54 protein-coding genes and 2 pseudogenes (1 of these 56 running past the window's edge) are annotated in these 56,114 nt (G+C 64.0%); 29 read left to right on the top strand and 27 right to left on the bottom strand.

From position 1 onward, the window contains the following. Window positions 1-222: the end of an ABC transporter permease gene (locus U5775_RS22815; protein WP_415913633.1), read on the top strand. The gene continues 801 nt to the left of window position 1, outside the view; only the last 222 of its 1,023 coding nucleotides appear in the window; its start codon lies off the left edge, out of view; the stop codon is at window positions 220-222. Here the strand turns inward: U5775_RS22815 and U5775_RS22810 are convergent, their stop codons facing one another. Further along, entirely contained in the window at window positions 223-951 is a 729-nt protein-coding gene (locus U5775_RS22810; protein WP_322060359.1) for a DeoR family transcriptional regulator, read from the bottom strand. Between the two features lie 221 nt (window positions 952-1,172). Between U5775_RS22810 and U5775_RS22805 the strand changes: the two genes are divergently transcribed. Continuing rightward, window positions 1,173-1,829 carry a glutathione S-transferase family protein gene (locus tag U5775_RS22805; protein ID WP_322060358.1) on the top strand — a complete coding sequence of 219 codons (657 nt, stop codon included), beginning with the start codon at window positions 1,173-1,175 and terminating at the stop codon, window positions 1,827-1,829. A gap of 131 nt (window positions 1,830-1,960) precedes the next feature. Here the strand turns inward: U5775_RS22805 and U5775_RS22800 are convergent, their stop codons facing one another. Then, window positions 1,961-2,683, bottom strand: a complete 723-nt coding sequence (locus tag U5775_RS22800; RefSeq protein ID WP_322060357.1) for an OmpA family protein — start codon at window positions 2,681-2,683, stop codon at window positions 1,961-1,963. 360 nt (window positions 2,684-3,043) lie between these two features. On the opposite strand from U5775_RS22800, the gene U5775_RS22795 reads away from it, so the two are divergent. Beyond that, the gene (locus U5775_RS22795) at window positions 3,044-4,534 is read left to right on the top strand and encodes a M81 family metallopeptidase (RefSeq protein WP_322060356.1); all 1,491 of its coding nucleotides are present in this window, start codon (window positions 3,044-3,046) and stop codon (window positions 4,532-4,534) included. A gap of 4 nt (window positions 4,535-4,538) precedes the next feature. Here the strand turns inward: U5775_RS22795 and U5775_RS22790 are convergent, their stop codons facing one another. Further along, window positions 4,539-4,994 (bottom strand): DUF1269 domain-containing protein, encoded by a 456-nt coding sequence (locus U5775_RS22790; protein ID WP_322060355.1) that lies wholly within the window; start codon window positions 4,992-4,994, stop codon window positions 4,539-4,541. Between the two features lie 366 nt (window positions 4,995-5,360). On the opposite strand from U5775_RS22790, the gene U5775_RS22785 reads away from it, so the two are divergent. Beyond that, window positions 5,361-5,636 carry a DUF3331 domain-containing protein gene (locus tag U5775_RS22785; RefSeq protein WP_322060354.1) on the top strand — a complete coding sequence of 92 codons (276 nt, stop codon included), beginning with the start codon at window positions 5,361-5,363 and terminating at the stop codon, window positions 5,634-5,636. 27 nt (window positions 5,637-5,663) lie between these two features. Here the strand turns inward: U5775_RS22785 and U5775_RS22780 are convergent, their stop codons facing one another. From U5775_RS22780 to U5775_RS22745, 8 genes are all read right to left on the bottom strand, one after another. Then, complete coding sequence (locus tag U5775_RS22780; protein WP_322060419.1) at window positions 5,664-6,608, bottom strand: LysR family transcriptional regulator; 945 nt, start codon at window positions 6,606-6,608, stop codon at window positions 5,664-5,666. Window positions 6,609-6,635: 27 nt separating this feature from the next. Beyond that, window positions 6,636-7,547: a bestrophin family protein gene (locus U5775_RS22775; RefSeq protein WP_322060353.1), complete on the bottom strand. Its 912-nt coding sequence runs from the start codon at window positions 7,545-7,547 to the stop codon at window positions 6,636-6,638. Between the two features lie 123 nt (window positions 7,548-7,670). Further along, window positions 7,671-8,678 (bottom strand): cytochrome d ubiquinol oxidase subunit II, encoded by a 1,008-nt coding sequence (gene cydB / locus U5775_RS22770; protein ID WP_322060352.1) that lies wholly within the window; start codon window positions 8,676-8,678, stop codon window positions 7,671-7,673. A 4-nt stretch (window positions 8,679-8,682) separates the two neighbouring features. Further along, window positions 8,683-10,071, bottom strand: coding sequence for a cytochrome ubiquinol oxidase subunit I (locus U5775_RS22765; protein WP_322060351.1), 1,389 nt, complete (start codon window positions 10,069-10,071; stop codon window positions 8,683-8,685). Between the two features lie 88 nt (window positions 10,072-10,159). Then, window positions 10,160-12,433 (bottom strand): FdhF/YdeP family oxidoreductase, encoded by a 2,274-nt coding sequence (locus tag U5775_RS22760; protein WP_322060350.1) that lies wholly within the window; start codon window positions 12,431-12,433, stop codon window positions 10,160-10,162. Window positions 12,434-12,507: 74 nt separating this feature from the next. Then, complete coding sequence (locus U5775_RS22755) at window positions 12,508-15,345, bottom strand: ATP-dependent Clp protease ATP-binding subunit (RefSeq protein WP_322060349.1); 2,838 nt, start codon at window positions 15,343-15,345, stop codon at window positions 12,508-12,510. Between the two features lie 50 nt (window positions 15,346-15,395). Continuing rightward, window positions 15,396-16,244 (bottom strand): family 1 encapsulin nanocompartment shell protein, encoded by an 849-nt coding sequence (locus U5775_RS22750; RefSeq protein ID WP_322060348.1) that lies wholly within the window; start codon window positions 16,242-16,244, stop codon window positions 15,396-15,398. Further along, window positions 16,237-17,313 (bottom strand): Dyp-type peroxidase, encoded by a 1,077-nt coding sequence (locus U5775_RS22745; RefSeq protein WP_322060347.1) that lies wholly within the window; start codon window positions 17,311-17,313, stop codon window positions 16,237-16,239. Before U5775_RS22745 ends, U5775_RS22750 begins: the two co-directional genes overlap by 8 nt. A 566-nt stretch (window positions 17,314-17,879) precedes the next feature. On the opposite strand from U5775_RS22745, the gene U5775_RS22740 reads away from it, so the two are divergent. From U5775_RS22740 to U5775_RS22725, 4 genes are read left to right on the top strand one after another with little or no spacing between them, the layout of a single operon-like run. Then, window positions 17,880-19,316, top strand: coding sequence for a PLP-dependent aminotransferase family protein (locus U5775_RS22740; protein WP_322060346.1), 1,437 nt, complete (start codon window positions 17,880-17,882; stop codon window positions 19,314-19,316). A 60-nt stretch (window positions 19,317-19,376) separates the two neighbouring features. Then, window positions 19,377-20,900: an FAD-dependent oxidoreductase gene (locus U5775_RS22735; RefSeq protein ID WP_322060345.1), complete on the top strand. Its 1,524-nt coding sequence runs from the start codon at window positions 19,377-19,379 to the stop codon at window positions 20,898-20,900. Between the two features lie 8 nt (window positions 20,901-20,908). Continuing rightward, window positions 20,909-21,253 carry a hypothetical protein gene (locus tag U5775_RS22730; protein ID WP_322060344.1) on the top strand — a complete coding sequence of 115 codons (345 nt, stop codon included), beginning with the start codon at window positions 20,909-20,911 and terminating at the stop codon, window positions 21,251-21,253. A 10-nt stretch (window positions 21,254-21,263) separates the two neighbouring features. Continuing rightward, complete coding sequence (locus tag U5775_RS22725; RefSeq protein ID WP_322060343.1) at window positions 21,264-21,761, top strand: hypothetical protein; 498 nt, start codon at window positions 21,264-21,266, stop codon at window positions 21,759-21,761. Window positions 21,762-21,789: 28 nt separating this feature from the next. Here the strand turns inward: U5775_RS22725 and U5775_RS22720 are convergent, their stop codons facing one another. From U5775_RS22720 to U5775_RS22710, 3 genes are all read right to left on the bottom strand, one after another. After that, window positions 21,790-22,950, bottom strand: coding sequence for an NAD-dependent formate dehydrogenase (locus U5775_RS22720; protein ID WP_322060342.1), 1,161 nt, complete (start codon window positions 22,948-22,950; stop codon window positions 21,790-21,792). 16 nt (window positions 22,951-22,966) lie between these two features. Then, window positions 22,967-23,404 (bottom strand): DUF1269 domain-containing protein, encoded by a 438-nt coding sequence (locus tag U5775_RS22715; RefSeq protein WP_322060341.1) that lies wholly within the window; start codon window positions 23,402-23,404, stop codon window positions 22,967-22,969. A 98-nt stretch (window positions 23,405-23,502) separates the two neighbouring features. Then, a complete protein-coding gene (locus U5775_RS22710; RefSeq protein ID WP_322060418.1) occupies window positions 23,503-24,438 on the bottom strand; it encodes a LysR family transcriptional regulator in 936 nt (311 codons plus the stop codon). 313 nt (window positions 24,439-24,751) lie between these two features. Between U5775_RS22710 and U5775_RS22705 the strand changes: the two genes are divergently transcribed. From U5775_RS22705 to U5775_RS22690, 4 genes are all read left to right on the top strand, one after another. Continuing rightward, a complete protein-coding gene (locus U5775_RS22705; RefSeq protein WP_322060340.1) occupies window positions 24,752-26,194 on the top strand; it encodes a PLP-dependent aminotransferase family protein in 1,443 nt (480 codons plus the stop codon). Between the two features lie 4 nt (window positions 26,195-26,198). Continuing rightward, window positions 26,199-26,840, top strand: a complete 642-nt coding sequence (locus U5775_RS22700; protein WP_322060339.1) for a MarC family protein — start codon at window positions 26,199-26,201, stop codon at window positions 26,838-26,840. A 147-nt stretch (window positions 26,841-26,987) separates the two neighbouring features. After that, window positions 26,988-28,448 carry a DUF1254 domain-containing protein gene (locus U5775_RS22695; RefSeq protein WP_322060338.1) on the top strand — a complete coding sequence of 487 codons (1,461 nt, stop codon included), beginning with the start codon at window positions 26,988-26,990 and terminating at the stop codon, window positions 28,446-28,448. A gap of 134 nt (window positions 28,449-28,582) precedes the next feature. Beyond that, window positions 28,583-28,792 carry a hypothetical protein gene (locus U5775_RS22690; protein ID WP_322060337.1) on the top strand — a complete coding sequence of 70 codons (210 nt, stop codon included), beginning with the start codon at window positions 28,583-28,585 and terminating at the stop codon, window positions 28,790-28,792. 148 nt (window positions 28,793-28,940) lie between these two features. Here U5775_RS22690 and cysN read toward each other — a convergent pair whose 3' ends face one another. Further along, complete coding sequence (gene cysN, locus U5775_RS22685) at window positions 28,941-30,833, bottom strand: sulfate adenylyltransferase subunit CysN (protein ID WP_322060336.1); 1,893 nt, start codon at window positions 30,831-30,833, stop codon at window positions 28,941-28,943. Further along, complete coding sequence (gene cysD, locus U5775_RS22680; protein ID WP_322060335.1) at window positions 30,833-31,729, bottom strand: sulfate adenylyltransferase subunit CysD; 897 nt, start codon at window positions 31,727-31,729, stop codon at window positions 30,833-30,835. Before cysD ends, cysN begins: the two co-directional genes overlap by 1 nt. A 158-nt stretch (window positions 31,730-31,887) precedes the next feature. Between cysD and U5775_RS22675 the strand changes: the two are divergent. After that, a pseudogene (locus tag U5775_RS22675) lies at window positions 31,888-32,061 on the top strand (transposase); the annotation flags it as partial. A gap of 290 nt (window positions 32,062-32,351) precedes the next feature. On the opposite strand, the gene U5775_RS22670 reads toward U5775_RS22675, so the two are convergent. From U5775_RS22670 to U5775_RS22650, 6 genes are all read right to left on the bottom strand, one after another. Then, window positions 32,352-32,771, bottom strand: a complete 420-nt coding sequence (locus U5775_RS22670) for a hypothetical protein (protein ID WP_322060334.1) — start codon at window positions 32,769-32,771, stop codon at window positions 32,352-32,354. 1 nt (window position 32,772) lies between these two features. Beyond that, window positions 32,773-33,033, bottom strand: a complete 261-nt coding sequence (locus tag U5775_RS22665) for a M35 family metallo-endopeptidase (protein WP_322060333.1) — start codon at window positions 33,031-33,033, stop codon at window positions 32,773-32,775. Window positions 33,034-33,192: 159 nt separating this feature from the next. After that, on the bottom strand, window positions 33,193-33,537 hold the full coding sequence (locus U5775_RS39495; protein WP_415913632.1) for a PAAR domain-containing protein: 345 nt from the start codon (window positions 33,535-33,537) through the stop codon (window positions 33,193-33,195). Between the two features lie 275 nt (window positions 33,538-33,812). Continuing rightward, window positions 33,813-35,063, bottom strand: a complete 1,251-nt coding sequence (locus tag U5775_RS22660; RefSeq protein ID WP_322060332.1) for an NADH:flavin oxidoreductase — start codon at window positions 35,061-35,063, stop codon at window positions 33,813-33,815. A 26-nt stretch (window positions 35,064-35,089) separates the two neighbouring features. Then, the gene (locus U5775_RS22655) at window positions 35,090-35,866 is read right to left on the bottom strand and encodes an SDR family oxidoreductase (RefSeq protein WP_322060331.1); all 777 of its coding nucleotides are present in this window, start codon (window positions 35,864-35,866) and stop codon (window positions 35,090-35,092) included. 113 nt (window positions 35,867-35,979) lie between these two features. Continuing rightward, window positions 35,980-36,474 carry an SRPBCC domain-containing protein gene (locus U5775_RS22650; protein WP_322060330.1) on the bottom strand — a complete coding sequence of 165 codons (495 nt, stop codon included), beginning with the start codon at window positions 36,472-36,474 and terminating at the stop codon, window positions 35,980-35,982. 344 nt (window positions 36,475-36,818) lie between these two features. On the opposite strand from U5775_RS22650, the gene U5775_RS22645 reads away from it, so the two are divergent. Continuing rightward, window positions 36,819-37,970: an acyltransferase gene (locus tag U5775_RS22645; protein WP_322060329.1), complete on the top strand. Its 1,152-nt coding sequence runs from the start codon at window positions 36,819-36,821 to the stop codon at window positions 37,968-37,970. Window positions 37,971-37,985: 15 nt separating this feature from the next. Here U5775_RS22645 and U5775_RS22640 read toward each other — a convergent pair whose 3' ends face one another. Then, window positions 37,986-39,143 carry a helix-turn-helix transcriptional regulator gene (locus tag U5775_RS22640; protein WP_322060417.1) on the bottom strand — a complete coding sequence of 386 codons (1,158 nt, stop codon included), beginning with the start codon at window positions 39,141-39,143 and terminating at the stop codon, window positions 37,986-37,988. A 260-nt stretch (window positions 39,144-39,403) separates the two neighbouring features. Here U5775_RS22640 and U5775_RS22635 point away from each other — a divergent pair, with 260 nt between their 5' ends. The 5 genes from U5775_RS22635 (at window position 39,404) to U5775_RS22615 (ending at window position 43,948) form a co-directional block, all read left to right on the top strand. Continuing rightward, entirely contained in the window at window positions 39,404-40,513 is a 1,110-nt protein-coding gene (locus tag U5775_RS22635) for a DUF1214 domain-containing protein (protein WP_322060328.1), read from the top strand. A gap of 68 nt (window positions 40,514-40,581) precedes the next feature. Further along, complete coding sequence (locus U5775_RS22630; RefSeq protein ID WP_322060416.1) at window positions 40,582-41,730, top strand: sulfotransferase; 1,149 nt, start codon at window positions 40,582-40,584, stop codon at window positions 41,728-41,730. Continuing rightward, window positions 41,720-42,160, top strand: a complete 441-nt coding sequence (locus U5775_RS22625; RefSeq protein ID WP_322060327.1) for a nuclear transport factor 2 family protein — start codon at window positions 41,720-41,722, stop codon at window positions 42,158-42,160. Before U5775_RS22630 ends, U5775_RS22625 begins: the two co-directional genes overlap by 11 nt. A 1-nt stretch (window position 42,161) precedes the next feature. Beyond that, window positions 42,162-42,953 carry an SDR family oxidoreductase gene (locus tag U5775_RS22620; RefSeq protein WP_322060326.1) on the top strand — a complete coding sequence of 264 codons (792 nt, stop codon included), beginning with the start codon at window positions 42,162-42,164 and terminating at the stop codon, window positions 42,951-42,953. After that, window positions 42,950-43,948: an acetyltransferase gene (locus tag U5775_RS22615; RefSeq protein ID WP_322060325.1), complete on the top strand. Its 999-nt coding sequence runs from the start codon at window positions 42,950-42,952 to the stop codon at window positions 43,946-43,948. The genes U5775_RS22620 and U5775_RS22615 overlap by 4 nt, the downstream gene beginning before the upstream one ends. 24 nt (window positions 43,949-43,972) lie before the next feature. On the opposite strand, the gene U5775_RS22610 is transcribed toward U5775_RS22615, so the two are convergent. Further along, on the bottom strand, window positions 43,973-44,221 hold the full coding sequence (locus U5775_RS22610; protein ID WP_322060324.1) for a hypothetical protein: 249 nt from the start codon (window positions 44,219-44,221) through the stop codon (window positions 43,973-43,975). Window positions 44,222-44,321: 100 nt separating this feature from the next. Between U5775_RS22610 and U5775_RS22605 the strand changes: the two are divergent. The 3 genes and pseudogenes from U5775_RS22605 to U5775_RS22595 form a co-directional block, all read left to right on the top strand. Next, window positions 44,322-44,624, top strand: a pseudogene (locus U5775_RS22605) (amidohydrolase family protein); the annotation flags it as partial. A gap of 203 nt (window positions 44,625-44,827) precedes the next feature. After that, window positions 44,828-45,130 (top strand): type II toxin-antitoxin system prevent-host-death family antitoxin, encoded by a 303-nt coding sequence (locus U5775_RS22600; RefSeq protein WP_322060323.1) that lies wholly within the window; start codon window positions 44,828-44,830, stop codon window positions 45,128-45,130. Continuing rightward, a complete protein-coding gene (locus tag U5775_RS22595) occupies window positions 45,075-45,383 on the top strand; it encodes a Txe/YoeB family addiction module toxin (protein ID WP_322060322.1) in 309 nt (102 codons plus the stop codon). Before U5775_RS22600 ends, U5775_RS22595 begins: the two co-directional genes overlap by 56 nt. On the opposite strand, the gene U5775_RS22590 is transcribed toward U5775_RS22595, so the two are convergent. Then, on the bottom strand, window positions 45,374-46,429 hold the full coding sequence (locus U5775_RS22590; protein WP_322060321.1) for a GSU2403 family nucleotidyltransferase fold protein: 1,056 nt from the start codon (window positions 46,427-46,429) through the stop codon (window positions 45,374-45,376). The genes U5775_RS22595 and U5775_RS22590 overlap by 10 nt on opposite strands. Window positions 46,430-46,570: 141 nt before the next feature. Further along, complete coding sequence (locus U5775_RS22585) at window positions 46,571-47,518, bottom strand: cupin (protein WP_322060320.1); 948 nt, start codon at window positions 47,516-47,518, stop codon at window positions 46,571-46,573. 299 nt (window positions 47,519-47,817) lie between these two features. Here U5775_RS22585 and U5775_RS22580 point away from each other — a divergent pair, with 299 nt between their 5' ends. Continuing rightward, the gene (locus U5775_RS22580; RefSeq protein WP_322060415.1) at window positions 47,818-48,753 is read left to right on the top strand and encodes a LysR family transcriptional regulator; all 936 of its coding nucleotides are present in this window, start codon (window positions 47,818-47,820) and stop codon (window positions 48,751-48,753) included. Between the two features lie 26 nt (window positions 48,754-48,779). Here the strand turns inward: U5775_RS22580 and U5775_RS22575 are convergent, their stop codons facing one another. After that, window positions 48,780-49,607 (bottom strand): helix-turn-helix transcriptional regulator, encoded by an 828-nt coding sequence (locus U5775_RS22575; RefSeq protein ID WP_322060319.1) that lies wholly within the window; start codon window positions 49,605-49,607, stop codon window positions 48,780-48,782. A 148-nt stretch (window positions 49,608-49,755) separates the two neighbouring features. Between U5775_RS22575 and U5775_RS22570 the strand changes: the two genes are divergently transcribed. The 6 genes from U5775_RS22570 to U5775_RS22545 all read left to right on the top strand — a co-directional run bounded on the left by U5775_RS22570 (window position 49,756) and on the right by U5775_RS22545 (window position 56,015). Further along, complete coding sequence (locus U5775_RS22570) at window positions 49,756-51,483, top strand: FAD-dependent monooxygenase (protein WP_322060318.1); 1,728 nt, start codon at window positions 49,756-49,758, stop codon at window positions 51,481-51,483. Further along, a complete protein-coding gene (locus tag U5775_RS22565; RefSeq protein ID WP_322060317.1) occupies window positions 51,471-51,674 on the top strand; it encodes a DUF2783 domain-containing protein in 204 nt (67 codons plus the stop codon). The genes U5775_RS22570 and U5775_RS22565 overlap by 13 nt, the downstream gene beginning before the upstream one ends. Window positions 51,675-51,731: 57 nt before the next feature. Next, on the top strand, window positions 51,732-52,283 hold the full coding sequence (locus tag U5775_RS22560) for a VOC family protein (RefSeq protein WP_322060316.1): 552 nt from the start codon (window positions 51,732-51,734) through the stop codon (window positions 52,281-52,283). After that, window positions 52,232-53,296, top strand: coding sequence for a fumarylacetoacetate hydrolase family protein (locus tag U5775_RS22555; RefSeq protein ID WP_322060315.1), 1,065 nt, complete (start codon window positions 52,232-52,234; stop codon window positions 53,294-53,296). Before U5775_RS22560 ends, U5775_RS22555 begins: the two co-directional genes overlap by 52 nt. A gap of 232 nt (window positions 53,297-53,528) precedes the next feature. Further along, window positions 53,529-54,860, top strand: a complete 1,332-nt coding sequence (locus U5775_RS22550) for an MFS transporter (protein ID WP_322060314.1) — start codon at window positions 53,529-53,531, stop codon at window positions 54,858-54,860. A gap of 69 nt (window positions 54,861-54,929) precedes the next feature. Continuing rightward, window positions 54,930-56,015: a porin gene (locus U5775_RS22545; protein WP_322060313.1), complete on the top strand. Its 1,086-nt coding sequence runs from the start codon at window positions 54,930-54,932 to the stop codon at window positions 56,013-56,015. Window positions 56,016-56,114: the final 99 nt, after the last annotated feature.

Genomic DNA, 56,114 nt, shown 5'->3' with positions numbered 1-56,114 from the left:
GTGGGATCGGAGCTCGACGTGATCGCGGCCGTCATTCTGGGCGGCGCACGCATCACGGGCGGCAGCGGGACCGTGCTGGGGACGCTGCTCGGCGTCGCGCTCGTCACGCTCATCAACAACGTGCTGATACTCGTGGGCGTGCCCAGCACCTGGCAGAAGGTGATCGTGGGCGCGTTCATTCTGGTGGCCGGCACGCTGTTCGCGTTGCGGCGCCGTAGTTGATCAGGCGTTGCGCTTGCGCGTCTGCTGGTCTTTTTCGGTAATGATGGAGTCGAAGTCCTCCATCTGCGAAAAGCGCCACGCCTTCACGACGCCGAATTTGCTTGCGTCCACAACCAGATGGCGCTCGACGGCGCTGGCCATGGCGGCCTGCTTGATCGCCACTTCGTGAACGTTCCAGCAGGTGACGCCGCGTGCGGGATCGACGCCGCCCGCCGAAATAAAGGCCTTGTTGATGCCCATGCGCCGCAATGTTTCGAGGCTGTCCGCGCCCGAGAAAGAATCCGACGAAGGCACATAGACGCCGCCCAGCAGGATCATGCGCACGTTGGGCATGCGCCGCAGAATTTCGGCGACATTGAGCGAATAGCACACGGCCGTGATCTGCAGTTGCGCCGGGATCAGACGCGCGAACGCGGCGAGCGTCGTGCCGCAGTCGATGAAGATGGTGTCGTTTTCCGCCACGAGCCGGGCCGCGTGCGCGGATGCCTGCGCCTTCGCCTGCGCGAAGTGGTCCTTTTCCTGCTCGAGCGAGTAGCCGACCGCGTTGGGCACGTCGTCGGCGCTCACGATGTAGCCGCCCAGATAGGTGAAGTGGCCCGGATTCGCGGCGATGTCGCGACGCACGGTCATCTCGGAGACGCCGAGCAGGCCGGCCGCATCGCGCAGATGCATCACGTTGTGTTTGGCGAGCGCTTCGGCAAGCGTTTTCAGCCGGTCGGCTTTGGACATGGGGATCGGGGCGGCGCCGGTTGGGAAGCAGTCCGGCGAGCGTTAGATTTATTTCGGATGGTTGATCGAATTATAACAAATTCGATTGCACGCGCCGCAGATTCCGGCGGATATTCGCGCAGTTGCACGCGCGCCGGATCTCATGTCCGCCGTTTGCGCTAGTCTTGCGGCTGCAACGGTAATCGCAAGATTCGCAACCGCCCCATTTCGGAGATCCCACGATGTCGCTCGCGCTCTACGGTCATCCCTTTTCGTCTTACACGCAGAAGGTGCTCGTCGCGTTGTACGAGAACGGTACGCCGTTCGAATTCCGCAGCATCGGGCCGGATTCGCCGCATATGGCCGACTGGCTGCAATACTGGCCGCTGCGCAAATTCCCGGTGCTCGTGGACGGCGAGCGCAGTGTGGCCGAGACGAGCATCATCATCGAGTACCTGCAGCTCGCGCATCCGGGCCCCGTGCGCCTGTTGCCCGCCGAGCCGATGGCCGCGCTCGACGCGCGCTTTCTCGACCGCTTCTTCGATCTGCATGTGATGACGCCGGTGCAGCGCGCCGTCGACGGCGCCTTGACCGGCGACGCGGCGAGGCGCGCGGACGGTCTCGCTTTTGCGGAGCAAAAGCTGGAGTTGGCTTACGCCTGGCTCGAAACGCAGCTCGCGCGCAGGACCTGGGCGGCGGGAGCGGACTTCTCGATGGCGGACTGCGCGGCGGCACCTTCGCTGTTTTACGCCGACTGGACCTGGCGGATTCCGGAAACGTTTCCAGTGCTGCGCGCGTATCGCGCACGCCTGCTCGCACGACCGTCGTTCGCGCGCGCGGTGGAGGAGGCGCGGCCCTACCGGCCGCTATTTCCACTGGGCGCGCCGGACCGCGATTGAGGTCACGTGCAGCAGCGTGCGCGCCGGTACGGAGCGATAGAAAAAGGAGTGCTTATTAAATCCCGTGATGCGTATCGCCCGAAGGACTTCGCGTGTCCAGAAGGCGATACGCACACAAAATGAGGACTGCGTTACATCGTGGCCCCGGCCGGCGCAAGCGGCGCGTAACGATTGCCGGTGCGCGCATGCGTGACGATCTCGACGCGACGGTCCGGCTGCAGGCAGGACACGAGGCTGTCGCGCGATTGATTGTCGGAGCAATGCGTGATTGGATCTTGCGGGCCCATTCCCCGCGCATCGATGCGTTCGGCCGGGATTCCTTGCTCGACGAGCAGGGCTTTCACGGCATCCGCGCGCCGCTGGGACAATTCCATGTTGTACGAGGACGAGCCCAGGCGGTCCGTATAGCCGCGTACCTCGATGCGGCCGAAGTGCGCCGCACTAAGCTTCGCCGCGATCTCGCGAATGTCGGCGCGGCCGCCCGGCAGCACGTCGGAGACGTCGCCGCGATCGAACGGGAACAACGCATCGGCCGAGAGCCTCATCACCTGGACCACGGGCGCGGGCGGCGGGGGCGGCGCGACGGCCTCGCGCGCCACGGCGCTCCAGTGTCCGCGCACCCAGACGTAGCGGCCCTGATCCCAGCCCCAATAGCCGCGTACCCAGACGTAGCCGACGCGCGGCGGCGGCGCGGCCTCATAAACGGGTGCGGGCGGGGCGATCACGACCATCTGGGCCGATGCGGGCGCGATGCCCGCAAACCATGCGGTGGCGAGAAGCGTACCGGCCACGAGTCCGCTGACGATGCGGCGGCTCGGGTTGCGTTCGGTGCTGCGAAAAAGGGCTTTTTTCATGGTGCGTCGTACGAATCGTTTAGGACTTGTCGAGCGAAGGGCGCTCAGGCCGTATTCGAAGCGTAGCGGTTCGCCATATGAAAAGACTTTGCCAAGTGTAAGTAAACGTCGGCGCCGCAAATGCGCTGCGTGGGGGCGCAAGGCGGGGCATCGGGCCGGAACTGGCGGGTTTTTGCGCCCGCCGCGGCGAAGGCAGGGTAATGCGTGCGGCGTAATGCGTGGTAATGGCCCGCGAGAGAATTGAAAGTTTTGCCGCTGGGTAGAATGAACCCCGAACCACTCCATGCAAGGGACTTTATCGATGCAAGCTCAGGAATCGATGCGCGACGCCACGGCGCGCGCGCTCGGGGAGGACGCCGCATGAAGATCCTCATCGCCCGCATGAATCACGAGACCAACACGTTCTCGCCGGTCGCGACGCCGCTTGCCGCGTTCGGCGCCCACGGCCCCACGTGGGGCGAGGACGCGTATCGCGAGAACAAGGGCATGCGCACGGCCATGTCGGCGTTCCTCGATGCGGCCGAGCGTGTGGGCGCGCAGATCGTGACGCCCGTGTCGGCTTCGGCGAATCCGAGCGGCCCCGTGGCCGCCGCCGCATACGAGGCGATCTGCGACGCGATCGTGGCCGCCGCGCCCGGTTGCGATGCGGTGATGCTCGATCTGCACGGCGCGATGGTCGCCGAAACGACGCCCGACGGCGAAGGCGATTTGCTCGAACGCCTGCGCGCCGCGCTGCCCGATGCGCCGATTGCGGTCGCGCTCGATCTGCACGGCAACGTCACGCAAAAGATGATCGACCACGCCGACGTGATCGTGAGCTTCAAGACCTATCCGCACGTGGACATGTACGAGACGGGCGAGCACGCCGCGCGCCTCCTGCTCGCGCGCGTCGAGGGGCGTGCGCGTCCGGTGCTCGCGTGGCGGCGGCCGCCGCTGCTCACGTCCACGCTGCGCAGTTCGAGCGCGGACGGAGCGATGCGCCGCGCCGTCGAGGCCGCGCGCGCCGCCGAGGCGCAGGGCATGCTGGCCGTTTCGGTGCTCGCGGGCTTCTCGCTCGCCGACATTCCCGCGCCGTGCATCAGCGTGGTGGTCGTGGGCGACGGCGATGCCGCCGCGGCCGAAGCGGTCGCCGAACGCCTCGCGCGGCAGATCTGGCACGAGCGCGACGACTTTGTCTATCGCAGTCCGCCGCTCGTGGAATCGGTCGCGCGCGCCGCGCAGCTTGCGCAGGAAGCGGAGCAGACGGGCAAGCCCGTGCTCCTGCTCGATCACGGCGACAACTGCATGTCGGGCGGCACTTGCGACACGATGGATCTGCTCGAAGCGGCGCTCGCGCAGGGCCTCACGGGCCTGGTGAGCGGCCCGCTGTGCGACCCCGAGGCCGTGGCCGCGCTGATCGAAGCGGGCGTGGGCGCACGGGTGACGCTCGGCATCGGCAACAAGCTCGCGCGTGAAGGCGTTGCGCCGCGCGCGCCGTTCATGGCAACGGGCGTCGTGCGCGCCATCACCGATGGCGAATACGTGATCACGGGCCCGACCTATACGGGCCAGCGCGCCCATATGGGACGCGCGGCGGTGCTCGACATGGGGGGCGCCGCGCTCGTCATCACCGAGCGCACGCACGAGCCCTGGGACCTGGGCGTGTTCGAGAGCGTGGGCGTCGATCCGCGCCGCGCGCGCTTTCTGTTGCTCAAATCGCGCATGTATTGCCGGCCCGTATTCGTGCCGATCGCGGCCGCGCTCGTCGAATGCGACAGCCGTGGCGTGACGGGCTCGGACTATGGGCTCTTTCGCTATACGCGTCTCGCGCGTCCGGTTTATCCGCTCGATGAGGAGGTTGCGTGGCAGTAAGGGCCTACTCGGGAAACGCCTTTCTGTGCACGCTGCCCCCGTAGCCGTTGACGACATTGTCGACGGCGAAGGGCGAGGCCTCGTCGGCTTCAAGAATGACCGCTGCGCTGCCCGGTGTGAGTTTCGCCGAGACGGCCTTCACGAACTCGCTGTCGAGCAGCGTGCGCAGCGCGTGGCCGGCGAGCCCCGCGCTTGCGCCCGCCGTAAAGCCCAGCACGGAGCCGACGGGCCCGCCGAGCATCCCGATCAAGGTGCCGCTCAGCGCGCCTATGACGGTTCCCCACCACGAGCGCGTTTGCCGGTCGAGAATCGTTAGCGATCCTGAATCATCCTTGCCGACGACAACGCCACTATGGATCGTGAAGCCCTCGTCCTTTTCGGCAAAGTCCCGGAAATCTTGACAAGCCTTCTCGGCCGTATCTAATGTATTGAAGACGGCGACAATCAACGTGTTTGCCATGATGGACCATCCGTGAATTTCATCGCATTCACGGTAATACTAGTCAATCGCATCGTTACCGTGCCGCAATATTTTCCGATTCGAAGTATCGGATCGACGGTGAACACTTTCAGACCTCAGATGCTAGCATGCGATAAACGGGGCACGCTCCCGTGATCCGATCGTAGCACTAAGCATTTCGTAAGAAATGCTGGAACACGAATTGCGAATCGCGTGAACCTAAGCCAGGGGAGGCAGAAGATGCGAGAAATCGGTGCCGTCGATGCGTGGGAACATACGCTCAGCCTGTTAAGCGGAGGCTCGGCCTCCCGCAGCAAGCGCAGTCAAGCCAGCCGCCCACGAACGGGCCCGAAGCAGGAGGATGCCGTGCAGGCCACGCCGGCGCTGCGCGAGCATCTGGCCGTCGTGGAGACGTGGTCCGAGAATCTGGTCTCGGTGTCGTGGAGCGATCCCACGAGCGGGCGATGCTCGGAGCAACCGTGGCGGCTGTGCATCGCGAGAAAGAGCGGCGTATGCGCGTTGACGGGCGCCAGCATCCGGCGCGGCGACAGAGTCTACCGGCCGTTTTCCAGGAAGCTGATGGCGATGAACGCGGGCTGGGTCGTGCTGGCTTCGGCGTTGGAACCCGCCATGTCCATTTGAACGACCGCCACGCAAAAGGCGCTGCCTTCAGCCCTCGCGGCGCAGCGCCAGTTGCGCGCTGTCTTCGCCATCGAGCGTGCCCAGGAATCCGGGCACGCATTGCTTCAGGATGTTGACGACCATGCGCACGCGCGCCGGCACCGGCCGCTGCGCGCGCGTGAGCACGTGGAGCTCCTGCGCCGGCACGCCATAGTGCGGCAGCAGCTCGACGAGCCGTCCGCTCGCGAGCGCGTCGACGCACGCAAACGACTCCACCACGCCGATCCCCAGGCCCTCGGTAACCATTCGGTACATCGCTTTCCAGTGATTGGTGGTGATCGCGGTGCGAATCGCGACGCTTTCCTGCGTGGTCGAGGCGTCCACGAGCGGCAACTGATCCGAGCCAAACAGCCCTTTGAGGCGGATGAACGGATGCTTGATGAGATCCGATGGATCGGCAATCGGCTCGTGCCGCGAGAGATAGTCAGGCGAGGCCACGAGCACGCGCTCCACCTGGCCCAGCCGGAACGCAAAGAACGCACCTTCGCTCACTTGTCCCTGACGAAACGAAATATCGATGCCCTCGGTCACGAGATCGACGATCCTGTCGTTCAATGCGAGGTCGATATTCAATTGCGGATATGCTTCGCGCACCAACCTCAACGCCTCGGGCAGGATCACTTCGCCAAAGCAATGCGGCGCGCCAATGCGAATGGCGCCCTTGAGAATATGGCCGTCGTTGGAGACTTCCGCAATGGCCTGTTCGGCAGCCGCAAGAATCTTCTTGCTGCGCTCATAGAAGATCTCGCCTTCGGGCGTGCACTTGAACGTGCGCGCGTTGCGCAGCAGGAGGCGGCATCCGAGATACTTTTCGAGGCGTTCGATACGCTCGCTCGCCGCCGGCTGGCCGATATTCAGATCGCGCGCCGCGCTGGAGATACTGCTCCGTTCGACGGCGCGGACATAGATACGCATTGCTTCCAGAAGATTCACTTGCAAGGCCAGTCGTGTCGTACACGTTCAGGTGAGTTGATAAGGACGTACGGGCTTGACCGGCTCGGGCACCGGGCATCCGCATAGTTCGAGCACGGTGCGCTCGATGTTGCGCGACATGGCGTCGAGCGCCAGCGCATTGGGCGCGGTGCTGAACGGGTCGGCCACTTCGCTCGCGATGGCTTCGAGCGCGATCAGCGTATAGGAGATGAACACGCAGAGCAGCGGCGTGAAGAACTCCGTCGAATCGACGAGCCCGAACGGCAGCAGCACGCAATAGGCGTAGACGGTCCGGTGCAGCAGCACGTTGTAGGCAAACGGGATGGGCGTGGAAGCAATGCGCTCGCAGCCGCCGACGATCTTGCCCAGTTCGTTGACCTGCGCATCGAACATCCAGAGCTTGGTATCGGACGTATGGCCCCGATGCTGCGGGCTCGCGAGGTCGTGGCGGATCTCGTTGAGGATCGCAATGGGCTTGTAGACCTGGTCGCTCAGGCGTTCGGTTTGCTCGCTGCCGAGCAGGCGCAGGAAGTCGGGCGTAGGGTCCGTGCCGCGCAATTCATGCTTGAGCGCGTAGACAAAGCCAATCAGTTGCTGGGCGATACGCAACGTATCGGTGCGCTCGGGAACGTAGCAAAGCATTTGCGAAGTGAGCGCGCGCGCGGCGTTCAGCAGGCTGCCCCACAAATGGCGCGCCTCGTTGAACCGCTCATAGCTGGCGTTGTTGCGAAACGCGAGGAAGATCGCGAGCGCGACGCCGAATAGCGTGAAGGGTGCCGTATTCAGCGGGATCTTCTCGCCGAATACGCGCCCGTGCGTCAACACCGCGAGACTGCTCACGACCGCCATGAAAATCAGTTGCGGGATGATCGATTGCAGCACCGAGCCATTCCATATGAACAGCAGCCGGAACCAGTTCTCCCTGGGCCTCACAATCATGATGTGCTCTTTTCGTGTATCGAAGGGCGGCAGCGCCGCCCGGGCGCTTCATTCAGCGCCCGTAATGGAGTGAAGAGGCGAGGGGTATGGCGCGCCTGGCGGCGCGCCACGGCGCTCGTGCGATCAGTGGTAGCCCGCGTCTCCTTCCCGGACCTTGCCGCGGAACACGCGATACTGCATGGCGTTGTAGACGAGAATGACCGGCAGCACGATGACCGTGCCCACGAGCGCGAAGAGCTGGCTCGAATGGCTCGACGAGGCCTGCCAGATCGTGAGCGAGGGCGGAATGATGTACGGCCAGATGCTGATCACGAGCCCGGTGTAGCCGAGAAAGCAGATCGCGAGCGTGAGCAGGAAGGGCATGGCCTCATGCTGGCGGCCCACCGAGCGGAAGATGCCCGCGACGCACACGAGCACGAGAACGGGCACGGGCAGGAACCAGCCGAGATCGCCGCTCGCGAACCAGCGCTGCGCGACGGCCGGCAGGCCCAGCACCGTCCACAGGCTCACCACGGCGATGGCGGCCAGCAAGACGGCGGCGAGCGGGCGCATCAACTGGCGCATCTTGCGCTGCAACTCGCCGTCGGTCTTGAGAATGAGCCAGCCGCAGCCGAGCGCTGCGTAAGTAATCAGGACACCGAATCCGCAAAACACGCTGAACGGTGAGAACCAGTCGAACGGGTCGCCCGCGAACTTGTCGTCGACGATCTTGATGCCTTGCAGGAGCGAGCCCAGCACGATGCCCTGGCACATGGCCGCGAGCGCCGAGCCGCCGATGAACGCGAGGTCCCAGGCATGCTGCGTGCGAGTGGCTTTCGCGCGCAATTCGAATGCGGCGCCGCGAAAGATCAGGCCCACGACCATGAGGATGAGCGGCATGTAGTTGGCGGGCAGCAGCGTCGAATAGACCACGGGAAATGCGCCATAGAGGCCCGCGCCGCCCAGCACGAGAAAGGTCTCGTTGCCGTCCCAGACCGGCGCGACCGTGTTGAGCATGACCTCGCGTTCGCCTTTGCCTTCGAAGAACGGAAACAGCAGGCCAATGCCGAGATCGAAGCCGTCGAGCATCACGTAGATGAAGACCCCGAGTCCGATGATGGCGGCCCAGATAACAGGAAGATCGATTTGCATGGCGTCACTCTCCCGACACGGCGTCCAGCGCCCGGTTGTGCAATCCAGGGTACTTCAGCGATTCTTGGCTTTCGATGCCTTCGGCAGGGCCGTTCTTCATCATCTTCAGCATGTAGTAGGCGCCCGTGCCGAACACGAGGCAGTAGACGATCACGAGTATCAGCAGCGAAACGCCCGCTTGCTGCGCACCGATCGGCGACACCGAATCCACGGTGCGCATGACGCCGTACACGGTCCAGGGCTGGCGTCCCACCTCGGTCGTGATCCAGCCGGCCAGCAACGCCAGAATGCCGGACGGCCCCATGCAGAAGACGAACCACTGATACCAGCGCGTTTCATAGAGACGCCCGCGCAGCCGCAGCCAGAGGCCCAGCAGCGCGGCCAGCAGCATCAGCATGCCGAGCCCGGCCATGATGCGGAAGGTCCAGAACACGATGGGCGAATAGGGGCGGTCCTGCGGCGGAAATTCCTTGAGGCCGCGAATCTCGCCGTTCCAGCTATGCGTGAGAATCAGGCTGCCCAGATGCGGAATCTGGATGGCGTAGCGCGTGACTTCCGCGTTCATGTCGGGCAGGCCGACGAGATTGAGCGCGGTGCCGCCATGCTCGGTTTCCCAGAGCCCTTCGATGGCCGCGATCTTGGCCGGCTGATATTCGCGCGTGTTCAGGCCGTGCGCGTCGCCCACGACGATCTGCACCGGTGCGAGCACGAGCAGAATCCAGAGCGCCATCGAAAAGCTGCGCTTGACGGGCACGTCGCGCCGCCCGTGCAGCAGATGCCACGCGCCGCACGCCGCCACGATGAAGGCCGCCACGATGAACGCGGCAATCGTCATATGCGCGAGCCGGAACGGGAACGACGGGTTGAAGATCACCTTGAACCAGTCCACCGGCACGATGCGGCCGTTCTCGATGGCATAGCCCTGGGGCGTCTGCATGAAGCTGTTGGAGGCGAGAATCCAGAACGTGGAGATCAGCGTGCCGACGGCGACCATCAGCGTGGAAAAGAAGTGCGCCTTGGGGCTCACGCGATTCCAGCCGAACAGCATGACGCCGAGAAAGCCTGCTTCGAGGAAGAAGGCCGTGAGCACTTCATAGGTCAGCAGCGGCCCGGTGATATTGCCGGCGACCGTCGAAAAGCCGCTCCAGTTCGTGCCGAACTCGTAGGCCATCACGACGCCGGAGACCACGCCCATGCCAAAGCCCACCGCGAAGATCTTCGACCAGAAGCGGTACATGTCCTTGTAGGCCGCGTCGCCGGTCAGCAGCAGGCGCCATTCGAGCACGGCGAGAAAGCTCGCCATGCCAATGCTGATCGCCGGAAAAATAATGTGGATCGAGACTGTGAATGCAAACTGGAGCCTCGCCAGATGAAATGCGTCGAAGATGTGCATGATGGGTGCGAGCTCCAGGTATGCAGAGGAGGGGGCCGGGCGAGTCGGTCATGGCTCGCCCGGGCGGCCGGGAATGCGCAGTGCCGGGTCAGGCGGCCGCGCGCACGACGCGTACCGGCACCGACTTGTACGAGGGCGTGCCGCTTTCCTTGTCGATATAGTCGAGCGGCACGAGCACGTTGGCCTCCGGGTAGTAGGCCGCCACCGATCCCTTCGCAATGCTGTAGACGATCGCCGTGATATTCGCGAGGCGCAGCGTGCGTCCGGGCGTGAGCGTTTCGATGTCGACCAGGTCGCCGTGCTCGATGCCTTTTTCCGCCATGTCCGCTTCGTTCATGAACAGCACGTCGCGCCGCCCGAACACGCCGCGGTAACGGTCGTCCATCGCATAGATCGTTGTGTTGTACTGATCGTGGCTGCGGATCGTGATGAGCCGCATCACGTTTTCGCCGCCCAGCACGTCGGCGTCTTCCTTCACGCCGCCGTAGACCGAGAACATGGCCTTGCCCGATGGCGTGTGCCACTGGCGCTCGGTGGGCGGCAGCGGCAGGCGGAATCCGCCGGGCACGCGAATGCGCGCGTTGAAGTCCTCGAAGCCCGGTACGGTCCTCTCGATCAGGTCGCGAATCTTGTCGTAATCGGCGATGAGCTCCATCCACGGCAGCCTGGTGTTCGGCAGCGCGGCGCGCGCCATGCCGGCCACGATCGCGGGCTCGGAGCGCAGGTGCTCGGAAGCGGGCGTGAGCTTTCCGGCCGAGGCATGGACCATGGACATGGAATCCTCCACCGTGATCGACTGCCTGCCGGTGGTTTGCATGTCGAGTTCGGTGCGGCCGAGGCAAGGGAAAATATAGGTCTCCTTCGAAACCAGCAGATGCGTGCGATTGAGCTTGGTGCCGATATGCACGCCCAGATCGAGCTTGGCCATCGCGGGGAAGGACTGCTCCGAATCGGGCAGCGCGACCGCGAAGTTGCCGCCGAGGCAGAGCAGCGCCTTGGCCTTGCCGTCGATCATCGCCTGCATGGCCTGGACCGCGTCGTGCCCGTGTTCGGCGGGCGGGGTGAAGCCGCACGCATCTTCAATCAGCTTGAGGAAGGCTTCCGAAGGCTTCTCGGTAATGCCCACCGTGCGATTGCCCTGCACGTTGGAGTGGCCGCGCAGCGGGCAAATGCCGGCGCCGGGCTTGCCGAAGTTGCCGCGCAGAAGCAGCAGGTCGGCAATCAGCCGCACGTTCGCCGTGCCCTTGTTGTGCTGCGTGATGCCCATGCCATAGGTGACGATCGTCGCGTTCGACTTCGCGTAGGCGATCGCGACATGCTCGAGGTCCGGCCGCGTGAGGCCGCTCGCTTTTTCGATGTCGTCCCACGAGGTGGCTTCGAGGTCCGCGGCGAACGCGTCGAAGCCTTGCGTATGCGCGGCGATGAACTCCTTGTCGAGCACATTGCCTTCCTCGGCCTCCATCGCGAGCAGCGCCTTCATGATGCCCTTGAGCGCCGCCGCGTCGCCGCCCGCGTCGACCTGGAAATACGTCGAGGCGATGCGGGTCGAGCTGAACGTCGCCATCTCGAACATGCTCTGCGGATCGGCGAAGCGTTCGAGCGCGCGCTCGCGCAGCGGGTTGAAGACGATGATGGGCACGCCGCGCCGCGACGCTTCATGGAGCGTGCCCATCATGCGCGGATGGTTCGTGCCGGGGTTGTGGCCGATGGAGATGATGAGCTCGGCCGAGTCGAAATCTTCGAGCGAAACCGTGCCCTTGCCGATGCCGATCGACTGCGGCAGGCCCACGCTGGTGGGCTCGTGGCACATGTTCGAGCAATCGGGGAAATTGTTCGTGCCGTATTCGCGCGCGAACAGTTGATAGAGATACGCGGCTTCGTTCGAGGCGCGGCCGGACGTGTAGAACTCCACCTGGTCCGGCGTGAGCGAGCGCAGAATCTCGCCGATGCGCGCGAACGCGTCCTCCCAGTCCACGGCGCGGAACGTATCGGTCGCGCGGTCGTAGACGAGCGGATGCGTGAGCCGGCCCATGTCCTCGAGCTCGTAGTCGGTCTTCTGGAGCAGCGAGGTGACCGTATTGGCCGCGAAGAACTCGGGCGTCACGCGCTTGGTCGTGGCCTCCCAGGTCACGGCCTTGGCGCCGTTCTCGCAGAACTGGAAGGTCGAGCGGTGCTCCTTGTCGGGCCACGCGCATCCGGGGCAATCGAAACCGTCGGGCTGGTTCGTGCGCAACAGCACAATGGGTGCCTCGATGCTTTCCATTTGCTGGTGGATGGCCTGAGCGGTCGCCCGCAGCGCGCCCCAGCCGCCGGCGGGCCCATCGTAGGGGTGGATGCCGGGCACTTCGCGTTGCTTGGTCATAGGAAACTCCATAACGGTTCAGGCTGCGGGTTCAAGGTGCGCCCCTTGCGGGGCGCCGCTCTGCCTCGGATGAATTACTCGGCGCTCGCGCCGGACTCGCGCGTGCTGCGCTTCTTGCGTCCCTTTCCGGCCACAGCGCTTTTCGCGGGCGCTTCGCCTTCGGCGTCCTTCGTCACATCTTCGCCGTTGGATGCCTTCGCGGTTTTTGATCGGGAATCCGAACTGATTGAAGAGTCTGGCGACGCTATTTTGTTGAATTTGACTTCGTCGCTGTCCTTGTCGTAGTCGATTTCCACGCTGTCGCCGGGCTTCAGCGCATCGCCGAGAATCTCCTTCGCGAGACGCGTTTCCACTTCCTGGCGGATCTTGCGCTTCAGTTCGCGGGCGCCGAATTCGGGCTGATAGCCGACATCGACCATATGATCGACGAGCGTTTCGCCGATCTTCAGCGTGATGTCCTGCGCCGCCGCCGTGCGCACCACACGGTCGAGCTGAATCTGCACGACCGCGCGAATGTTTTCCTTCGAGAGCGCGTTGAAGATGATGATCTCGTCGATACGATTGAGGAACTCGGGGCGGAAGTGGCCCTTGAGCACCTGCATCATTGCCTCGCGGATGGCCTTGTCGCTCTTGCGTTCGGCTTCGGGCTGCGAGAGGTTCTCCATGATGATCGGCGCGCCCAGATTGCTCGTGGCGATGATCACCGTATTGCTGAAGTCCACCACGCGGCCCTTGCCGTCGGTAAGCCGGCCGTCGTCGAACACCTGGAGCAGCACGTTGTAGACGTCCGGGTGCGCCTTCTCGATCTCGTCGAGCAGGATCACGCTATAAGGGCGGCGTCGCACGCGCTCGGTGAGCTGGCCGCCTTCGTCGTAGCCCACATAGCCGGGCGGCGCGCCGATCAACCGCGCCACGGCATGGCGTTCCATGTACTCGCTCATGTCGATGCGGATGATGGCCTGCTCGTCGCCGAACACGCTTTCCGCGAGAGCCTTCGCAAGCTCGGTCTTGCCCACGCCCGTGGGTCCGAGGAACAGGAAAGTGGCAATCGGCCGGTGCTCCTGGCCGAGGCCCGCACGCGAGAGACGCACGGCGTCGCTGACCGCGACCACGGCGTCGTCCTGGCCCACCACGCGCTCGCGCAGCTTGTCTTCCATCTTGAGCAGCTTCTGGCGCTCCTCCTGCGTAAGCTCGGCCACCGGAACGCCGGTGAGGCGCGAGACCACCTCGGCCACCGAGGCCACCGTGACTTCGAGCGTTTCGGAGCCGGTCTTGCGCTGCCACGCCTCCATTTGCTCGTCGAGCTGCTTTTGCTTGCCGCTGATACGCTCTTCGAATGCCTTCGCCTCGTCGTAGCGCTTGCGCGAGGACGCGTAATCCTGCTCGCGCTTGAGCTGCGCGACTTCTGCTTCGAGCTCCTGAATATCGGCGGGCCGTGAGGTCGCGCCGATGCGCACGCGCGCCGCCGCCTGATCGATCAGGTCGATGGCCTTGTCGGGCAGAAAGCGCGAGGTGATGTAGCGGTCCGACAATTCGGCCGCCGCGACGAACGCGTCGTCGGCGAAGGTGACCTGGTGGTGCGCTTCGAGCTTGTCGCGCAGGCCGCGCAGGATCACGATCGTCTGCTCGACGCTGGGCTCGGGCACGAGCACGGGCTGGAAGCGCCGTTCGAGCGCCGCGTCCTTTTCGATGTACTTCTGGTACTCGTTGAGCGTGGTCGCACCGATGAGGCTCAGCTCGCCGCGCGCGAGCGCCGGCTTGAGCACGTTCGCGATGTCGAGCCCGCCTTCGCCGCCGCCTTGCCCCGCGCCCACGATCGTATGCAGCTCGTCGATGAAGAGCACGAGTTCGTCGTTCTTCGCCGTGACCTCGTCGATCAACTGCTTCGCGCGCTCCTCGAACTCGCCGCGATACTTCGCGCCCGCAACCATCGAGTTGATGTTCACTTCGACGAGCCGCTTGCCGCGCAGCACCTCGGGCACGTCGCCGTTCACGATGCGCTGCGCGAGCCCTTCTACGATGGCCGTTTTGCCCACGCCCGGCTCGCCGATCAGCACCGGATTGTTTTTCTTGCGGCGCGCGAGCACTTCGATCGTGCTTTCGATTTCCTGCGCGCGGCCCAGCACCGGATCGAGTTTGCCCTGGCGCGCGAGCGCGGTGAGATCGCGGCCGAACTTGTCGAGATTCGGCGTGCCGCTCGGGGTCTCGACGCGGCCGTCTTCCGCGCCCTTGCCCACGACCTTGACCACTTTCTGCCGCAACGCCTCGGGCGTCACGCCATATTTTTTGAGCAGGGTGCCGGCGAGACTGTCGGGCACGGCGGCAAGGCCGATCAGCAGATGCTCGGGGCCGACATAGGAATGACCGAGGTCGCGCGAAGCCTGGAACGCATACTGGAAGGCTTTTTTCAGGCGCGGCGAGACGGTCATGCGCACCTCTTCGTCATCGTCGTCGCTGGCGGTGCCGTGCTTCGCGTGCTCGTCGATATAGCTCTTGATGTCCTGCGGCGAGAGCTTGAGCTCCTTGAGCAAGGTCGCGCACACGTCGGTGTCGGCGAGCACGTAGAGCACATGCTCGGTATCGAGCTCCGTGCGGTGCAGCTCGTGCGCTTTCTCCGCGGCGCGCTGCAGGAGCTCCATCGTTTGCTCGCTGAACGCCTCGGTGGCGTCGACCGACTCGCGCGGCACGCTGGCCGAGAGACCTTCTTCGTCGCCCATGCCGCTCAGGAGACGCGAAAGGCCGCCGCCCCCGCCGCCGAGCAGCGAGTCGAACGGATTGAGCATGCTTTGATGACGCATCAACTGCCGATAGTGGTAGTCGCAGATCGACAGCGATTTGCGCTCGCCATCTTCGGTCACGACAACGCGCGCAACGGCGGGACGGGCATGGCAGATATCGCAGAGTGTGGGCATGGTCGTGTCACCTCTATCCGTGGGGAAGTTCGTTCTGCAAATGAATGGCGTCAGCCTGCCGCTTTGGGCGCCGTGGCCGACGCGGTGGTCGACCCGGTTGCCGAAAGCGCGAGCGGCACCGACGCCTCGCTGGTCAGCATCAAAAACGTGAAGGTTACGCGCAGGTACAAACGGACGCGGGTGTCCGTGTGATTCAGATAGCCGATCGAGAGGTCCTCGCCGAGATGCAGTTCGTAGTCGCCGCCGCGCGTGGACAGCACGCTGCCGCCCTGGATCGCGGGCGCCCAGATGATCTTGCCGTTGACGATACGGCGAAGATGCTCGATGACCGGATAGCCCTGGTCGCGCGCTTCGGCGAGCGCTGTATAGGCGTCGGCGCCTAGCAGCACGGAATAGGGGCCGTCCACGCCGGCGAGGCGCAGCGCCTCCAGCGCGTTGCTGATGGCGGTCGGGTAGTCGTCCACGTCGGTGGGCAGCGCGACGGGCGCGTTGGACGAGGCCGGGCGTATGCCCACGATGCCGGCCGCCGCATAGCCGTCGAAAATGGCGCGGTCCTCCGCGAACGCGAGCGCCTTTGCAGCGTCTTTCGCGGGCTGCCAGTCGGAGTCCTCCGCGCCGCGCTCGACGTCGTCGATGGCGTCTCGTTGCAGCTCGAACGGCACGGTCAATTCCACGAGCGCGCGCGCCTCGCGCAATCTCGCGCCAACGCCTTGCTCCGGCGAGTCGATCGCGCGCAGGTGGCCGGTGCCCACGGCGCCCAGCGTGGCGCCCTTCGGGCCTTCGACGTCCACCACGCGACGCCCCGCAACGGAGCGCTTGAAGGTGCGGGCCACTTCCGCTTCGATCTGTGCCCATGCCGCGTCCGAAATGGGCGCGAGTTCGCGATGCAGATTACGCATGATTCCTGGTGTCCTTCATGTGGGTTTCCCTGAGCGAGTCCCTGAGCGAGCCGATATTCAATGAACCGTCCTCATTCGCGCCGGCGCTCGCCGCTGCGCCGGACGAGCGAGCCCAGGCGGCCTGCGCGCCGGGTTCGACGAGCGCATCGAGCATGTCGGCCGAAGGGACGAAAAACAGATTGCCGGTGACGGCCTGGCTGAAATCGAGCAGGCGGTCGTAATTGCCCGGCGGCCGGCCGACGAACATGTTGCGAAGCATCTGCTCGATGGGCGCGGGCGAGCGCGCATAGCCGATGAAATAAGTGCCGAACTCCTTTTCGCCGACACGGCCGAACGGCATGTTGTCGCGCAGGATCTTGATCTCCTGGCCGTCCTCGTCGAGCGTCGTGAGCGAGCTGTGCGAATTCGTCGGTTTGACGTCGGGCGCGAGCTCGATATCGGAAAGCTTCTTGCGGCCGATGATGCGCTCCTGCGCTTCGACCGGCAGCGCATTCCAGCCTTTCATGTCGTGCAGGTATTTCTGCACCATCACATAGCTGCCGCCTGCGAACGTGGCGTCCTCGTCGCCGATCAGCGTGAAGTGCGTGGCGTCGTTGCCCTGCGGATTCTCGGTGCCGTCGACAAAGCCGATTACGTCGCGCATGTCGAAGAAGCGAAAGCCGTGGACTTCGTCCACGACCGTGACGGCGTCGCCGAGTCGTTCGAGCATCTGCGTGGCCAGCTCGAAGCACAGGTCCATATGCGAGGCGCGAATGTGCAGGAGAATGTCGCCCGGCGTTGCGATCGCCGCGCGATTGCCGGCACGGATTTCCTGAAACGGATGCAACGCGGCAGGACGCGGATTGCCGAACAACGCATCCCATGCGCTGGAGCCAAACCCGCACACGCAGGACAAGTACGCGGACGGCACGCGCTTGCCGACCGCGCGCACGAGTGCGGAGATGTCGCCGCACCAGTCGCGCACCACGGACGCATGGCCGGCGCCGGCATTGAGCGTGGCGACGATGAAGATCGCGCTGGACGTAACCGGACTCACGACGGCTTGCGGATCGGGCTTGGGCATGGGCATCAGACGACTCCTGCGGTAACCGCGAACGGTACGCCCGGACATATCGCCCAAGCGGTTAATGAGCGGTTAATGCGCTCGACTTGCCTCGCACACTGGCGTACGAGATGAAACTGGCGTTCTCTCACCACGCACGATCTTTCGTAGAGTAGGTCTCTTGCATGCCGCCGCAAAGGTCAGCCGCAAAGGAATTGAAATGTCATGAAGTGGTGGGCGGGCGTATCCGGATCGGTCTGAAACGGGCCCATGCGAACCACAAAAAGGGACAATTGGACAATCAAATTCTATGAGTGGATCAAGCCAATGTGAACATCTGTCGATCCGATACTAGATATCGGACTCGTGAGAAATCGATTGATCCGATATTAAATATCGGGTGTTGCGCATTTCGCATTGCGCGCCGCAGCGCGGTGCATTGCGTTGCGCGTTTCAGCTATGTTGTCTCAACGGCCTGCACCCCATGACGCACAGAACCGGGCGACTTTTTAGAGTACAGTTCGGCGCGCCGCAGTACACTTCAATCGCTGTGCTGTGCGCGACAAGAGTGAAAAGAAGCAGGGGAGGACACGGTGAAGCTCTATGAAAAGCTCGCGGACGATATTGAATCGCTGATACGCAAGGGCGTATATCGGCCCGGCGAGCGGGTTCCATCGGTTCGGCAGGCGAGCCAGCAGCATCGCATCAGCATTACCACCGTGATTCGCGCGTATTTGCTGCTAGAAAGCCGGGGCGTATTGGAGAGCCGTCCGCAGTCGGGCTATTTCGTGAGCCAGAGAATGGCCGAGGGCAACCGGCCCGCGGCCGAATTGCGCCCGACCCGGCCCATTGCCGTATCGGCCAGCGTCGACGTGAGCCGCCTCGTGCTCTCGACGTTGCGCTCGATTGGCGCCGACGACGCGGTCCCGCTCGGCTCGCCTTATCCGGACCCCTCGCTGTTCCCGTTCGAAAAGCTCAATCGCTATGCGTCGGCCGCGGGGCGCAACAAGGCGCTCTGGGGCATCACCAATGCGTTGCCGCCGGGCTGCCCCGATCTCGTGCGCCAGATTGCGCGGCGCTACCTCGAAAACGGCATGGCCGTGGACCCCAACGAGATCATTGTGACCGTGGGCGCGACGGAGGCGATCAACCTGTGCCTGCAGGCCGTTGCGAGGCCCGGCGACGTGATCGCTGTCGAGTCGCCCACGTTCTACGCCATGCTGCACGCGATCGAGCGCTCGGGCATGAAGGCCATCGAGGTGGCAACCCATCCCGAGTACGGCATCGAGATCGACGCGCTCGCGCAGATCATCGAATCGCAGCGCGCGTCGCAACCGATTGCGGCCTGCATGGTGATGCCCAATTTCCAGAATCCGCTGGGCTTTCAAATGCCCGACGAGCGCAAGCGCGAACTCGTGGAGATGCTCGGCAAGGCGCAGATTCCCGTGATTGAAAATGGCGTCTATAACGAACTGTATTTCGGCGATTCACATCCGACCACGTTGAAATCGTATGACCAGCAGGGCATGGTGCTTCACTGCGGCTCGTTTTCCAAGAGCCTCACGGCCGCGTATCGCATCGGCTGGACCTTGCCCGGCCGTTACCGCGATCAGGTCGAGAAGCTCAAGTTTCTGAATACGCTGACGACTTCGGTGATTCCGCAGCTCGCGATAGCGGAATTCCTCGAACGGGATGGTTACGAGCATCACCTGCGGCGCGTGCGCAAGAACTATGCGCAGCAGGCCAATATGATGAAGACGATGGTCGCGCGTTTTTTCCCCGCGGGCACACGCATGTCGAACCCGGCGGGGGGCTATGTGCTCTGGGTGGAATTGCCGGCAAAAGTCGATTCGATGAAGCTCTATGAACTCGCGCTGGAGCGAGGCATTACGATCGGGCCCGGCTATATGTTTTCGATCTCGAGCCACTATCGCCATTGCATCCGGCTCAACTACAGCAGCCCGTGGTCGAGCGAGATCGAGCAGGCCGTCATCACGGTCGGGAAGCTGGCCGCGTCGTGCGCGCGCTGATCGAGCCGGGCGCGAGCCGGGCGGCGAAACGCGATGTGCAAACATGAAAGGAGTGGTGCAATGTCGAACGATTCAAGCGCTGCATCGGGGCGCGATTTGACGCAGGGCGTGCCCCTCGACGAGATCGCCGATGGAGGCATGGTGAGCGGTCAGGTCGGCGACGAGTCCGTGCTGCTCGTGCGCCAGGGCGGCGAGTTGTTTGCCGTCGGCGCGACTTGCACGCACTACGGCGGCCCGCTGGCCGATGGCCTCGTGGTGGGCGATACGATCCGCTGCCCGTGGCACCATGCAGCGTTCTGCCTGCGCGACGGGCAGGTCGCCCACGCACCGGCGCTCGATGGCCTCAAATGCTGGCGCGTGGAGCAATCGGGCGGCCGCGCCTTCGTGCGCGAGGCGCAGCCCGCCGTGGCGCCGCCGAGGCTGAATGCTGCGAAGCTGCCGGAGTCCGTCGCGATCATCGGCGGCGGCGCGGCCGGCAATGCGGCCGCGATGACGCTGCGACGCGAGGGCTACGAAGGCCCCATCACCGTGTGGAGCGCCGACGCCGCGCCGCCCTACGACAGGCCGAATCTCTCGAAGGACTATCTCGCGGGCACGGCCGATCCCGCGTGGCTGCCGCTGCGGTCGCCGGAGTTCTATGCGGAGCAGCGCATCGACGTGCGTTGCGGGCAGCAGATCGCGCAGATCGACCCGGCCAACAAGGGGATTGTGCTTGCCGATGGCACGCGCGAGCGCTATGGCGCATTGCTCCTTGCGACGGGCGCGAAGCCCATCCAGCTCGCGGTTCCCGGCGCGCAATTGCCCCACGTGCGCGTGCTGCGCTCGCTGGCCGACTGTGACGCGCTGATTGCGCGTCTGCCCGCGGCGCGCCGCTGCGTCGTGGTCGGCGCGGGTTTTATCGGACTCGAAGCGGCCGCCGCGTTGCGCACGCGCGGGCTCGAAGTGCATGTGGTCATGCGTGGCGCGCATCCGATGGAAAAGGTCTTGGGCGCGGCATTGGGCGATATGCTGAAGAAACTGCACGAGTCGCACGGCGTGGTTTTTCACGTGGGCGCCGACGTCAGCGAAATCACGGCGCATAGCGTGAAGCTCTCGACCGGCGACGAATTGCCGGCCGAGCTCGTGCTCGCCGGTATCGGCGTCGAGCCTGAAGTCGCGCTGGCCCGCGAGGCGGGTCTCGCGATCGAGCGCGGCGTGGCCGTGAATGAATATCTTCAGACCAGCGCAGCGGATGTCTATGCAGCGGGCGATATTGCGCGCTGGCCCGATCCGCACTCGGGCGAGCGCATCCGCGTCGAGCACTGGGTCGTGGCCGAACGCCAGGGCACGGTTGCCGCGCGCAACATGCTGGGGCAGCAGCAGCGCTTCGAGGCGGTGCCGTTCTTCTGGACACAGCATTACGACCTCGCGGTCAACTATGTGGGCCACGCCGAGGGCTGGGACCGTGTCGATATCGATGGCGATCCCGACGCGCATGAGTGCGCCGCCACCTATTGGCGCGGCAGCAGACGGCTCGCTGTTGCAACAGTGGGCCGCGATCTGGAAAGCCTGCGCGCCGAAGCGGCGTTCGAAGCGCATGCGTGACGGAGGAAATGACAGCCGGAATGACGGCGGGATTGATTGCCTTCGCGGACAGCTGCTTATTTATGCATCATCGCGTGGACGATAAAGTGAAACGGCAGCGTAAGGAGGACGGTGGCGCCAAAGCCGACGCACCAGAGAATGATTATCCACTTCAGGTCGTGCAGAAACCCGCGGTGCTGACCGGTTCGTTCACGTTTCATCATCTGCTCCTCGCCGGAAACGGCGTCGTTCACTCCGAACAGGGCGGTTCACGAATTATGGCACCGGCGTCGGCACGCGATCAACAGGGTTGCCGCGATCATCGGCACATGACATTCGCTCATCGGTTCACCCACTCACCCGCCAATCAATAGGGACTCCAGAATGAAATCCGGCTCGCAGCCCAACCCGCAATCCAACCCGCAACCCGACCCGCGCATCAAGGAACGGGAGCAAGCGGGACCGCACCTGACCACGCACGAGCACGTCGGCCTGAACGGGCGAATCGCGCTTGCCATCACCAACGCCGTGGGGACGATGTGGTGCGCCTATATCTTCGCGATCATCGCGCTCATCAGCTTGCCCTCGGCGATTCAGGGCGGCGTGCCCACGCTCATCGCCTGGGTCGCGCAGACCTTCCTGCAACTGGTGCTGTTGTCGGTCATCATGGTGGGCCAGAAGGTGGCGGCCGCGGCGTCGGACAAGCAGGCGCTGCAGACCTATAAGGACGCCGAGGCGCTCCTGAAGATACAGGATGAAGTGCGCAGGCTCATCGAAGTCAACAACGCGCTGACCGAGGCGATTCATCGCGCGGTCACGGAGAAGGGCGTGGTGCTCGCCGCGCCCGCGACCATCGCTAGCGACGCCAGGCCACCGGCATGATCGAAGGCGCGCCCCCCGTGCGCCTCCATTAAGTGAGTTGATACGATACGCCGCCCGTTCCAGCCAGATTGCCACCATCGACGATCAAATATTCCTCGCGTATGGGCGTGCCGCCGAAGAAGCTTTGCACAATCTCGAGCGTGCCCGCCGCGTAGCGCGCCTGCGCGGAAAGCGTGGTGCCCGAGATATGCGGCGTCATGCCATTGAACGGCATGGTGCGCCACGGATGATCGGACGGCGCGGGTTGCGGATACCAGACGTCGCCCGCGTAGCCCGCGATCCGGCCGGACTGCAACGCGCGCACCACGGCATCGCGCTCGACCAGCTGGCCGCGTGCGGTATTGACGAGGTACGCGCCGCGTTTCATTTCGGCGAACATGGCGTCGTTGAAGTAATGCTCGGTGGAGGGATAAAGCGGAAGCTGCAGGTTCACGATGTCGACCGCGCGAACCAGCGAGGCGGGATCGGGATGCCAGTTGAGCGCCAGCTCATGTTCGATTTCGGGTGCGAGGCGATGGCGCTGGGTGTAGTGCAACACGAGGCCGAAGGGCTTGAGCCGGCGCAGCACCGCGAGCCCGATTCTGCCCGCGCCGATCGTGCCGAAATGCATGCCTTCGACGTCGTAGCTGCGCTCGACGCATTCGGCGATATTCCAGCCGCCGGCCGCCGAAAACGCGTGCGATGGCAGGTAATTGCGCACCAGCGTGAGGGTCACCATCACCACGTGCTCGGCTACGCTGATGCTGTTCGATCCCGTGACTTCGGCTACCGTCATGCCCGCTTGCGCCGCGGCTTTCAAATCGACATGGTCGGAGCCTATGCCCGCGGTCAGCGCGAGCTTGAGTTTTTTGGCCTTGGCGATGCGCTCCGCGCTCAGGTAGGCGGGCCAGAACGGTTGCGAGATCACGACCTCGGCTTCGGGCAGATGGCGCTCGAACGCCGAATCCGGGCCGTCCTTATCGCTCGTCACGATCAGTTCGTGGCCGTGCTGCTCCAGCCAGGCGCGCAGCCCCAGTTCGCCGGAAACGCAGCCCACGAGCTCGCCGGGTTTGAAGCCGAGCGGGCCCGTGGGATTGGGCGCTTTCTGGCCGTTGGCGTAGACGGCGATCTCGGGAATCGTGTCGCGAACGTAATGAGGCGGATAACCGGTTTGAGGGTCGGGGTAGAGAACACAGAGGACTTTGGCCATCGCTGTGCTCCGTGCTTCACCACGACAGCGGCTGCGTGAACACCTTGCCGCCATATCCGAGCACGACGTTTTCAATTTCGTATTCGGGCGGCTCTTTGGTTTCGAGAATGAGCGCGACGCTGCCGGGCTTGAGTTCCTCTGTGATCGCTTTCGTGAGCTTGGCGTCGAGAACGTGTTCGATCGCATGCCCGGCCAGCCCCGCGCCGGCCCCGATGGTCACGCCGGCCAGCGCGCCGAGCGGACCGCCGAGCAAGCCGATCAGGCCGCCCGTCACCGCGCCTATGACCGTTCCCCAATACGATTCGGTGTACTGGCTGAGTACCGTGAGTTTGCCGTCCGCACTCTTTTGGACCATGGCGCCGCTTTCGATCTTGAACCCGTCGCCATCCTTTTCGAAGTTCCTTAAATCGCGGGCCGCGCGTTGTGCAACGTCGAGATTGTCGAAGGTCGCCACAACCAGCTTTTGAGTCATCGTCGCGCTCCTGTTTCGTTGGACAGCATCCACTAAAGATAGGCAATCGGCGAGTTCGCGCCACGCAGCTTTTGCCGATATTAACGATCGGGTGTCGGCAAGATTTGCGTGGGCGGTTCTTTAACGAGCACTTCGGACACGTAGGCCTTGAGGATCTCGACGATCTTGCGCACGCGCACCGGCACCGGACGCTGCGGACGAATCAGCAGGTTCAGCGCGAGCGCGGGCACTTCGTAGTGCGGCAGCAAGCGCACGAGCTGGCCGCGCTCAATGGCGTCGCGCGCAGCGGGCGCTTCGAGCACGCCGATGCCCACGCCGGCCAGCACCATTTCATACATGGGCCGCCAGTGATTGGTCTTGATCGACGTGCGGATCGCCATGCTGTCGACGATATCGGTGCCTTTCGCGAGCGGCAGCTGGTCCGCGTCGAAGGCGCCCTTCACGCGAATAAAGCTGTGCTTCGCGAGATCGGCGGGCTCGACAATCGCGTCATGCCGCGACAGATAATCGGGCGACGCCACGAGCAGCCGTTCGACCTGCCCGAGCGGGTAGGCGATGAACGCGCCATCGCCGAGCTGGCCGAGCCGGAACGAAATGTCCACGCCTTCGGTCACGAGATCGGCGAGCCGGTCGTTCAGCACGAGCTCGATATCGAGGCCGGGCCAGTTTTCGCGGATGCGCTTGAGGCCTTCGGGCAGCACGGTTTCACCAAAACAGTGCGGCGCGGCAATGCGGATCGTGCCTTTGACGACCTGATCTTCGTTCGACACTTCCGCGAGGGCCTGCTCGACGGCGCCGAGCACCGACTTGCTGCGTTCGTGGAAGATGATGCCCTCGGGCGTGCACTGGAACGCGCGCGCGTTGCGCAGCAGCAACTGGCAGCCGAGATACTTCTCCAGCCGCTCGATGCGCTCGCTCACGGCGGGCTGGCCGATGTCGAGGTCGCGCGCGGCCCCGGAGATGCTGCCGCGCTCGACTACGCGCACGTAAATCCGCATGGCTTCCAGCAGATTCACGTTGCGCTCCCTGGTGTGACGGGACGTATCGGCGGAATGCGCGGGGGAATGCACAGCAAAACGCTCGGCGGCGTGCGCTTCGGTGGGGTTCGTGGACATATCAGCCCTTCCATTCATCAAGCTCCAGATTCATGTCGGCGCCTGCAAACAAGGCGACGGTGCGATGGTGAAAGGGTAAGGGGACGGACTCATGAGGGAAATGCACAAATCGGGGCGGGCCCGAAGAGTACAGTTCTGCTACGATCGGCCTCGCGCTGGAGGAGCCAGGGAACGCCAAGGAACGGCCACCAGAGAACGCCACGGAGGGCGTTGGATGAAACTGTACGAAAAGCTCGCCGACGACCTCGAACGATCGATCCGGCAAGGCGTTTATCGCCGCGGCGAAAAGTTGCCGTCGATACGCCAGACGAGCTTGCAGCACCGGGTCAGCATCACGACCGTGCTGCGCGCCTATATTCTTCTGGAGAGCCGTGGCCTGATCGCGAGCCGCCCGCAGTCCGGCTATTTCGTCAGCGACGAAAGCGCTCCGGAGGACTCGCGCATTCCGGAATTGCGGCCGTCCCGGCCGGTGCCGGTTTCGTCGCCCGTGGACGTGAGCCGCCTCGTGCTGTCGACGCTGCGCTCGATCGGCGTGGACGAGGCCGTGCCGCTGGGCTCGCCGTACCCCGACCCGCGCCCGTTCCCGTTCGACAAGCTCAACCGTTACGCCTACGAGGCGGGCCGCGGCAAGGCCATCTGGGGCGTGACGGATGCGTTGCCGCCCGGCAACGCGCGGCTTATTCGCCAGATCGCGCGCCGTGGCCTCGAAAACGGCATGAGCATCGACCCGAACGAGATCATCATCACCGTGGGCGCGACGGAGGCGATCAATCTGTGCCTCCAGGCGGTGGCGAAACCCGGCGACGTGATCGCCGTGGAATCGCCGACGTTCTATGCGATGCTGCACGCCATCGAGCGCCTGGGGATGCACGCGATCGAAGTGGCCACGCACCCCGAACACGGCATCGAGGTCGATGCGCTCGCCGGGATCATCGCCTCGCAGCCCGCGTCGCAACCGATTGCCGCGTGCATGATCATGCCGAATTTCCAGAACCCGCTCGGCTTCATGATGCCCGATGCGAACAAGCGCGCGCTCATGGCGCTCCTCACGCGGCACGATATTCCGGTCATTGAAAACGGCGTCTATAACGAGCTCTATTTCGGCGAGGCACATCCCACCACGCTCAAATCGCTCGACACGCAGGGGCTCGTGCTCCATTGTGCTTCGTTCTCGAAGAGCCTGACCGTTGCGTACCGCGTTGGGTGGGCACTGCCGGGGCGCTATCGCGATCAGGTGGAAAAGCTGAAATTCCTCAATACGCTCACCACGGCCACGATTCCGCAAATCGCGATTGCCGAGTTTCTGGAGCGCGACGGCTACGAGCACCATCTGCGGCGCGTGCGCAAGCATTACGCGCAGCAGGCCAACCTGATGCGCGCGATCGTTTCGCGTTTCTTTCCGCAGGGCACGCGCATTTCGCGGCCCGTGGGCGGCTATGTGCTCTGGATCGAGCTGCCGGAAACGGTGGACGCGCTGAGCCTTTATACGCGCGCGCTGGAGCAGGGCATCACGATCGGCCCCGGACACATGTTTTCAATCTTCGAGCAGTCGTACCGCAATTTCATCCGGCTCAATTACAGCAGCGCGTGGAGCGATGAAATCGAGCAGGCCGTGATTACCGTCGGCAAGCTGGCCGGCGAACTTCAGCGAGGTTGAACCGATGCATTTCGATCTTTCGTTCTCGGTGAAAGTGTTTTCGGCGCTATTTGCAATCATGAATCCGATTGCGAATATTCCGGTGTTCCTTTCGCTGACCGAAGGGGCGACCGATGCCACTAAACGAAAGATCGCGGGCGTCACCTTCATTGGCGTGACTATTGGATGCCTGATTTCGGTGAGCGTGGGCGACGCCATTCTCGGCGTATTCGGCGTCACCATCGACGACTTCCGGCTCGCGGGCGGCCTGCTCGTGCTGCTCATCGCGCTCGACATGCTGCACGGCTCGTCGAGCGCGCAGCACACGCCGCGGCAAAACGAAATGAGCGGCAGCGGCGGCGATCAGGACGTGGCCATTTTCCCGCTCACGATGCCATTGCTCGTCGGCCCCGGCACGATTGCGACGCTGATCGTATTTGGACACACCGCCGTGCAGCAAGGCCAAGTGGCCAGCCTCGCGCTGGGGCTCGCCGTTTTCCTCGGATTATTGGCGGCGGCGCTTTTCTCCGCGCCGTTGCTCGGGCGGATTCTCTCGCCCAAGGTGACCGCCATTACCAAACGCTTGATGGGCATGATCCTGGCCGCCATTGCGGTGGAAATGATGACCGCGAGTTTGACTGCGCTGTTCAAGGGCGTGGTCCATTAGTGGTCCAGTAGTCATCCGTTAGCTGATCCTCGCCCCGGCGATTTCCGGGTTTATACCTGGTCCATGCGGACGAGGCGAGGGCACGATCGTCCCCTGATCATCGGCCTGCGAAACAGGCAACGAGGTCGATAAATCAGGGAGGATGAATTGGCGGTTTCTGGCACGAAGGTATTCAAGCGCAGCGGGCGGCATTTCCTGGGCCCGGTATTGCGTCCGGTATTACGCCCCGCGGCGCGCATGGGCATCGCGCTCTGCGTGATGGCGGCGATCATGCCCGGCGCGAACGCGCAATCCGCTCCGCAAGCGGCGGTTAGCGGAACCATCGGCGAAGCATTCGACTACGCTTACCCGCTTTATCTGCTCTCCACTTATCGCTGGAGCGCGCTGGAAACCACGGACAGCCGCACCAGCACGACGCTCGATCACTTCGCGCATTCGCGCAAGATCGCCACGCCGGACGATAGATGGGCAAACGGTCCCATTGTCGAAGCGCTTTATTCGACCGCGTGGATCGATCTCGCGCGCGGGCCCGTTATCCTGCGCACGCCGGATACGCACGACCGCTATTACGTACTCACGCTGATCGACTTTTATTCGAACACGTTCTTTTACGCCGGGCGGCGCACGACGGGCACCGGCGCGCAGCAATACTATCTGGTGGGCCCGGACTGGAAGGGCGAGGCGCCCGCGGGCATGAAACTCGTGCGCGCGTCCACGAACGACGTCTACGTGAATCTGCGCGTGGCCGTTGACGGTCCCGCCGACCAGCAGGCGGCCAATGCGATTCAGGACGGCTTCACGATCGCGCTCGCCGGCACGCCGTCTTCCGCCGCGCAAGCGCCAGCTATGCAGTCTCGCTTGCAGCCCGTCTCCGGCGACCCGAAAAATTTCGTCGACGTCGTCAATCAGATGCTGGCGCTCGATCCGCCGCCCGAGCGCGACCAGGCGCTCATCGAAAAGTACCGGGCAATCGGCATCTGCGGGGCGCCATGCAGTTGGGCCGCGCTGCCCGAGGTGACGAAAGCCGCGTGGCGCGCGAGCTATCCGAAGCTCGAGAACCAGTTCTTTGCGTGGTATCTCGCCCAAGGCCACACGCACGGCTGGATCAACTACAGCCCGCCGGGCAACAAGCTTGGCACTACCGAGCAACGCAATTACCAGCAACGCGCGTTCGCGCTGGCGCTCGGGATGGGCATGCTGGGCCTCGACCGCCGGGAGGCCAATTACTGGAACACCTTCGCCGATGCGCAAGGGCAGCCGCTCACCGGCAGCAAGCGCTATCGGCTGCGGCTGCCGGCAGGCGGGATTCCGTCCAACGCGTTCTGGTCGGTCACGCTCTATTCGGGGGGCAAGAGCGGGCAATTCCTCGTGGATAACCCCCTGCACCGCTACCAGATCAGCAGCTGGACGCCCAACGTGAAAGCCGATGCCGACGGCAGCATCGAAATCTGGCTCCAGCCCGACCCGCCCGCCGCCGACAAGCTGTCGAACTGGCTGCCCACGCCGGCCGGCGGCCAGCCGTTCATGCTGTTCGCCCGCTCGTATGAGCCGAAATCGAGCGTGCTCAGCGGCGCGTACCGGATGCCGGACGTGGAAGCGCTTCCCTGACTGGACCCGCGTTAGACCTTAGTCGGAATGGACGATGGCGCGGCACGGGCGGCCCGCTAATTTGCCCTTATCCGGCGCGCAGCCGGACAAGGGCGGCCACGAAGCCACGGGTGCCCAGAATCGGGAGACGGTCCATGAAGCTGACGAAATGCAAGCTGTGCACGTTCGGAGTCGCCGCACTCGCTGCTGTCGCGGCCATGTGCTACGCGATCGGCGGCCCCGATCAGGACAGCTATGTGGCCGGCGCCACGCCGTGCCGCTCCGTCGACGAGGGCCGGCAAGCGCAGGACTGCGTGCCGCTCGACCGGTCCCGCCTGAGCATTGCCGCGCTGCGCGGCATGTGATTTACGCTCTTACGCTCGAAGCCAAGCCTGCCCGGCGTGCATAGGCGCGCCGGGCAGGCTTGGCTTTTGTCGGAGGAAATGAGCCGGAGGAAACCGCGTTGCCCGCATCGTCCTCAAGCAACGGACGATGCGGGCGCGAGCGCGCGGCTCAGCGGTGCAGGAGCCAGTCCACGATCCGGCTGGCGGCTTGCTCGGGCGTGTCGGCGGTCGTGTCGATGCGGATCTCGGGCTGCTCGGGCGGCTCATAGGGCGAGTCGATGCCCGTGAAATTCTTCAGCTCGCCACTGCGAGCCTTCTTGTAGAGCCCCTTGGGATCGCGTTGCTCGGCCACGTCGATGGGCGTATCGACGAAGATCTCGACGAAGCCGTCCGGGCCGCCAAGCGCGCGCGCCATCTCGCGCTCGGCGCGGAACGGCGAGATGAACGAGACGAGCGCGATGAGTCCGGCATCCATCATCAGCCGCGCCACCTCGGCCACGCGCCGGATATTCTCGACGCGATCGGCCTCCGAGAAGCCCAGATCCTTGTTCAGGCCGTGCCGCACGTTGTCGCCGTCGAGCAAGTACGTGTGCTTGCCGAGCGCATGGAGCTTTTGCTCGACGAGGTTGGCAATCGTCGACTTGCCCGCGCCCGAGAGCCCCGTGAACCACACCACGCGCGGCTTCTGGCCTTTGAGCGCGGCGCGCGCGTTCGCGTCGATGACCGTGGCCTGCCAGTGCACGTTCTGCGAGCGGCGCAACGCGAAATGCAGCATGCCCGCGCCCACGGTGTTGTTGGTGAGCCGGTCGATCACGATGAAGCCGCCCGTGTCGCGGTTCTCCGCATAGGGATCGAAGGCCACGGCGCGGTCGAGGTTCAGATTGCAGACGCCGATCTCGTTCATGTCGAGCGTGCGCGCGGCAAGGTGCTCGAGCGTATTCACGTTCACGCGGTATTTCGGCTGCGAACAGGTCACGCCTACGGTGCGCGTGCCGATCTTCAGCAGATAAGGGCGGCCCGGCAGCATCGGCTCCTCGTTCATCCAGACCAGCGTGGCCTCGAACTGGTCGGCGACGGCGGGCGGCGCGTCGGCGCGCGCGATGACGTCGCCGCGGCTGATGTCGATTTCGTCTTCGAGCGTAAGCGTGACCGCCTCGCCGCAACGCGCCGTGTCCGCTTCTCCGGATGCGGTGATGATCGACGCCACGAGGCTCTCGCGACCGGACGGCAGCACGCGCACGCGCTCGCCGCGGCGGATCTCGCCGGCCGAGATATTGCCCGCGTAGCCGCGAAAGTTCAGGTGTGGACGGTTCACCCATTGCACCGGCAGCCTGAACGGCTGGCCGAGGCGCGCGTCGTCTTGCACGGGCACGCTCTCCAGATGCGCCATCAGCGAGGGGCCGTCGTACCACGGCGTATTGGCGCTCGCCTCGGTGACGTTGTCGCCCGCGAGCGCCGAAAGCGGAATGCTCGCAATGTCGTGCAGGCCGATCTGCGCCGCGAACGCGCGATATTCGTTCGTTATCCTCTCGAACACGTCCTGCGCGTAGCCGACCATGTCGAGCTTGTTGACGGCCAGCACGATGCGGCGAATGCCGATCAGCGAGACGAGATAGCTGTGGCGGCGTGTTTGCGTGAGCACGCCCTTGCGCGCGTCCACGAGAATCACGGCCACGTCCGCCGTGGAGGCGCCCGTGATCATGTTGCGCGTGTATTGCTCGTGACCCGGCGTGTCGGCCACGATGAACTTGCGTTTCTCCGTGGCGAAGAAGCGATACGCGACGTCGATCGTGATGCCCTGCTCGCGCTCCGCCGCGAGGCCATCCACGAGCAGCGCGAAGTCGAGATTGCCGCCCTGGGTGCCGACCTTCTTCGAGTCCGCTTCGAGCTGGCTCAACTGGTCTTCGAACAGCATCTTCGACTCGTAGAGCAGTCGCCCGATCAGCGTGCTCTTGCCGTCGTCCACGCTGCCGCAGGTAATGAAGCGAAGCAGGCTCTTCTCCTGCTGCGCGCTCAGGTATCGCTCGACGTCGTCGGCGATCGTGGTGTTGAGCGTGGCCATCAGAAATATCCCTCCTGTTTCTTTTTCTCCATCGAGCCCGCCGAGTCGCTGTCGATCAGCCGGCCCTGGCGCTCGGACGTCTTCGCCAGCAGCATCTCTTCGATGATGCCGGGCATCGTGTCGGCCTCGCTTTCGATGGCGCCGGTCAGCGGGTAGCAGCCCAGCGTGCGAAAGCGCACCTTCTTCATTTGCGGGATTTCGCCCTCGCGCAGTGGCAGGCGTTCGTCGTCGACCATGATGAGCGTGCCGTCGCGCTCGACCACGGGGCGCTCCTTCGCGTAATAGAGCGGTACGATGGGGATATTCTCGAGGTAGATGTATTGCCAGATGTCGAGCTCGGTCCAGTTGGAGATGGGAAAGACGCGGATGCTCTCGCCTTTGCGCTTGCGCGCGTTATAGAGGCGCCAGAGTTCGGGGCGCTGCATCTTCGGGTCCCAGCGGTGATGCTCCGAGCGCAGCGAGAAAATGCGCTCTTTCGCGCGCGACTTCTCCTCGTCGCGGCGCGCGCCGCCGAACGCGGCGTCGAAGCCATGGTGGTCGAGCGCCTGCTTGAGGCCCTGGGTCTTCCAGACGTCGGTATGCACGGCCGAGCCGTGCGTGAACGGGTTGATGTTCTTCTCGACGCCTTCGGGGTTCACGTGCACCAGCAGGTCGAGGCCGAGGCGCTGCGCGGTCTCGTCGCGAAACGCGATCATCTCGCGGAACTTCCACGTGGTGTCCACGTGCAGCAGCGCGAAGGGCGGCCTGGCGGGGTAAAAGGCCTTCATGGCGAGATGCAGCATGACGGAGCTGTCCTTGCCGATCGAGTACAGCATGACCGGTTTTTCGCACTCCGCCACGACCTCGCGCATGATGTGGATGCTCTCGGCTTCGAGGCGTTCCAGATGGGTCATCATCGATAGTCTCCTGTTCGTCATGCATGGCCCGCAGTCCGTGTGGAGGAATCTGCGTCGCTGCATGAAGGAGAACTTAACGGTTTCGGCTCTGCGGATTCTTCGTCCGACCAGACTAGAGGGGGGCAGGGACTTTCAGTTGGACCTGGCAACCTGGTGTGATGACACCACGCAAGCCATACCCGATTGGTGTGACGGACGAAGAACGGAGCTTCGCCCCTCCATGCTTGACCTTGATGAATGAGGACGCACCGCAACGCCGATACGAACTTCGTGAAATGTTCAACGCGCTGCGCTGGATGGTGCGAGCCGGTGCCTCGTGGCGTATGCTGCCGCTGCCCTCTCACATAGCATCTAGCGCGCCGTTGCTGGTTCAACTACAACCAATGCATTAGACGATTTGACAGCAAGGCGAAGCCTTTCCGGGCTCCTGGTTCGAAATCGAGCGGTACGTCCCTGTTCGTCCGTTTCGCTTTGCGCTGTGATTCCGGACCGGAACGTTACCCGATAGGTGACTTCAGATAGCGGCGTGCCCTTTGGGTCAGTGATTGTGTATTGCATTGAATTCGGGAATTTCTTAGCTAGTTCCGAACCGGCAAGCGTGTTGTCTTCAGGGCAAAGTATGTTATTTGTCAGCACAGCCCGGAATCAGCGTTACTTCCACTCTAGTGCCCGTTGGCTCATATTTGTCGTTTGGCATGGTTGGCTTATAGACGTGGGCTATAAGCCCAACCGTCGCCGATCGCACGCCTATCACATCTAAGGTTTGCTTGACGTTTCGGGCGCGATCTTCGGCAACAAGTTGCGGGTTATGCTCGCGACTATCCGCCAGGCCAACGATGGAAACCCCCTCAAGACCAGAACGCTTACTGTGTGTGTCTACGATCCAGTTCGCGAGAGATAGAATTTCCGCGTTGCTAATTTCACTCGAATTGAACGAGAAGTTAACATCTTTTGTTTGCCCCGGAATTTCTGGCGATCCCGCACAAGCAAATGCGCGCGAAACTGCAAGTGCGAGGGAAATCAACAATGCAATACGTTTCAATTTAGTCCCCCTCGACAATATAGCCCGCCACACTATCCGCATTGTTCATTGCAAGGTCTGAATTCGCTTGTGCCCAGTCTCGGATTGTATACGCAATTGTATATTTATTATCCTTTGTCGCCATCGTGTCAGAAAAGTGCGTGACCTCGTGGATTACAGTCGATACGCGCGAGTCTGAATCGGCGCTTGAATGAACCTCAATCCATTCTTCATCGTCATTTGTTTTGAAGCCATATTTATGGTCGCCGGAAAACTCATTCATTCGTGAATCCCCCTGCTGTATATAGGGTTAGAATTTCCGTTCCTTCTTTTTCAATGCGTTCTGTTGCACCAATCGCATTCGTAGTATCTGTGACGACTCGCCCCTTCCCGGTGACGATTCGATAGCGAATATTTGCGAGGGTGTGGCCGTCGCTATCCCTCAGCATGTATTGCTGGTTATAGGTAAGTGACTTCGGTGCGGGCGCGGCCGGTGCGTCGCCTTTGCTCCCGGAATAGAAGGCGTTGGAAGAGCCGGCGGCAAAAAAACGAAGTTTTTACCGCAAGGACAGAGAGCGCGATCGCCGTCTTTTACATACGGTTCGCCGTCGTCCATCCAGTCGCTAGCCGTGCCATAGATCGGCCACGCGCCTTGGCAGTTGCCGCAGGTCGCTTTGTTCTCCTTTCGTGCGTATGCGTTGCCTTCTTCGTTAAGAAAATCACTATAGGCGAACACAACTCCACCCGTAGACGTGCGATCCCCGTCTGCTACAAGTCGATCAGACATGGTGCCCCCAAAGCTCAATGAGCGGCTGCTCCGACATTTCCATACTCCACGAAGTAGATGAAAACGACCGGCCCGGTAACGCGACCGGCGACGCAATAGCGGATGAAATTCAGCCCGCGCGGGCTATCGTGGCTGGAGACGGAAACAGTGGAATATCGGACTGATCTGAAAATATGGGGCAACAACCCGATACGCATTACCATTGCCCATTGATTTGCCGTTCGATAAATTCAGACTAAAATCCGGCCGGAACGGGGCCGTTCCGGAGCCGTCGCTCAGTTAGCGGCGAGCTGCTGCGTCAGCGCGGGATCGTTGCCGGGGCCGAGTGCGCAGCTCACGCCGGCCGGATCGTAGATCCGCGCGACGCACGCATTGCAGCTATTGCACGCGGAGCGCGTAACGGTGCCGTCACGAAAGTGCTCCACGAGCGCGGGATCGTGGATCAGCGCGCGGGCGAGCGCCACGCAGTCGAATCCCTCGGCCATCAACTGCCCGACGCCTTCGAGCGAACGCACGCCGCCCACATAGGCGAGCGGCATACGCACGGCCGCGCGTATCGTTCTGGAATCCTCAAGGAAATAATTATCGCGGAACTGGAGATTGCGCGGCGTGCGCATTTCCAGCATCTTGACGCCCAGCCGCGCAAACAGATGCGGCGCGGCGGCCTTCATCTGCGCGGTGGGCATGGGGCTGCCGAACAGCACCCAGGGGCTTTCCACGTTGCGCCCGCCGCTCAGGGTCAGCAGGTCGGCGCCCGCGGATTCGAGCAGGCGCGCCGTGATGGCGGAGTCTTTCGCCTCGTTGCCGCCCGGCGCGCCGTCGCTCACGCTGAGCTTGCAGGCCACCGCGAGCTGCGTGCCCACGGCGTCCTTGACCTGGGCGAGCACGTGCAACGGAAAGCGGCTGCGCTGCTCGACGCTGCCGCCAAAGCCGTCGTGGCGGCGGTTGCTGAGCGGCGAGAGAAACTGGTTGAGCAGATAGCCGTGGCCCATGTGGATTTCCACGGCGTCGAAGCCGCTCTCGCGCGCGAGGCGCGCGGCCTGCGCGAATTCGGCGGCCACGCGCACCATGTCGACCTCGCTCATGGCGCGCTGAAAATACACGCCGTAGAGCAGGCCGAAGGCGTTCAGGCCGCTGGATGCCGAAAGCGGCGCGCGGCTGCCGCCGTGGCGCATCATCGTGAACGAGCCCGCATGCGTGAGCTGCAGGCAGGCGGCGGCGCCTTCGCGATGGACCGCATCGGTGAGCACGCGCAAGTGCGGCACGATGCCAGTGTGCATATGCATTTGATGCGCGAACGTCAGGCCGTCGGGCGCCACCGCCGCGTAGGCGACCGTGGTCATGCCGACGCCGCCCGCGGCCAGATCGCGATGATGCTTGACGAGGGCCTGGGTCGGCAGCCCCGTGGGCGTCATGCCCTCGTTGGCGCCGGCCTTGATGAAGCGGTTGCGCAGCGTGAGCGGGCCGAGCCGCAGCGCGGAGAAAGGCGAGGGCGGCTGTGATCGAGCCGCGTGAGCTTCGTGCATGGCGCACTCCTTGAAATCACGTGAAATCAGAAAGCGTCCGGGCGCACGCTCGCGTCGTGGCCGCCGTCGATAAAGAGCACGCTGCCGTGGATGAAGCCGGCCTGATCGCCGCAAACATAGTGGATCAGCGATGCGATTTCGCCGGGCTCGGCGCGGCGCCCCACGGGCGGCACGAACTGGCGGATGGCTTCGCCGTAGCGCGCGTCGCGCAGGCCGGCTTCGAGCAGCGGCGTTTGCACCGCGCCCGGCGCGACGGCGTTCAGGCGCACGCCCGCATGGCCCCACGACGCCGCGCGGCGGCGCACCGCGACAGCAAGAGCGTGCTTGGAGCTCGCATAGGCGGCATAGCCGGCCTGATCGGCGGGGCACGCCTCAACGAGCGCGTGCACGCGCGCTTCGTCGCCTTCGAGAAAGGCCTCGTGCAGCGGATGGCCGGCCCACGGCTGCAGCACCGCCGAGTTCGACGACACCGCCACGGCCGCCGGCTGGCTGCCGCGCTTGAGCGCCTCGAACAGGCCGTCGAGCAGCGCGAGCGTGCCGAAGTAGTTGACGCTCGCGACGAGCGTGGCCGGCTCGGCCTGCGGGCCGAGGCCCGCGCAGCAGACGAGCGTGTCGATGGCGCCGCCGCTGCGCGCGAGCACGGCGTCGAGCGCGGCTGCGCGGCCCGCGGCGTTCGAGAGGTCGGCGCATACGTCGGCGCGCGCGATATCGACGCCGATCACGTTCATGCCGGCCTCGGCGAACTGCCGGTGAACGGCCGCGCCGATGCCCGAGGCGCTACCGGTGATGACTGCGGTTTTCATGCGGGGTCTCTTGGGTTGGAGTGGCGGGGCGGCGGCGCATCGGTGGCGCATGGGCGATCGAGCCGGCCGCGCGCGCCGTGTGCCGCCTGGGTGGAAATCAGACCGCCTGCGAATCAGACCGCCTGCGGCGTGCGGGCCTCGCGGTACAGCGTTTCGGCGCGCTGCTTGAGGGCGCGCGCCACGGCGCTGAATCCCTCGCGCACCCATTCGCCGTGCTGCGCCATCACGGTGGGCGCGGTCGGCCCGAGGAAGAGATCGGTCGAGTGATAGCGGCAGCGTGCGTCGCCGAGCGCCTCGATGATCTGGTCGCGGCGCGCCGCGTCGGGGTTGTCGGCGCTCGCGATCATTTCCCACGAGAGCAGCGTCGGGCGGTCGAACGCGGCCAGATGCTCGACGACATGCAGCAGTTCCCCGGGCCGCGTCGGGTCGGGCAGATACAGGTTGACCGGCTCGCCCATGCGCAGGGTCGATTCGACCTTCACGGTGTACGGGTTCCACTCGGGATAGCGGGGGAGATCGATCAGGATGTCCCAGACGAATGATGCGGGCGCATCGATATCGACCTTGACTGAGCTGACGAGGTATTGCGTGTCGGGCGTGTTGGACATGCGAGCCTCCTTGGGGCGGGAAAGAGTGGCCAGAGGCGCACCCGCCTCTCGCGTCGACATCGTGTCATCGGCGGGGCCAGGCTTTCTTCGTCCGGACGGACTAAAGGCGGGGAAAGCCCTGGGTGGAGCGAGGGGCTTGGGGCGCAAAATGCTTCTTATATGAGGCGTAAAGGGGCCTTGAGCCTCCTTTGTGCTTCCTATAAGAAGCATTGTTTCCCGCGCTCCACATCCGCCCCCGCGCATCGAGCGATTAATTTCACGCTTTATCGGCCGATTTATTTCTGTTTTTTTTACCAGCCGGCGCAGGTAGGCTCCATGCCATCGACTACCAAAAGGGGCACATCATGTCCGGAGCGCCTGCGTCCCGCGCGCCGTCGGCCAAATCGCTCAAGATCGACGCGATCCGGTTCATGGCGGCGCTCTGGGTCATGCTCTATCACTTCGGGCCGCCGCCGTTCAAGGCGTTCTTTCCTGCCCCGCTGGCGGGCGTGGGCGGCGCGCTCTGGTCGGGCTCCGTGCTGCTGTTCGCGGGGCCCGCCGCCGTGATCGTCTTCTTCGTCATTTCCGGCTATTGCATTCACAACGCCTATCATCGCGACGCCACGCTGCGGCCCATTAATTATTTTGCGTCGCGCTATGTGCGCATCGGCTTGCCGCTCGCCGTCGTCGCCGTGCTGTGCCAGCCGCTTGGCAATGCGGCGAATCTGCTGGAATCGGTGCTCTGGTCCCTTTACTGCGAGATCGTCTATTACACGATCTATCCGCTGCTGCGCAGCCGCTTTCGCTACGTGGGCGAAATGATCGTCGGCGTGGCGCTGGCCGCCGCCGTGATGGTCTGGTATCGGCATACGCATACGCAACTCGTGTGCGCGCATTGCGTCTACGAAAACTATGGCGTGGCGGGCACGGCGTTCCTCTATCTGCCGGGCTGGCTGCTCGGTTGCCTCGTGGCCGAGATGCATCGCACCGCCCTCGACGGCCGCTCGGGTTCGAACCAGCGCGCCTCGGCGCTCACGGCGGCCATCGCGCGCGGTCTCGCGGCGGTATCGGGCTGGCTCGCGAATCATCTGGCCGCCGCGCGCATCGCGATCGTGGCCGCGGGGTCGTTCACGTTCCTGCTCGCGTCCACGTCGCACATCAAGCCTGCCTTCCTGCCGTTCATCGGGCCGGATATCACGCTGCCGGTGTTCCAGTTCGCGGTAGCCGGCTGGATCGCGGCGGAAACGGCCACCCAGGGCCGCAGTGCATTCTGGCGCTACGCCGGTGCGCTCGGCGCGTGGTCGTACAGCCTGTATCTGTGCCACAAGCTCGCGCTGGCCATTCTCGGCGAGACCGGCTATCCGCCGGGACAGACGCTCGCGTGGCTCGCGACGGTGACCGTTGCGGTCGCAACGAGCTACGCGTTCTACTGCGCCGTCGAGCGGCCTTCGCACCGGCTCGCGCACCGCTTGCGCAAGTTCGTCGCGAAGGTGCCGACGCGGCCGGCGGTGGACTGAGCGAGCGCCTCGCGCTCAAACCATCGACACCACGCTGTTGAGCAGCGTTTTCACGAGCACGGCCTGGCGCGTGGCGCCGGTCTTGCCAAAGATGCCGCGCAAGTGCGCCCGCGCGGTATTCTTCGCAATCCCAAGCGTTTCCGCGGCTTCGTCCAGCGTGAGACCGTCCACGAGCAGCAGCGCGAGCTCGGTTTCGGTGGGCGTGAGACGGTAGAGCGAGCGCAGCATGGCGCGCGAATGCTGGGGCGAGGAGGCCGGGTCGCGGATGAAAACGGCCACGGCCGGCCGGCGCGAGCGGTCTTCGGCCCGATAGTTGAGCGGAATGGGCCGCAGCAGCACGCTGAGCGGAATCTCGCCGGAGGCCCGCGAAAGCGTGGTGGCCTCGACGCACGCGGTCGCGGCAATCAGGTGGTGATTGATGGCTGCCTGCACCGCCTTCTGCAGGCGGCGGTCTTCCACCCGGCAGCGCGCGCGCAGCGTGTCGTTCACGAGCGTCACGCTATCGGCGGCGGCAAACAGGCGATTGGCGGCGCCATTGCTCTTCATGCACTTGCCGTGCTCGTCGAGTATCACGGTGCCCACCAGCATGCGGTCCATCGTGCCGGCATAGAGCGTGCGCTCGGACTCGAGCACGTCAAGCGTCGAATGCAGGTCGACCGCGCGTTGCAGATGCGGCAGCAGCACGGCCACGAGCGCCTTGTCCGCCGCGTCGTAATCGCGCGCGCCGTGGCGCCGGCTCACGAAGAATGCGCAATCGACGGCGTCGCGCGTGCGGATATTGGCGACGAGGATATAGCGCAGGTCCAGCGGCTTCAGGTATTGCAGATAGAACGCGTGCTCGCACCAGGCCTCGGCGCCGAACAACTCGTCGGCGCTCACCGCCTGGCCCGCGGGCACGGTCGTGAATGGGCAAATCGAATAGTAATGCTCACTATAGGAAGGCTCGCCCGGCAGCAGCGTGCCATAGGCCGACGCATTGACGATCAGCCCCGCGCGCCCCGATGCGGGATTGCGCAGCACGAGCGTCACGAAGCTCGCATCGAGCCGCTGGCGGATGTATTCGAGCAATCCCGCCCACGGCGTGGCCTCCACCGGTCCCTGGTAGACGAGCGCCAGCAGCGCGCTCACGTCGCGCGGCGCGAGGCCGGCCGCTTCGAAGCTGGCGGGCGCGATGCCTTCGCAGTCGGCTGCGATATCCGTCGACACGTTGATCGTCTCCATGGCGTTGCGGCGGGTCCCGGCCAGCGTTTGCGTGGCCGTTGTCGACGATCATAGGGGGCTTCGCGCGGGCCGCATCGTCCTTTTGAGCTAGATGGCGCGGTCCAGCCCCCAAGGTGCCCAGGCGGGGAAACCCTGGCTAGTCCGCCTGGACGAAGAATGCGGCACCCCGGTCTCGGTATCGTCTCCCCACGGCACAACGGAGGAGACAGAGCATGACGACGCCAACCGGCGAAGCGCAGTTGCTATCGGGCGAGACATGGGCCGCCTTTTGCGAAACGCTGCGGCGCAGCGGCGAACAGATCCTGCGGCCCGAGGCGCCGCATGACGCGTTCACGCGCGCCGAAGGGTTCCGCTATCTGAGCCGACTTTTGCGCATCGCGCTCGAAATGCACGTGGAGTTCGCGGACGCGGATTTCCCGGGCTTTTTCTCGCCATCGCACGAGACGGCCAAGATCGGCGCCGACAATCCCGACAATCTCTATCAGTACGCGCGGCTCAACGGCAAGCACGCGTACCGTGTGAGCGGTCATCGCGGCACCGTGGCGTACCTGAGCTTCGGCACGCAGAAGGGCGGCTACGAGACCGACGGCAAGATGCTGCAGACGGGTTTCATCGACGCGAATCATATGCAGGTCGAGCCCGACGGCAGCTTCGAAATCGTCCTGAGCGCACAGCGTCAAGAGGGCAACTGGCTGCCGATGGACCCGGCCTCGAACGCGCTCGTCGTGCGGCAGACCTTCCTCGATCGCAGGGCCGAGAAGCCCGCGCAACTGAAGATCGAACGCATCGGCTCGTCGAGCCAACCGGCGCCGCTCGACCCCGTGCGTCTGCATGACGGCCTCCAGCGCGCCGCCGCGTTCGTCGAGCAGACCTCGCGCATTTTCGCCGACTGGGCGCAGGGCTATCAGGCCCACGCCAACGAGCTGCCGCCCGCCGATCAGGCGGTCTGCCAGGCCGCGGGCGGCGATCCGAACATCTTCTACTACCACACGTACTGGTCACTCGAAGACGACGAAGCGCTCGTGATCGACGTGGCGCGCGTGCCCGAATGCGACTTCTGGAATGTCCAGGTCAACAACTACTGGATGGAATCGCTCGACTATCGCTATCACCGCATCTGCCTGAACAAGCATTCGGCGCGTCTGCGCGAGGACGGCGGCGTGACGCTCGTGCTGAGCGCGCGCGACCCGGGCGTGCCGAACTGGCTCGAAACCGCGGGCCATCGCGCCGGCACGCTGTGCCTGCGCTGGGTGGGCGCCCAGGCGCCCGTGCATCCGGCCACGCGCGTGGTCAAGCTCGAAACGCTCAAGGAGACCGCATGAACGCCGCCACCCCCGTAGCAAATCAGATTGCGTCGCACGAGGACACCGCGCAACTCATCAACCGTCTGATGGCAGCCGCGACCGAGCGCTCAGGAGGACTGACTGATTTCGGCGCGGGCCGCTATCGCGAAGCGCTCACAGTGCTGTTCGATTCGCTCGCGACGCAGGCCAATCTCTCGCCGCAAGGCCAGGCCATGCTGCACGAGAAAGTGCTGGCGCAGCTCGTCAACCGGCTCGTGATCGAGGACTATTGCAAGCGCCATCCCGAGATTCTCGCGCAGCCCATCGACGACCCCGTCGTGATCGTGGGCCTGCCGCGCACTGGCACGACGCTGCTCCAGCGCGTGCTGGCCACCGATGCGCGCTTTCATTCGGCGGCGTGGTGGGAAACGCGCTATCCCGCGCCGCTGCCCGGCGAGCCGGCGCACGAGAGCGCTCGGCGCATCGCGCTGGCGCGCGCGGAGGTGGAGCAGATGATCCACTATATTCCGCAGATCCTCGCGATCCATCCGCTCGACGCCATGCAGCCCGACGAGGAATTCATGCTGATGGAGCATTCGTTCCTCTGCGCCATGGATTCGTACGCGAACGTCCCGCGCTACACCGCATGGCTCGCGCAGCAGGACCATTGGGAGGTCTATGCGTATCTGAAGAAGATGCTGCAGTTCCTCCAATGGCAGAAGGCGCGGCGCGGCGTGCCGGGCGCGCAGCGCTGGGTGCTCAAGACGCCGCAGCATTTGCACACGCTCGAAGTGCTGTTCAAGGTGTTCCCGCGTGCGAAGGTGGTGTTGACGCATCGCGACCCGACGGCAACGATTCCGTCGATGGCGAGCATGGCGCATACGCTCTGGAAACTTTACGCCGACGAACCCGATGCGCGCGAGGTCGGGCGGCAATGGAGCGCACAGATGCAGCGCGCCGTGCATCACGCCATGGACGCGCGCGCGAGCTTGCCCGAGGAGCGCTTTCTCGACGTGCGTTTCGAGGACACCGTGGCCGATCCGCTGGGCGTCGTCGAACGGGTCTATGCGTTCGCGGGCATGACGTTTCCCGCTCACGTGCGTGCCGCCATGCAGGCGTGGCTCGCGCAAAACGGCCGCGAGAAGCGCGCGCCGCACGACTACACGCTCGCGCAGTTCGGCCTGAGCGTCGAGCAGTTGCAACGCGACTTCGCGCGCTATCGCGAGCGCCATATCGAGGCGAGCCATGGCGCGTGATCTGCAATACCTGCTAGACCGTGCCGATATCGGCGATCTGATGATCGACTACGGCACGGCCATCGACCAGCGCGATTTCGCGGCGCTCGATCGCCTCTTTACCGCAGACGCCGTGATAGATTACCGCGCCACAGGCGGCCCGCGCTGCACGTTGCGCGAAGCCCAGCAGTTCCTCGCGCAGGCGCTGCCGCAGTTTCCGCGCAGCCAGCACATGATGGGCAATATTCACATCGAGATCGACGGCGGGACGGCGCGCACCCGCACGATGTGCCACAACCCCATGGTGTGGCGCGCGCCCGACGGCGGCGAGCGCGTGATGTTCTTCGGCATCTGGTACGCGGATGCGCTCGTGCGCACGCCCGAGGGCTGGCGTATTCGCCATCGCGAGCTGGAGCTCGGCTATTCGTACAACTATGAGGGGGGACTTTGAGATGCTCTTGAGCAACAAGGTGGTGATCGTGTCCGGCATCGGACCGGGACTCGGGGTCAAGCTTGCGGTCGAAGCGGCGCGCGAGGGCGCGCGCGCAGTCGTGCTCGCCGCTCGCACGGCGGCCAAGCTCGACGATGCGCAGGCGCGCATCCATGAACTCGGTGTGGACTGCCAGGTATTGAAATGCGTGACTGACATTACGGACCGCGCACAGTGCAGCCAGCTTGCGCAGGAAACGGTGGCGCGCTTCGGCCGCATCGACGCGCTCGTGAACAGCGCATTCGTGCATGGCAACTTTCCCGAACCCGTGGAGAGCGCGGATCTCGACGGCTGGCGCGCGGTGTTCGACACCAATCTCGTCGGCACGATGACGATCACGCAGGAGGTCGCGGCCCACATGAAGACGCAGCGCAGCGGCGCCATTGTCATGATCAATACGCAGGCCGTGCGCAAGCCGTTCGTGGGCGAGGCCGGCTATGCGGTTTCGAAGGGGGCGCTCGCCGTCGCCGTGAAGTACCTTGCGAAGGAACTGGGCCCGCACGGCATCCGCGCGAACACGATCCACATGGGCTGGATGTGGGGCGCGCCCGTGCAGGGCTACGTGCGCCACGCGGCGGCCGAGCATGGCGTGCCCGAGGAGCAGATCGTCGCGCCGATCGCGGCGCATATCGCGCTCGGCCACATTCCGACCGACGACGATTGCGCGAAGGCGGCGCTCTTTCTCGTCTCCGATTACGCGAAGGCGATCACGGGTGCGGCGCTCGACGCGAACGGCGGAGACTTCATGCCATGAGCGAGGGCGGCTCCATGACGAAGCGCGCGGGCGTGCAGTTGCCCATCTACGCGTTCAATGGCGACGCGGACGGGCTGTGCGCGCTCCAGCAACTGCGGCTGGCCGAAGGCGCGGACGCGGTGCTGGTGACGGGCGTGAAACGCGACATCGGCTTGCTCGAACGCGTATCGGCGGGGGAGGGCGTGCAGATCACCGTGCTCGACGTCTCGCACGACCACAATCGCGGCGACGTCGAGCGGCTGCTGGGCGAAGGCGCATCGCTGCGCTATTTCGACCATCATTTCGCTGGCGAGCTGCCCGTGCATCCGCGCTTCGAGGCGCACATCAACACGGCGCCCGACGTGTGCACGAGCGCGCTCGTCAACGGCTATCTGGGCGGACGCCACGTGCGCTGGGCCATCGCGGCCGCCTACGGCGACGCGCTGCCCGCGCTCGGCGAGGCGCTCGCGCGCGCGCATGGCGTGGATGGAGAAGTGCGTGGTCGGCTCGAACAGTTAGGCATCCTGCTGAACTACAACGCCTACGGCGAGACCGTCGCCGACCTGCATTTCGCGCCCGAAGCGCTGGCGGACGCGCTGCTGCCGTTCGCCGATCCGCTCGCGTTCATCGAGGCAAACGACGTGTTTGCGGCGCTGGACGCAGGCTATCGCGACGACATGGCGAAGGCGCATGCGCTGCGGGCCGCGCGCAACGTGCCGGGCGCCCAGTTGATCCGGCTGCCGGGCGAGGCGTGGGCGCGCCGGGCATCGGGCACGCTCGCCAACGAACTGCTGCAACGCGAGCCGGACCGCGCGCTCGCCGTGCTTTCGCCGAAGTCGGGCGGCGGCTTCGTCGTGAGCCTCAGAGTGCCGGCTAGCAGCGCAACGGGCGCCGACGATTTTTGCCGCCAGTTCGAAACCGGGGGAGGGAGGAAGCGCGCGGCAGGCATCAACCACTTGCCCGAGGCCGAGCTGGACCGCTTCGCCGCGCGCTTCGAGGCGGCGTTCAAGACGTGAGCGCGATGTGGGCGACGTGGCGCTTCAATCCTTGCCCCAGCGCCAGCGAGGCGGCTCGCCTTTGAGCCAGCAAACGGCGATGAGAACGAGGCTGTAGAGCACGACCAGCAAGATGAAAGTCGAGAGGTGATAGTTGGGCGGGGCAACGCGTATGGTGATGCCGATCAGCGCGAAGTAGACGATCAGCACCACCCATCCTTGCCAGCGGGTCGGCAAGCCCCAGCCCCAGCCATAGCGCTTGGCCGGAAACCAGTATTCGGGTGCGGATGGCATGGCATGTTCTCCTGTCGCGCGCGTCTTCAATATCGATTCGTTGATTGTCCTCGATTTTGGCCGTCCGCTCGCGCTCGCTTCGATGTCGCCGGCGACTTTCGTCCGCGCGGCGATCCAGAAGGGCGCCACGCAGATCAAGATCATGGCCTCGGGCGGCGTGGCCTGGCCGGTCGATCCCATCTCCAATATGCAGTACTCCGAAGAGGAGATCCGCGCCATCGTCGGCGAGGCCGAAGCGGCCAACACCTACGTGATGGCGCATGCCTATACCGCACGCGCGATTGCACGCGCCGTGCGGACGATCGAGCACGGCAATCTCGTCGACGAGGCCGCAGCGGCGCTCATGCACGAGCATGGCGCCTTCGTGGTCCCGCCGCTCGTCACCTATGACGCGCTCGCGCAACTTGACGTTTTGTACAATGCTAAGTACAATGATCGGCGTAGTGGATGCTTGCCCTTTTGTCCCGTGATCTGCTGTTACGGGACTTCGGCTATTCGACCACTGACTGCCAAATTCTGATGGCAGTCGACCGATCGCTAAATTCTGTTTGTTGACCGCTAACTTTCCCTATCGGGAGCGGGCAGCATCGTCCCTTGGAGCTCTTGATGAACATCCTGACTTTCAGTGAGGCGCGAGCCGGCTTGAAGCAGGCGATGGATGATGTATGCCGGGATCACGAACCCGCAGTCATCACGCGGCAGCGTGGGGAGCATGTCGTGCTGATATCGCTGGACGACTTCAATAGCATGCAGGAAACGCTGCATTTGCTCGGGTCGCCCGCTAACGCGAAGAGGCTGAGTGAATCTATCGCTGAATTCAATGCCGGCAAGACCGCGAAGCGAGGCTTGATAGATGAACCAGCAGAGAAAGAAGGCCAGAAACAAGACGGAAGCCGTAAACGCAGTTGAAGTTGCATGGTCGAGCAACGCCTGGGATGATTATCTCCATTGGCAAGCGACGGACATGGCGATCGTTCGCGAGATCAACGGGCTTCTCGAAGAAATTTCACGTGATCCGTTTCGCGGAACGGGCAAGCCGGAACCTTTGAAGGGAAGTCTTACCGGGTTCTGGTCGCGACGAATCACGAAGGCCGATCGCCTCGTATATATCGTCCAGGACGGCGTCACTTACGTCATGCAGTGTCGTTACCACTACTCATGACCCCCCACACCCGCCTCAAGCTCCTCCAGCGCCCCCTCATGCGCCTCGAGCAGGCGCCGCACCTCGGGCAGCGCGCGACGCACGAGCGCGCGTGCCGAAACGGGCAAGTCCCCACAAGCGTCCTCGATATCGCCGCTGCGGTGATCGCCTAGCATCGCGAGGAGTACGCACGCCTGCTGCACATCCTTTTGCGACTTGATGAGCATGTTGGTGCGCAGGCGCGACGCCAGCAGCTTGTGAATCGCGAAGCGCGCCGGGTCCGGCACCCGGACGGGAACCGCGCCGTGCCGCGAAATCAGCGTGCCCATCTGCGACTTGCCGAGCAGGAAGGCGAGGTAGGGCAGCCCCGTCGCGTGCGCGTCCAGCTCGGGCACGGCGATGGTCGGAAACGAATCGTCCTCCGAAGGCACGAGCAGATCGACATGAAAGCGCGTCGCGCCCGCCTGCTTGAACGAGGTTGAGGGCGCGCCGCGCGTCATCGGCGGCACCTCCACGAAGGCGATGCCGGTCTCCTTGAGGATCGCGAGCAGGCCGCCCGTGGGCACGTGCTGCAGCGCGAGTTGCCGCGCGCGCGCAATGTCGACGTCTTCGGTCTCGTAGGCGAGCGCCTTGATGCCGAGGCTGTTGAGCAGCACCGCGTAGGCATGCGAGCCGATCAGCACGGCCCCCGCCTGGAACAGGCCGTGGTTGTACAGCACCCCCATCGTGGCATAGGTCTTGTTGTCGGCAATCTGAAAGCCCAGCTTCGCGAGTTCGCGGATGCGGTTCACGAGGTCCTTGCCTTGCGCGATGCGCGCGCGCATCGTCTCCACGCGTGCTTCCACCTCGGGGTCGCCTTGCGGGCCGCCGAGGCTTTCCTCCTGGCGCTTGCCCTCGGGGTTCATGAACTGGCGCGCGTAGTAGACGAGGTCGGCGCGCTTGTGCTCGAGGATCGTCCCCGGCGCGCCGATGAGCACCGCGTCCTGCGCGGCGGCGGCCTGCTCGACGTTGGCAAGCTGGGCACAAAAGGCCTGGTCGTGACGTTGGTAGAGCGGTAAGCCGAGCATGTCAGGTGCGTTTTCAGTAATTTTTTATATTTTACTGAAAAGTGCCCGGGCGGGGGAGATTTCAGTAATTTTTCGATAATTACTGAAACGCCCCGCCGCCACCGCCCCACGCCGCATCACGTCACGCGCGGCTGCCCCGCATCACCTCGCAAACCGGATATCGAGCGAGCGCAGATACGTCTGCAGGCCCGCGTCCTGGAGCGGGATCACGTAGGCGTCGTCGTCGGATTCGTTGAAGTGCGCGTGCCAGTAGCCCGGCGGCGTGACGAAGGCCATGCCCGGCGTCCAGTCCACGCGCACCGGATCGACGATATTCCCGCCAGCGTCGAGCTCCGTGCCCACCAGCGTATAGACGCCGGGCTTCGCCGCGGGGATGAAGTCCAGCGCGATGGACTGGTGGCGGTGCGGCTTTTGCATCGTCCCCGGGCCGATCAGGCCGAACATGGCCCACATCGAATGCGTGACCGTGCGCGTCTGCGGGAAGTTGGCGTTGCCGAGCAGCACGCTGATGCGGTTGCGCTGGCTCGCGCCCGGCGCGCTCGCCACCTTCTCGAGCTCCGCCTTCGCGCGCTCCGCGGGATAGAGCGTGGGGCTGAAACGCGCGCGCGAAACCGTGGCGCCGAGATAGCTGAGCAGCGGCGCGTCGCTCACGTAGTAGAGGCGCGCGGTGGTCTGGGCCGCGAGCACGGCCTTGGCGCCGCCCGGCAGCGAGAAGAAGTCGCCCGCGCCGAACAGGAACGATGCATCGCCCTGCGTCACGGCGCCCGAGCCTTCGAGCACGTAGAACACCTGCGAGGTGGCGTTCGGGTTCACCGCAACCTGCTCGCCCGCCACGATGCGGATGAAGCTCGCGAGCAGCGCGGGTCCCGTGGCCGGGTAGTCGCAGCCGAGTTCGGGGGCAAGGTCGAGCGGCACGATGCGCGTCGGGCCGTCGTCGTAGAGCGACGAGAGGAAGGTCCGGTACGGCACGCGCGGGATCAGCCTGGCCCCGATCGGGTTCGCCGACGAGGTGTATTCGAAATATTCGGCTTCGTGCGTCGCGAAATCGTCGTCCAGCTTGAGCGTCGAGGGATCGGTCCGGGTTTGCATCTTCTGACTCCTTTGAAGGTGGGGCTCGTCGAGCAGGGGTTTCGCTGCGCGGGAACCGCGGGGGGATCGCGGAACGCAGCGGCTTGAGCACGACTATAGGAGCGCGGCCGGGCGCGCAGAACGGCGCTCCGGGGGAATCAGTTTTGCGTGGCGCGGATAGCCTTCGCGAGGCCCGCGCCCCGGACCGGACCGCCGGGTAAAATGCGCTACGACGGCGCCCCGGCCATTGCAGGGGCGAACGGACACGAACGAGCACGAACGAACACGGCGGGACGAGGGCGGAGGCGCGCAAGGTGGTGATCGATTATTTTTTGGCGATTCGGGCATTTCTTCAGTCCGCGGAGCTGGGCAGCTTCAGCAAGGCGGCCGAGCGGATCGAGGTCAAGACGTCGACGGTCTCGCGCTATATCTCCGAGCTCGAAGCCGACCTCGGGATCGCGCTGTTCAATCGCTCGACGCGCGGCCTCACGCTGACCGAGGGCGGACGCGTGTTTCGCGAGCGCGCCTTGCGCGTGATGCAGAGCCTCGACGAGGCGCGCGAGGCCGCCTCGTCGCTCAATAGCGCGCCGCAAGGCGTGCTGCGCGTCACCATGCCGACGTCGTTCGGGCGCCGGCACGTGATCCGCCATCTGCCCGAATTCATGGCGCGCTACCCCAAGATCAACGTCGATGCGGTCCTGACCGACGAGGTCGTGAACATCATCGAGGCCGGCATCGACGTGGCCGTGCGCATCGGCGTGCTGCCCGATTCGCAACTGATGGCGAGGCAGCTCGCCACGCACCGGCGCATCGTCTGCGCGAGCCCGGCCTATCTCTCGCGGCACGGGCATCCGGCCACGCCTGCGGAGCTCGCCTCGCACGAGGCCATCCGCTTTCCGCTGACCGCCGAGGACAAGTGGGTCATCGTGAGTCCCTCGGGCCGCGGCAGCGCGGGCGAGGTCACGGTCAAGCTGGGCGGCCGCCTGCGCGTCGACGACACCGAGGCCGTGCTCTCGCTCGCGCTGGCCGGCATGGGCGTCGCGCTGCTGCCCGAATGGGCCGCGGGCGGCGCGCTGCGCGAAGGCAAGCTCGTGCAGTTGCTGCCCGGCTGGGAGGCGCGCACCTCCACCGCGACGCCGGGCGTGTGGGGCGTCTATCCGCCCAAGAAAACCGTTTCAACGAAAGTGCGCGCGTTCCTCGACTTCTTTGCGGGTCTCTACGCGCGCGAAGGCTATTGGCAGGAGCCTTCGGCCTGATACGGCCGTATCGCAACGCCGTGGCGTTATCGATCGTCCTTTGCGCGCGCCGCTTTCCTGGCCGGGCCCAGATTCGCGGGAAGCTGGTCGAGCGTCGTGAGCAGATCGCGCTGAGACTTGATGCCCAGTTTGGCGAACGCGCGATAGCGGTACGTCAACACCGTGGTTTCCGATAGCCCCATCAAAGCCGCCGTTTCTCTCGAGGTCTTTCCCGCGAGCAGCCAGGAGATGACCTGCTTTTCACGGTGCGCGAGGTTCGTGAGAATCCGGTGGTGCAACGCGTCGCTCACCGCGCGCCGCGAAGTCTTTCTGACGTGCGCGAGCACCGCCTCTTCGAGCACTGGCGCGTAACGCGTCAGCGTGTCGAAGTCGCGTTCGGAAAACAGCTCGAATGAGAGATTGCGGTAAAGGCTGATTGCCGCGCGAAATCCGTTGCGGTCCAGCAGCAATATCGAGGCTCGCTCGCGAATGCCGGGTTTCGTGTAGCAGAGCTCACGATATCTCGGCTCGCTCACGTCTTCCGCAAACTGATGGCTCATCCAGAGCTGCGAACGCGCCGGAACGCGCTTGCGGGAAAGCCACGTCATGTTGTTATCGAGCAGGTCGAATCGATTGCTGTAGTAATCGACGGCCGTAATCGACGCGACGGCGCCGTGCGCGCTCGCGGTCGACAACGCCGAGACACGGCCATTCGACTCCAGCGCGAACAGCGTGCAGTGACTCGCGGGAACCCAGGGCTGCATCGCGGCGAGGATGTATTGCGCCAGCTCCTCGGTGCCGATCCCCGCAATGACGCTCGTGACGAAAGACAGCGGGACGTTGTCGTGCGGCGCTTTGATTTTCCAGTATTTCACGCGTTCCTCGGGTTCCTCAGGGTTTCTACGTCATAAGAACTTATGACAACGGCGGGCGTCCATTGGCTGAACAATAACGTCGGCGCTTCCATCACGCACATTAGACGTTAAACGCAGTGCAAAGCGCAATCGACGAAGGAGACAGTCTATGAGCGACGCATCTGGAAATATCGACCGTATTGGGCCATTTATTTATGAGCGATTTCCCCCCACGCTTCCCGCGCTGATTGACGGCGTGGAGCCCGCGAGACACGACGTCGTCATCGTCGGTGGCGGACCCGTCGGGCTCGCTACCGCATTGGGGCTCGCACGGTTCGGCGTTCGCTCGGTCGTTCTCGAAGCGGACGATTCCGTTTGCGAGGGCAGCCGCGCGGCGTGCATCTCCCGCCGCAGTCTGCAGATTGTCGAGAGACTCGGCGCGCTCGACGCATTCCTCGCAAAGGGGCTGCGCTGGAGCCGGGGCCGCAGCTTTTATCGTGAAGACGAGGTGTTCAGCTTCGAGATGCCCAATGATCCATTGGAGAAGCTGCCGCCGATGATCAATCTTCAGCAGTATTACATCGAGCACTTTTTGCTCGGGGCGATCGAGCATGTCAATGCGATCACGCCCGGCACGATCGAGGTGCGCTGGGGCTCGCGTGTGAACCGCGTCCTGGCGAATGACGCCGAGGTCGAGATCGATGTCGAATCCGCTGACTGCGAGTACAAAACCCGCGCAAGCTGGCTGGTCGCCTGCGATGGGGGACAGAGCTTTGTTCGCAAAGCACTGGGACTCGATCTCAAAGGAACGGGCTACGAAGGGCGGTACGTCATCATCGACATCGAGCTTGCCAGCGATGCGCCCACCGAGCGGCGCGCGTGGTTCGATCCGCCCTGGTGGCGCGGCTCGACCATCCTGATGCATCGCCAGCCCGACAACATCTGGCGCATCGACTACCAGTTGCGCGCCGGAGACTCGACGGAAGACGCGCTCTCGCCGTCGCGCGTGCAGGAATTCGTGCAGACGCATCTGAACGCCATCGGCGAAGGCCATCGTTCGTGGAAACCGGTCTGGACCTCGGTCTATCGAGCGGGCGCGATGACTTTGGACTCCTACCGGCACGACCGGATTCTGTTTGCCGGGAATGCGGCTCACGCGATGCCCATTTTTGGCGTGCGCGGGCTCAACTCGGGCTTTGACGACGCGGACAATCTCGCGTGGAAGTTGGCGCTTGTCGTAGCACACGGCGCTGACGAAGCGCTTCTCGATCGCTACAGCGACGAACGGATTGAAGCGTTCCATGAGAACGCCGCCAGTGCGATGCGCAGCACGGAATTCATGTCGCCCCCGTCGCGGGGATTCGACTTGATGCGGGAGGCTTGTCTGTCTCTCGCGAAAGAGAACCCGTCGATTTCCACGCTGGTGAATCCGCGTCAAACCAATACGGTCACCTATTCGGTTCCCGGTGCGTTGCCGGAAGCCGACGCATTTGCTGGCGGCCCCGTTCCCGGTGCGGTTGCGGTCGACGTTCCGCTTCGCGATCAGGGCCGGTTTCTCAGCGACATCCTTCGCGCGCCCGGCTTCACCGTGCTCACGTTTGGCCTTTGCGCCGATGAGATCCAGTCGCTGGAGGACAGCGTCACAACGCTACCCGTGCCGGTTCAGATTCGAAACATTGCAACGAGCGGCGGCGAACATGAAGTCGTCGTCGCGGCGGAATTTATGGCGATGATCCAGCAAGCCTATGGCGCAACCGATGGATCGGTCTACCTCGTGCGCCCGGACGGACACGTTGCGGCCCGCTGGCACCGCCCGTCTCAAGCGCGCGTGCGAGAGGCGATATCGCGCGCGTGCGCCTCGAATTTCGATGCAGTGGAGGAATCATGTCTCAATTGAATGAGCGCGCGAGAGATCAGCTCTATACGCGATGCGCTCGCGCCATAAGCCATGCGGGCAGGGAAGCGGAATCGCTGTTCCTCGCGAGATTGGCGCTGCTTCTGTTCGAGCAGATCGGCGACGAAAAGATCTGTGAAGAAGCGATCGCCGCCGCCCTGCGTGCATTGCCCGCGCCGTCGCTATCCGCATGACGGCAACTGCCGACACTAACACGACGCTTTGCGTCATCGACTATTGACCCTACTGCCATGAACAACACGCTCGCCGCTCCCGTGGGCACGGTGCTCGGCCTCCATCATTTCGCCTGGCGCGCCCGTGACGCCGAAGAGACGCGCCATTTCTATGAAGACGTTCTCGGTTTACCGCTGGTTCACGTGATAAAGAAGGATTACGTGCCGAGCACCGGCGAATATTGCCCCTATGTGCATATCTTCTTTCGCATGTTCGACGGCTCGCACATTGCATTCTTCGACCTCGGCGATGGGCAGTGCGCCGCTCCGAGTGCGAATACGCCTGCATGGGTCAATCACATTGCACTGCGCGTGGAAAGCCGCACGAAACTGGCGGAAATGAAGGCCCGCTTGATCGACCATAACGTCGACGTGATCGGTGTGACAGACCACGACGGATATATCGAGTCGATCTATTTCTTCGATCCCAATGGATTGCGCCTGGAACTGACCACCGAAGTCGCCTCAGCCGAGGTGGTCAGTGGATTTGCGCAACATGCCCATGAGCAACTGGCGCAATGGACGGCCGAATCGGCCAAACGCAAAGCCGCATCGCAGGGGGTTGCATGAGCACGACATCGGCCGCACTTCGGCTGGCCACGCGGCCAAACGGTACGCGAGACGGCGAACTCGTGATTGTCTCGGCCAGCGCCCGGCGCTGCATGCCGGTTCCGACCATCGCGAGGACCCTGCAAGCGGCGCTCGACGACTGGTCGGACGTCGCGCCACAACTGGAAGCGCTCTGTCGCCGGCTCGATGCCGGTGGATGGAGCTCGTGCGAATCATTCGACTCCGCAGCGGCGCTCGCACCGTTGCCACGCGCGTATCAATGGGCCGATGCGTCGGTTTACCGGAATCACGCGCGCCTCATGTATCAATGGCGCAAGGAGCCCATTCCGCCCGGCTATGAGACGGAACCGCTCGTCTATCAAGGCGGCTCGGACGTCATGCTCGCCGGTCGAGCGCCGATCACGGCAGTCAGCGCCGATCACGGAATCGACTTCGAGGCAGAGATCGCGGTGATTACCACCGACGTCCCGATGGGCGCCACCGTCGAACAGGCACAGAACTGCATCGCGCTGGTCGTGCTCGTTAATGACGTCTCGCTGCGCGGACTCATTCCTGGCGAGCTGGCCCGCGGCTTTGGCTTTTACCAAAGCAAGCCCGCGAGCAGCTTCGCGCCCATCGCGATTTCACCGGCAGCGCTCGGCGACGCGTGGCGCAATGCGATGCTGCATCTTCCCGTGCAAATCGCGTTCAACGGCGAGCTATTTGGTGCGCCGAATGCGGGTGAGGAAACGGTGTTCAACTTCGCCCAGATCATCGCTCACCTGAGTAAAACCCGTGCCCTGTGTGCCGGCACGATTGTGGGCGCGGGCACGATCAGCAACGCGGATCCGTCGACCGGAAGCGCCTGCATCACCGAAGCACGCGTTCGCCAGGCGCTCTCGGGCGTGACAGACGATCAACAGCAGCGGTATCTGCGGGATGGCGATCGCATCAGGATAGAGATCCTTGCAGACGACGGCAGCTCGGTATTCGGCGCAATCGATCAAATCGTTTCGGTTCGCGGGAAAAACTGATTCCTGGTCCCCCGATCACGGTCCCGCAAGACCCATTCGGCCCATCCAGTTGGATGGGCTTTTTTTCGTCTAACGAAGTAAGCGCCTGAGAAAGCGGATCGGGAACACCTGATCAGGGAAAGCACGCCCTAAGAACTTATGACAATGACCGGGTCCATGCTCTCCCACAATCGCACGTGGAATGAACGATGGAAACGATGACGTAATCGTGCGTCACATATTGGAGACCTCAATGAAACCGAATCCCGCGACACAGGCGAGGGACATGTCCGAACTCTATCGGAAGATAAGCCGCCACATCGTGCCTTTTGTCTTTACCGGCTTTGTGATCGCATTCCTCGATCGAATCAATATCGGCTTCGCGCAGTTGCAGATGAAGACCGATCTCGGCTTTAGCGATGCCGTATACGGGCTCGGTGCCGGGGTCTTCTTTCTTGGCTATTTCCTGTGCGAAGTCCCCAGCAACCTGCTGCTGGAGCGCATCGGCGCGCGCCGCACCTTCATGCGCATCATGATCGGCTGGGGCGTTGTCTCGTCGTGCATGGCGCTCGTGACGACACCGTGGATGCTTTACGTCATGCGATTCCTGCTCGGCGTATTCGAGGCCGGCTTCTTTCCCGGGATCGTTCTCTACCTGACCTACTGGTTTCCTGCTGCGCGCAGGGCTTCGGTGACCGCGTGGCTATTCGTGGCGGTGGCCGTGGCCGGCGTGATCGGCGGCATCGTGTCCGGCGCAATCATGGAGTACGCGGCGGGCCTGCATGGCCTCGCGGGCTGGCAATGGATGTTCATCCTCGAGGGCGCTCCCGCGGTCGTCATGGGCGTTGTCGTGCGGCTGTTCCTTGTGGACGGCCCTGAAAACGCGCGCTGGCTGACCGACGAGGAGAAGCAACACGTTCAGCGCGATCTGGCCGCGGATCTGGCGTCCAAAGAAGCGGTCGCGTCGAAGTCGATCGGTGCCGCGCTCCGCAATCCCATGGTGTACCTGTTTTCGGCCGTCTATTTCACGCTGACGTGCGGCACGATGGCGATCAGCTTCTGGCTGCCTACGATCATCCACGGCGCCGGGATTCATAGCGTCTTCGATACGGGCTTGCTGAGCGCGATTCCCTACGGCATCGGCGCGATCGGCATTGTCGCGATCTCGCGCCACTCGGACAAACATCGCGAACGGTTCCATCACTACGCCGTCTGCACCATCGGCGGCGGCGTCGCGCTTTGCCTGATCGGCCTCTATGGAGGAGGGCTGTACTCGGCGTTGCTGTTCCTCAGCGTGGCCGTTGTTCTGACGTTCGCCGCGCTACCGATTTTCTGGTCGATGCCTCAGGACCATCTCTCCGGCACGGGCGCGGCGGGCGGGCTCGCGCTCATCAGCAGCCTTGGGCAACTCGGCAGCTTCTTCAGTCCGGCGCTGATCGGCTGGATCAAGACGACCACGGGCAGGCTCGATGCGGGGCTCTACGTTCTGGCCGCGTTGCTGATTACGGGCGGCATCGCCGTGCTGGTTTATGCGGGTAGACAGGTTCGCAGCACTGATCGTCGTGTTGCCGGTCATCGTTCCTGAAATTGCAATCATAAAAACGATTTGGAGATCAAACAATTGAAGCGCTGTCTTTTCGTTGGTACCTTGCTTGTGTCGGCTAATGCCTTTGCTCAAAGCAGTGTCACGCTCTACGGCATCATGTCGGTGGGTGTCGAGTGGGTCAATAATTCAGGCGGCAGTCACGTCTACAAGATGCTGAGCGGCGCCAATCAGAACTCTCGCTGGGGTCTGAAAATGCGCGAAGACCTGGGAGGCAATCTGTACGCGGTCGCGCAGCTCGAGAACGGCTTCGACGTCACGAACGGCGCGTTCCAGCAGGGCGGCCGGATGTTCGGCAGGCAGGCTTTTGTCGGCCTGGAGGACAAGCGGCTCGGCACCGTCACGTTCGGGCGGCAATACGACGAGTTCTGGGACTACCTGAGTCCGATGGCGCCGATGACGACGAACGGCCTGGCCGCACATCCTGGCGACGCGGACAATCTGATGGGCAGTTGGCGCTATAACAATTCGGTGAAGTACGTTTCGCCCACCGTTGGCGGGTTGAACGCGTCGCTGCTCTATGCCTTCAGCAACGCGGCAGGCGCATTCTCGTTGAATCGCGCATGGAGCGCCGGCGCCAGCTATACGGGGTCCAGCTTCAAAATTGCAGCGGCGTACGTTGAACTCGATCGCCCCGGAACCGCGAACACGGCTGGCGCCGTGACCGACGACTACGCCGCGGCCCCGTTCTTTTTATTCCGCACGAGTCCGCTCAATCGCAATGCCGGGACCGAGCGGCAACGCAACTACGGCATTGGATCGTCGGTTCAATTCGGGACGCGGGGAACGTGGAACGTCATCGTCGATCAGGTCAACTACCGTTACCTCGATGGGACGAGTTTTACGCTGACCAACTTCGATACGTCGTATAGCTACCTCATCAATCCCGCGCTTTCGATCGGCGCGGCCTATATCTATTCATTGGGCCGCTATGGAGGTGCAGCCGATTCGCGTGCGCATTGGCATACCGCGCAGATCAGCCTCGATTATCTTTTGTCGAAACGGACGGATGTCTACATTTACGACACGTTCCAGGCCGCGGCTGGAAGATACGCGGTTGCCGCCGTTTATGGCAACGTTCCCTCCACGAGTTCGAACCAGAACGTGGTCATGGTTGGGATACGCCACAAGTTCTAGGACTTTCACATGACCCTGCTCGCACGCTATGCAAGGACCATGGCGTGCGAGCAGGCCGTTCCGGGCGATCATCGGCGACGCGATCTTTCCCGATCCATC

Source organism: Paraburkholderia sp. J63 (genome assembly GCF_905220245.1).
Classification (GTDB): Bacteria; Pseudomonadota; Gammaproteobacteria; order Burkholderiales; family Burkholderiaceae; genus Paraburkholderia.
Note: the sequence above shows the minus strand (reverse complement) of the source record. Positions and strands in the feature narration are given on the sequence as shown.

Excerpts from the sequence above, each read along its gene's own strand:
- U5775_RS22810 (WP_322060359.1), bottom strand. The coding sequence starts at position 951 with ATGTCCAAAGCCGACCGGCTGAAAACGCTTGCCGAAGCGCTCGCCAAA.
- U5775_RS22805 (WP_322060358.1), top strand. The coding sequence starts at position 1,173 with ATGTCGCTCGCGCTCTACGGTCATCCCTTTTCGTCTTACACGCAGAAG.
- U5775_RS22800 (WP_322060357.1), bottom strand. The coding sequence starts at position 2,683 with ATGAAAAAAGCCCTTTTTCGCAGCACCGAACGCAACCCGAGCCGCCGC.
- U5775_RS22795 (WP_322060356.1), top strand. The coding sequence starts at position 3,044 with ATGAAGATCCTCATCGCCCGCATGAATCACGAGACCAACACGTTCTCG.
- U5775_RS22790 (WP_322060355.1), bottom strand. The coding sequence starts at position 4,994 with ATGGCAAACACGTTGATTGTCGCCGTCTTCAATACATTAGATACGGCC.
- U5775_RS22775 (WP_322060353.1), bottom strand. The coding sequence starts at position 7,547 with ATGATTGTGAGGCCCAGGGAGAACTGGTTCCGGCTGCTGTTCATATGG.
- cydB (WP_322060352.1), bottom strand. The coding sequence starts at position 8,678 with ATGCAAATCGATCTTCCTGTTATCTGGGCCGCCATCATCGGACTCGGG.
- U5775_RS22765 (WP_322060351.1), bottom strand. The coding sequence starts at position 10,071 with ATGCACATCTTCGACGCATTTCATCTGGCGAGGCTCCAGTTTGCATTC.
- U5775_RS22760 (WP_322060350.1), bottom strand. The coding sequence starts at position 12,433 with ATGACCAAGCAACGCGAAGTGCCCGGCATCCACCCCTACGATGGGCCC.
- U5775_RS22755 (WP_322060349.1), bottom strand. The coding sequence starts at position 15,345 with ATGCCCACACTCTGCGATATCTGCCATGCCCGTCCCGCCGTTGCGCGC.
- U5775_RS22750 (WP_322060348.1), bottom strand. The coding sequence starts at position 16,244 with ATGCGTAATCTGCATCGCGAACTCGCGCCCATTTCGGACGCGGCATGG.
- U5775_RS22745 (WP_322060347.1), bottom strand. The coding sequence starts at position 17,313 with ATGCCCATGCCCAAGCCCGATCCGCAAGCCGTCGTGAGTCCGGTTACG.
- U5775_RS22735 (WP_322060345.1), top strand. The coding sequence starts at position 19,377 with ATGTCGAACGATTCAAGCGCTGCATCGGGGCGCGATTTGACGCAGGGC.
- U5775_RS22730 (WP_322060344.1), top strand. The coding sequence starts at position 20,909 with ATGACAGCCGGAATGACGGCGGGATTGATTGCCTTCGCGGACAGCTGC.
- U5775_RS22725 (WP_322060343.1), top strand. The coding sequence starts at position 21,264 with ATGAAATCCGGCTCGCAGCCCAACCCGCAATCCAACCCGCAACCCGAC.
- U5775_RS22720 (WP_322060342.1), bottom strand. The coding sequence starts at position 22,950 with ATGGCCAAAGTCCTCTGTGTTCTCTACCCCGACCCTCAAACCGGTTAT.
- U5775_RS22705 (WP_322060340.1), top strand. The coding sequence starts at position 24,752 with ATGAAACTGTACGAAAAGCTCGCCGACGACCTCGAACGATCGATCCGG.
- U5775_RS22700 (WP_322060339.1), top strand. The coding sequence starts at position 26,199 with ATGCATTTCGATCTTTCGTTCTCGGTGAAAGTGTTTTCGGCGCTATTT.
- U5775_RS22690 (WP_322060337.1), top strand. The coding sequence starts at position 28,583 with ATGAAGCTGACGAAATGCAAGCTGTGCACGTTCGGAGTCGCCGCACTC.
- cysN (WP_322060336.1), bottom strand. The coding sequence starts at position 30,833 with ATGGCCACGCTCAACACCACGATCGCCGACGACGTCGAGCGATACCTG.
- cysD (WP_322060335.1), bottom strand. The coding sequence starts at position 31,729 with ATGATGACCCATCTGGAACGCCTCGAAGCCGAGAGCATCCACATCATG.
- U5775_RS22665 (WP_322060333.1), bottom strand. The coding sequence starts at position 33,033 with ATGAATGAGTTTTCCGGCGACCATAAATATGGCTTCAAAACAAATGAC.
- U5775_RS39495 (WP_415913632.1), bottom strand. The coding sequence starts at position 33,537 with ATGTCTGATCGACTTGTAGCAGACGGGGATCGCACGTCTACGGGTGGA.
- U5775_RS22660 (WP_322060332.1), bottom strand. The coding sequence starts at position 35,063 with ATGCACGAAGCTCACGCGGCTCGATCACAGCCGCCCTCGCCTTTCTCC.
- U5775_RS22655 (WP_322060331.1), bottom strand. The coding sequence starts at position 35,866 with ATGAAAACCGCAGTCATCACCGGTAGCGCCTCGGGCATCGGCGCGGCC.
- U5775_RS22650 (WP_322060330.1), bottom strand. The coding sequence starts at position 36,474 with ATGTCCAACACGCCCGACACGCAATACCTCGTCAGCTCAGTCAAGGTC.
- U5775_RS22645 (WP_322060329.1), top strand. The coding sequence starts at position 36,819 with ATGTCCGGAGCGCCTGCGTCCCGCGCGCCGTCGGCCAAATCGCTCAAG.
- U5775_RS22635 (WP_322060328.1), top strand. The coding sequence starts at position 39,404 with ATGACGACGCCAACCGGCGAAGCGCAGTTGCTATCGGGCGAGACATGG.
- U5775_RS22630 (WP_322060416.1), top strand. The coding sequence starts at position 40,582 with ATGGCAGCCGCGACCGAGCGCTCAGGAGGACTGACTGATTTCGGCGCG.
- U5775_RS22625 (WP_322060327.1), top strand. The coding sequence starts at position 41,720 with ATGGCGCGTGATCTGCAATACCTGCTAGACCGTGCCGATATCGGCGAT.
- U5775_RS22620 (WP_322060326.1), top strand. The coding sequence starts at position 42,162 with ATGCTCTTGAGCAACAAGGTGGTGATCGTGTCCGGCATCGGACCGGGA.
- U5775_RS22615 (WP_322060325.1), top strand. The coding sequence starts at position 42,950 with ATGAGCGAGGGCGGCTCCATGACGAAGCGCGCGGGCGTGCAGTTGCCC.
- U5775_RS22610 (WP_322060324.1), bottom strand. The coding sequence starts at position 44,221 with ATGCCATCCGCACCCGAATACTGGTTTCCGGCCAAGCGCTATGGCTGG.
- U5775_RS22600 (WP_322060323.1), top strand. The coding sequence starts at position 44,828 with ATGAACATCCTGACTTTCAGTGAGGCGCGAGCCGGCTTGAAGCAGGCG.
- U5775_RS22595 (WP_322060322.1), top strand. The coding sequence starts at position 45,075 with ATGAACCAGCAGAGAAAGAAGGCCAGAAACAAGACGGAAGCCGTAAAC.
- U5775_RS22590 (WP_322060321.1), bottom strand. The coding sequence starts at position 46,429 with ATGCTCGGCTTACCGCTCTACCAACGTCACGACCAGGCCTTTTGTGCC.
- U5775_RS22585 (WP_322060320.1), bottom strand. The coding sequence starts at position 47,518 with ATGCAAACCCGGACCGATCCCTCGACGCTCAAGCTGGACGACGATTTC.
- U5775_RS22570 (WP_322060318.1), top strand. The coding sequence starts at position 49,756 with ATGAGCGACGCATCTGGAAATATCGACCGTATTGGGCCATTTATTTAT.
- U5775_RS22565 (WP_322060317.1), top strand. The coding sequence starts at position 51,471 with ATGTCTCAATTGAATGAGCGCGCGAGAGATCAGCTCTATACGCGATGC.
- U5775_RS22560 (WP_322060316.1), top strand. The coding sequence starts at position 51,732 with ATGAACAACACGCTCGCCGCTCCCGTGGGCACGGTGCTCGGCCTCCAT.
- U5775_RS22555 (WP_322060315.1), top strand. The coding sequence starts at position 52,232 with ATGGACGGCCGAATCGGCCAAACGCAAAGCCGCATCGCAGGGGGTTGC.
- U5775_RS22550 (WP_322060314.1), top strand. The coding sequence starts at position 53,529 with ATGAAACCGAATCCCGCGACACAGGCGAGGGACATGTCCGAACTCTAT.